The 57,671-nt window shown below is 59.5% G+C and carries 50 protein-coding genes (2 of these 50 running past the window's edge); 16 read left to right on the top strand and 34 right to left on the bottom strand.

The genetic code is table 11. The annotated features are described in order from the left end of the window. From VY732_RS14975 to arnB, 13 genes are all read right to left on the bottom strand, one after another. Positions 1 to 676: the 5' portion of an enoyl-CoA hydratase/isomerase family protein gene (locus tag VY732_RS14975; protein WP_331691083.1), read on the bottom strand. 431 nt of this gene lie to the left of the window's left edge; the window shows 676 of its 1,107 coding nt (coding positions 1-676); its start codon is at positions 674 to 676; the stop codon falls past the left edge of the window. 230 nt (positions 677 to 906) lie between these two features. Next, a complete protein-coding gene (locus VY732_RS14970) occupies positions 907 to 1,593 on the bottom strand; it encodes an HPP family protein (protein WP_331691082.1) in 687 nt (228 codons plus the stop codon). A gap of 157 nt (positions 1,594 to 1,750) precedes the next feature. After that, positions 1,751 to 2,929: an MFS transporter gene (locus VY732_RS14965; protein WP_331691081.1), complete on the bottom strand. Its 1,179-nt coding sequence runs from the start codon at positions 2,927 to 2,929 to the stop codon at positions 1,751 to 1,753. A 200-nt stretch (positions 2,930 to 3,129) separates the two neighbouring features. Next, complete coding sequence (locus VY732_RS14960) at positions 3,130 to 3,648, bottom strand: GNAT family N-acetyltransferase (protein ID WP_137216967.1); 519 nt, start codon at positions 3,646 to 3,648, stop codon at positions 3,130 to 3,132. 36 nt (positions 3,649 to 3,684) lie between these two features. Continuing rightward, the gene (locus VY732_RS14955) at positions 3,685 to 5,280 is read right to left on the bottom strand and encodes an ArnT family glycosyltransferase (protein WP_331691080.1); all 1,596 of its coding nucleotides are present in this window, start codon (positions 5,278 to 5,280) and stop codon (positions 3,685 to 3,687) included. Further along, positions 5,277 to 6,656, bottom strand: a complete 1,380-nt coding sequence (locus VY732_RS14950; RefSeq protein WP_123594536.1) for a UDP-glucose dehydrogenase family protein — start codon at positions 6,654 to 6,656, stop codon at positions 5,277 to 5,279. The genes VY732_RS14955 and VY732_RS14950 overlap by 4 nt, the downstream gene beginning before the upstream one ends. Continuing rightward, a complete protein-coding gene (gene arnF / locus VY732_RS14945; RefSeq protein WP_123594537.1) occupies positions 6,653 to 7,057 on the bottom strand; it encodes a 4-amino-4-deoxy-L-arabinose-phosphoundecaprenol flippase subunit ArnF in 405 nt (134 codons plus the stop codon). Before arnF ends, VY732_RS14950 begins: the two co-directional genes overlap by 4 nt. Further along, positions 7,054 to 7,398, bottom strand: a complete 345-nt coding sequence (gene arnE, locus VY732_RS14940) for a 4-amino-4-deoxy-L-arabinose-phosphoundecaprenol flippase subunit ArnE (protein WP_123594538.1) — start codon at positions 7,396 to 7,398, stop codon at positions 7,054 to 7,056. The genes arnF and arnE overlap by 4 nt, the downstream gene beginning before the upstream one ends. After that, a complete protein-coding gene (gene arnT / locus VY732_RS14935; protein ID WP_331691079.1) occupies positions 7,395 to 9,047 on the bottom strand; it encodes a lipid IV(A) 4-amino-4-deoxy-L-arabinosyltransferase in 1,653 nt (550 codons plus the stop codon). The genes arnE and arnT (VY732_RS14935) overlap by 4 nt, the downstream gene beginning before the upstream one ends. Further along, on the bottom strand, positions 9,044 to 9,928 hold the full coding sequence (gene arnD / locus VY732_RS14930) for a 4-deoxy-4-formamido-L-arabinose-phosphoundecaprenol deformylase (protein ID WP_311886965.1): 885 nt from the start codon (positions 9,926 to 9,928) through the stop codon (positions 9,044 to 9,046). Before arnD ends, arnT (VY732_RS14935) begins: the two co-directional genes overlap by 4 nt. Next, positions 9,928 to 11,919 carry a bifunctional UDP-4-amino-4-deoxy-L-arabinose formyltransferase/UDP-glucuronic acid oxidase ArnA gene (gene arnA, locus VY732_RS14925; RefSeq protein WP_331691078.1) on the bottom strand — a complete coding sequence of 664 codons (1,992 nt, stop codon included), beginning with the start codon at positions 11,917 to 11,919 and terminating at the stop codon, positions 9,928 to 9,930. The genes arnD and arnA overlap by 1 nt, the downstream gene beginning before the upstream one ends. Continuing rightward, positions 11,916 to 12,941: an undecaprenyl-phosphate 4-deoxy-4-formamido-L-arabinose transferase gene (gene arnC, locus VY732_RS14920; RefSeq protein ID WP_331691077.1), complete on the bottom strand. Its 1,026-nt coding sequence runs from the start codon at positions 12,939 to 12,941 to the stop codon at positions 11,916 to 11,918. The genes arnA and arnC overlap by 4 nt, the downstream gene beginning before the upstream one ends. Beyond that, complete coding sequence (arnB, locus tag VY732_RS14915; protein WP_331691076.1) at positions 12,938 to 14,086, bottom strand: UDP-4-amino-4-deoxy-L-arabinose aminotransferase; 1,149 nt, start codon at positions 14,084 to 14,086, stop codon at positions 12,938 to 12,940. Before arnB ends, arnC begins: the two co-directional genes overlap by 4 nt. A 433-nt stretch (positions 14,087 to 14,519) precedes the next feature. On the opposite strand from arnB, the gene VY732_RS14910 reads away from it, so the two are divergent. Further along, positions 14,520 to 15,410, top strand: a complete 891-nt coding sequence (locus tag VY732_RS14910; protein ID WP_077573062.1) for a site-specific integrase — start codon at positions 14,520 to 14,522, stop codon at positions 15,408 to 15,410. Here the strand turns inward: VY732_RS14910 and VY732_RS14905 are convergent, their stop codons facing one another. The 6 genes from VY732_RS14905 to VY732_RS14880 all read right to left on the bottom strand — a co-directional run bounded on the left by VY732_RS14905 (position 15,411) and on the right by VY732_RS14880 (position 23,181). Beyond that, positions 15,411 to 16,469 (bottom strand): ABC transporter ATP-binding protein, encoded by a 1,059-nt coding sequence (locus tag VY732_RS14905; RefSeq protein ID WP_331691075.1) that lies wholly within the window; start codon positions 16,467 to 16,469, stop codon positions 15,411 to 15,413. It lies immediately after the preceding gene. Beyond that, entirely contained in the window at positions 16,466 to 18,064 is a 1,599-nt protein-coding gene (locus VY732_RS14900; protein WP_331691074.1) for an ABC transporter permease, read from the bottom strand. The genes VY732_RS14905 and VY732_RS14900 overlap by 4 nt, the downstream gene beginning before the upstream one ends. Continuing rightward, the gene (locus tag VY732_RS14895; protein WP_331691073.1) at positions 18,065 to 19,078 is read right to left on the bottom strand and encodes an iron ABC transporter substrate-binding protein; all 1,014 of its coding nucleotides are present in this window, start codon (positions 19,076 to 19,078) and stop codon (positions 18,065 to 18,067) included. It abuts the gene before it with no gap. A gap of 210 nt (positions 19,079 to 19,288) precedes the next feature. After that, positions 19,289 to 20,806, bottom strand: a complete 1,518-nt coding sequence (locus tag VY732_RS14890) for an ArnT family glycosyltransferase (RefSeq protein WP_331691072.1) — start codon at positions 20,804 to 20,806, stop codon at positions 19,289 to 19,291. Further along, positions 20,803 to 22,518 carry a lipid IV(A) 4-amino-4-deoxy-L-arabinosyltransferase gene (gene arnT, locus VY732_RS14885; protein ID WP_331691071.1) on the bottom strand — a complete coding sequence of 572 codons (1,716 nt, stop codon included), beginning with the start codon at positions 22,516 to 22,518 and terminating at the stop codon, positions 20,803 to 20,805. The genes VY732_RS14890 and arnT (VY732_RS14885) overlap by 4 nt, the downstream gene beginning before the upstream one ends. Positions 22,519 to 22,581: 63 nt before the next feature. After that, entirely contained in the window at positions 22,582 to 23,181 is a 600-nt protein-coding gene (locus VY732_RS14880; RefSeq protein ID WP_123594548.1) for a histidine phosphatase family protein, read from the bottom strand. A 359-nt stretch (positions 23,182 to 23,540) separates the two neighbouring features. Here VY732_RS14880 and VY732_RS14875 point away from each other — a divergent pair, with 359 nt between their 5' ends. Then, positions 23,541 to 24,845, top strand: coding sequence for a sensor histidine kinase (locus VY732_RS14875; RefSeq protein WP_116030357.1), 1,305 nt, complete (start codon positions 23,541 to 23,543; stop codon positions 24,843 to 24,845). Here the strand turns inward: VY732_RS14875 and VY732_RS14870 are convergent. The 5 genes from VY732_RS14870 to VY732_RS14850 all read right to left on the bottom strand — a co-directional run bounded on the left by VY732_RS14870 (position 24,803) and on the right by VY732_RS14850 (position 31,177). After that, a complete protein-coding gene (locus tag VY732_RS14870; protein WP_116030356.1) occupies positions 24,803 to 25,354 on the bottom strand; it encodes a PqiC family protein in 552 nt (183 codons plus the stop codon). The two genes, VY732_RS14875 and VY732_RS14870, sit on opposite strands and share 43 nt — an antisense overlap. Positions 25,355 to 25,370: 16 nt before the next feature. Then, positions 25,371 to 27,026 (bottom strand): PqiB family protein, encoded by a 1,656-nt coding sequence (locus tag VY732_RS14865; RefSeq protein ID WP_331691070.1) that lies wholly within the window; start codon positions 27,024 to 27,026, stop codon positions 25,371 to 25,373. 255 nt (positions 27,027 to 27,281) lie between these two features. Then, entirely contained in the window at positions 27,282 to 28,583 is a 1,302-nt protein-coding gene (locus tag VY732_RS14860; RefSeq protein ID WP_331691069.1) for an NAD(P)/FAD-dependent oxidoreductase, read from the bottom strand. After that, entirely contained in the window at positions 28,580 to 29,668 is a 1,089-nt protein-coding gene (locus tag VY732_RS14855; protein ID WP_077572813.1) for a polyamine ABC transporter substrate-binding protein, read from the bottom strand. The genes VY732_RS14860 and VY732_RS14855 overlap by 4 nt, the downstream gene beginning before the upstream one ends. Before the next feature lie 150 nt (positions 29,669 to 29,818). Further along, a complete protein-coding gene (locus VY732_RS14850) occupies positions 29,819 to 31,177 on the bottom strand; it encodes a glutamine synthetase family protein (RefSeq protein ID WP_331691068.1) in 1,359 nt (452 codons plus the stop codon). 162 nt (positions 31,178 to 31,339) lie between these two features. On the opposite strand from VY732_RS14850, the gene VY732_RS14845 reads away from it, so the two are divergent. The 4 genes from VY732_RS14845 (at position 31,340) to VY732_RS14830 (ending at position 36,253) form a co-directional block, all read left to right on the top strand. Then, positions 31,340 to 32,239, top strand: a complete 900-nt coding sequence (locus tag VY732_RS14845) for a helix-turn-helix domain-containing protein (protein WP_331691067.1) — start codon at positions 31,340 to 31,342, stop codon at positions 32,237 to 32,239. 90 nt (positions 32,240 to 32,329) lie between these two features. Continuing rightward, entirely contained in the window at positions 32,330 to 32,839 is a 510-nt protein-coding gene (locus VY732_RS14840) for a sigma-70 family RNA polymerase sigma factor (RefSeq protein ID WP_331691066.1), read from the top strand. Continuing rightward, positions 32,839 to 33,786, top strand: a complete 948-nt coding sequence (locus VY732_RS14835) for a FecR domain-containing protein (protein ID WP_331691065.1) — start codon at positions 32,839 to 32,841, stop codon at positions 33,784 to 33,786. Before VY732_RS14840 ends, VY732_RS14835 begins: the two co-directional genes overlap by 1 nt. Positions 33,787 to 33,853: 67 nt before the next feature. Further along, complete coding sequence (locus tag VY732_RS14830) at positions 33,854 to 36,253, top strand: TonB-dependent receptor (protein WP_331691064.1); 2,400 nt, start codon at positions 33,854 to 33,856, stop codon at positions 36,251 to 36,253. A 55-nt stretch (positions 36,254 to 36,308) separates the two neighbouring features. Here VY732_RS14830 and VY732_RS14825 read toward each other — a convergent pair whose 3' ends face one another. The 6 genes from VY732_RS14825 to VY732_RS14800 form a co-directional block, all read right to left on the bottom strand. Beyond that, entirely contained in the window at positions 36,309 to 37,301 is a 993-nt protein-coding gene (locus tag VY732_RS14825; RefSeq protein ID WP_331691063.1) for a LacI family DNA-binding transcriptional regulator, read from the bottom strand. Positions 37,302 to 37,376: 75 nt separating this feature from the next. Beyond that, positions 37,377 to 38,846, bottom strand: coding sequence for a glycoside hydrolase family 32 protein (locus tag VY732_RS14820; RefSeq protein WP_442968544.1), 1,470 nt, complete (start codon positions 38,844 to 38,846; stop codon positions 37,377 to 37,379). 29 nt (positions 38,847 to 38,875) lie between these two features. After that, entirely contained in the window at positions 38,876 to 40,021 is a 1,146-nt protein-coding gene (locus VY732_RS14815; RefSeq protein WP_331691061.1) for an ABC transporter ATP-binding protein, read from the bottom strand. A 27-nt stretch (positions 40,022 to 40,048) separates the two neighbouring features. Beyond that, entirely contained in the window at positions 40,049 to 40,891 is an 843-nt protein-coding gene (locus VY732_RS14810; protein ID WP_331691060.1) for a carbohydrate ABC transporter permease, read from the bottom strand. Then, positions 40,888 to 41,850: a carbohydrate ABC transporter permease gene (locus VY732_RS14805; RefSeq protein WP_331695832.1), complete on the bottom strand. Its 963-nt coding sequence runs from the start codon at positions 41,848 to 41,850 to the stop codon at positions 40,888 to 40,890. The genes VY732_RS14810 and VY732_RS14805 overlap by 4 nt, the downstream gene beginning before the upstream one ends. Positions 41,851 to 41,871: 21 nt before the next feature. After that, a complete protein-coding gene (locus tag VY732_RS14800; protein ID WP_331695831.1) occupies positions 41,872 to 43,146 on the bottom strand; it encodes an ABC transporter substrate-binding protein in 1,275 nt (424 codons plus the stop codon). Between the two features lie 167 nt (positions 43,147 to 43,313). Here VY732_RS14800 and VY732_RS14795 point away from each other — a divergent pair, with 167 nt between their 5' ends. From VY732_RS14795 to VY732_RS14765, 7 genes are all read left to right on the top strand, one after another. Then, complete coding sequence (locus VY732_RS14795; RefSeq protein ID WP_331695830.1) at positions 43,314 to 44,879, top strand: carbohydrate porin; 1,566 nt, start codon at positions 43,314 to 43,316, stop codon at positions 44,877 to 44,879. A 93-nt stretch (positions 44,880 to 44,972) separates the two neighbouring features. Next, complete coding sequence (locus tag VY732_RS14790) at positions 44,973 to 45,722, top strand: hydroxypyruvate isomerase family protein (RefSeq protein ID WP_331695829.1); 750 nt, start codon at positions 44,973 to 44,975, stop codon at positions 45,720 to 45,722. A gap of 127 nt (positions 45,723 to 45,849) precedes the next feature. Then, positions 45,850 to 46,254, top strand: a complete 405-nt coding sequence (locus tag VY732_RS14785) for an acyl-CoA thioesterase (RefSeq protein ID WP_331695828.1) — start codon at positions 45,850 to 45,852, stop codon at positions 46,252 to 46,254. 316 nt (positions 46,255 to 46,570) lie between these two features. After that, positions 46,571 to 47,710 (top strand): PDDEXK-like family protein, encoded by a 1,140-nt coding sequence (locus VY732_RS14780; RefSeq protein ID WP_331695827.1) that lies wholly within the window; start codon positions 46,571 to 46,573, stop codon positions 47,708 to 47,710. Positions 47,711 to 47,842: 132 nt separating this feature from the next. Further along, positions 47,843 to 48,403 carry a Crp/Fnr family transcriptional regulator gene (locus VY732_RS14775; RefSeq protein ID WP_150775363.1) on the top strand — a complete coding sequence of 187 codons (561 nt, stop codon included), beginning with the start codon at positions 47,843 to 47,845 and terminating at the stop codon, positions 48,401 to 48,403. 169 nt (positions 48,404 to 48,572) lie between these two features. Next, entirely contained in the window at positions 48,573 to 49,508 is a 936-nt protein-coding gene (locus VY732_RS14770; protein WP_191630217.1) for an SDR family oxidoreductase, read from the top strand. 435 nt (positions 49,509 to 49,943) lie between these two features. After that, a complete protein-coding gene (locus tag VY732_RS14765) occupies positions 49,944 to 50,879 on the top strand; it encodes a LysR family transcriptional regulator (protein ID WP_331695826.1) in 936 nt (311 codons plus the stop codon). Here the strand turns inward: VY732_RS14765 and VY732_RS14760 are convergent. The 4 genes from VY732_RS14760 to VY732_RS14745 all read right to left on the bottom strand — a co-directional run bounded on the left by VY732_RS14760 (position 50,864) and on the right by VY732_RS14745 (position 55,041). Then, positions 50,864 to 51,310 carry a GlcG/HbpS family heme-binding protein gene (locus VY732_RS14760; RefSeq protein WP_331695825.1) on the bottom strand — a complete coding sequence of 149 codons (447 nt, stop codon included), beginning with the start codon at positions 51,308 to 51,310 and terminating at the stop codon, positions 50,864 to 50,866. The genes VY732_RS14765 and VY732_RS14760 overlap by 16 nt on opposite strands. 11 nt (positions 51,311 to 51,321) lie before the next feature. Beyond that, a complete protein-coding gene (locus tag VY732_RS14755; protein ID WP_331695824.1) occupies positions 51,322 to 52,671 on the bottom strand; it encodes a metal-dependent hydrolase family protein in 1,350 nt (449 codons plus the stop codon). Positions 52,672 to 52,861: 190 nt separating this feature from the next. Continuing rightward, complete coding sequence (locus tag VY732_RS14750; RefSeq protein ID WP_331695823.1) at positions 52,862 to 54,019, bottom strand: alpha/beta hydrolase family protein; 1,158 nt, start codon at positions 54,017 to 54,019, stop codon at positions 52,862 to 52,864. A gap of 59 nt (positions 54,020 to 54,078) precedes the next feature. Beyond that, positions 54,079 to 55,041: a LysR family transcriptional regulator gene (locus VY732_RS14745; RefSeq protein WP_122591109.1), complete on the bottom strand. Its 963-nt coding sequence runs from the start codon at positions 55,039 to 55,041 to the stop codon at positions 54,079 to 54,081. Between the two features lie 257 nt (positions 55,042 to 55,298). On the opposite strand from VY732_RS14745, the gene VY732_RS14740 reads away from it, so the two are divergent. The 3 genes from VY732_RS14740 to VY732_RS14730 form a co-directional block, all read left to right on the top strand. Then, positions 55,299 to 56,240: a VOC family protein gene (locus tag VY732_RS14740; protein ID WP_331695822.1), complete on the top strand. Its 942-nt coding sequence runs from the start codon at positions 55,299 to 55,301 to the stop codon at positions 56,238 to 56,240. Between the two features lie 14 nt (positions 56,241 to 56,254). Beyond that, positions 56,255 to 56,617 carry a Rieske (2Fe-2S) protein gene (locus VY732_RS14735; RefSeq protein ID WP_331695821.1) on the top strand — a complete coding sequence of 121 codons (363 nt, stop codon included), beginning with the start codon at positions 56,255 to 56,257 and terminating at the stop codon, positions 56,615 to 56,617. A 134-nt stretch (positions 56,618 to 56,751) separates the two neighbouring features. Next, on the top strand, positions 56,752 to 57,671 hold the 5' portion of the coding sequence (locus VY732_RS14730) for an FAD-dependent oxidoreductase (RefSeq protein WP_331695820.1). Its footprint extends 217 nt past the window's final position; the window shows 920 of its 1,137 coding nt (coding positions 1-920); it begins with the start codon at positions 56,752 to 56,754; its stop codon lies beyond the right edge, outside the window.

Here is a 57,671-nt window from a genome sequence, read left to right as displayed (position 1 = left end):
TCTGCAGCGCCTTGAGCGGCGTGTCCTGCCATTCCATCTGGTCGAGTTTTTCGTCGAGCAGCGCCAGTTTGCTGCTGTCCAGATACCAGTCGGCGAGGCCGCAATACAGCGCATCGGCCGCACGGATCTGCACGCCACTGACCCCCAGATAAATCCCCAGCTCACCGGGAATACGCGGCAGGAAATAGCTGCCGCCGACATCCGGGAAATAACCGATGGCCACTTCCGGCATCGCCAGGCGGCTCCTCTCGGTGACCACGCGCAGATCGGCGCCTTGCACCAGGCCCATGCCGCCGCCGAGGACAAAACCGTCCATCAGCGCCAACACGGGTTTGCGGTAGTGATGAATCGTCAGGTCGAGGGCGTATTCCTCGACAAAGAAATCTTCGTGCAGCGTATCGCCGCTTTTGAAACTGTCGTACAGCGAACGAATGTCGCCGCCGGCGCAGAAGGCTTTTTCACCGGCACCGCGCAGCACAACGGCGTGGACATCGGCGTCAGTTGCCCAGGCATCGAGTTGCTGTTGCAGCAAACGCACCATGTCGAGGGTGATGGCATTGAGACCGGCGGGGCGGTTGAGGGTCAGGTGACCGATGTGGTTGCGAACGTCGGCCAGCACTTCGTGTTGCGTGGCATCCATGGACGGTGTCCGCTGGGATGAAGCCTGAGCTGTCATCAGTAACTCCCTGCTTTTATTGTCTTTATTCGAGAAGCTCGCGCGCGAGCGTTACCGGATCGTAACAGTGCAAATTTGCCGTGTACAACCGGGATATTCGCAGGGGGAGTTTGCGTTTTTACCTTGGTCGAAAATGTGCGCGCTCATGTAGGAGCTGCCGCAGGCTGCGATCTTTTGACTTTGATTTTAAAGATCAAAAGATCGCAGCCTGCGGCAGCTCCTACACGGAGTCAGCGGAAGGTTTGGGTAATGCTGCGGCGTTTTGCGTGAAGTTCACTGGCGTGGATCAACTGTTCCAGATCCTCGGGGGTGATGTCGATGAACGCCTCCATATCCGCCAGCGCCAGTTTGAGGTCTTCGGCGGTGATCGCGAGACTGTCGACGGGCGCAACGATCGGCGCCGGTTCAGCCGCGCGTTTCGGGTAACGAATCCGCGTCAGGTTGTTGTAGGCGAGTGCACTGAGCAGCATGCACGCCGCGCCGAGCATCACCGGTTCCATGGCTTTCCAGTCCAGGGCGATGGTCGCCGGATCGGCTAGCACCAACGTCAGGGCCAAGGCGCCAGCGGGCGGATGCAGGCAACGCAGCCAGCACATCAGAATCAGCGCCATGCCCGCCGCCAGACAGGCGCTGCCGAGCGTGCGCCCGAGCACATGGGCCACCAGCAACGCCACAACGCCGGCACACAAGTAGCCGCCCAGAATCGACCACGGCTGGGCGAGGGCTCCGGACGACACGGCGAACAGCAACACCGCCGACGCCCCCAGCGGGCCGATCAAGTGATAGGCGACTTCATGGCCAAACACCTGCGCGCACAACCACACACTGAACAATGTGCCCAGGGCCATGCCGATGGCGGCGCGGCTCCATTCGGTCGGGCGGGTATTGATGGCGGCGGGCAACCAGCGAGCGAGCATGTGAATCCGATCCTTGCAGCAAATTCGAGGCAAAAAAAAGGACTTGTCCGGCATATCCGGAAAGCCCTCGAAGCGTTCCAACATTGGGGGAGGAACGTGCACAGTTTGCCGATCAATCTCGATGCTGACAAATTCATATTAATGCAGCTTTAGTGCATTAATTTTGAATTGAAGCGGCGCGACGGCCACTGACGAAGCACAAGTAGCCGCCCACAGCCGCCAGTGCGCTCAGGGCATAGAACATGCTCGGCGCCGGTGTGTGCATCAGCAGAAATCCGCACATGACCGGACTGGCCGCACCGCCCAGCGCCGCCAGGTTCTGCGCGCCGTAATAGCTGCCGCGCAGGTCTTCCGGGGCCAATGTGTCGACAAACAAAAAGTCGGCCGGGTAAATGATCATCTCGCCCAAGGTGAAGATGAACATCGCCACGCACCAACCGACCAGGCTGTCGGCCAGACTGAAGCCGATCAGACCGATGATGAACAATGCGGTGCCCCCGGCGATCCAGTAGCGCAGGTGCTCACGGGTGAGTAATCGACCGACTTGGTACTGCAACACAATCACCGTGATCGCGTTGCAGGCGAGCAGGGCGGCCATGTTGTCCAGCGTCTGTTGCTGGGTGTGGGTGACCAGCAGGTATTGCGACAGGTACAGGGTGAAGCGCCCGTGCACCAGCGTGCTGAGCAGGCAACCCAAAGTGAACAGGATCATCGTGCGGTCGTTTTTCAGGATGATCAGGGTTTTCAGAAAGCTTTGTGGCTGAGCGACCGCGGCGACCGGGCTCACTTCGCGCGCGGCACCGAACAGCAGAAAAATGCTGCCGATGGCAATCGCGCCCGCGACGATAAACGGCGCTGACGGCTGAACGCCGGCAATCACCACGCCGATCATCGGGCCGACGGCGTAACCGATGTTGGTCAGCGTGTAGTTCAGGGAAAACGCCTTGACCCGCTGGCCCACCGGCAGGTTTTCACTGAGGATGGCTTTGGAGCAAATCAGGAACAGCGCCGACGCCGTTTCGCTGATGATCAGCACCAGGGTGACCAGATACAGGTTCTGCGCGAAGGTCAGCAGGATCAGGCCGATGCCGCTGGAGAGCATGGTCAGGATCAGCAACTGGCGTTTGTCGAGCCGATCGATGATGTAACCACCGTACAACGATAACAGCGTGGCACTGAACACCGCGATCCCCAGAAGCAGACCGACGTCTTGCGGGTTGAGGCCGAGCTTGTTGCTGAGGAACAGCGTCAGTAGCGGGCTGATCAGCGCACGGCTGATGACGACGGTCAGTGAACTGATCATCAACCGGCGGATGAGGCGCGAGTAGGTGGCCACGAAGGGTCAATGTCCTTATTTCAAATACTTGGCGGGCGTGCGTCATCCTTACCGGGCAATCATCACCGGTCAAGCTGCCACAACACTATTCCCCTGTAGGAGTGAGCCTGCTCGCGATAGCGGTAGATCTGCCAATGAAGTGTTGAATGTGCAGACGCTATCGCGAGCAGGCTCACTCCTACAGGGGATTTGTGTTGTCTTCAGGAAAGGGGCAGGCGCATGGCACAGCGACGTTCCGGGGGAAAGCCGTGGGTGATTTCGGCTTGCAGCGCATCGCGTAAATGGCGATCAGCTTGCGCAAGCGTCAGCTCGACAAATCCCATCCGTTGATAAAACGGTGCATTCCACGGCAGGTCGCGGAATGTGGTCAGCGTCACTGAGTTCAACCGTATCGCGCGCGCTTGTTCAATGACTGCCGCAACCAGTGCGCGACCCGTGCCTTGTCCTTGAAAAGCCTGACTGACGGATAGCTCCTCGATGTGCAGGTGCTGATCGATGTCGACAGCACGAACAAATCCAGTCAGTTGCCCTTCGCTGTTTTCAGCAACCCACACGTATGCCTGTTCGATGGCCTGCCGATGTCGGGCAGCATCGGGCACCTCGGCATCAGCCAGCCACGCCAACGGCGGATCAAGACGAAACAATTGCGCTGCCGAACGCTCGATCGCGGGGAGGGCTGCCGCGTCAGCAAGGCTGGCGCGGCGTACGTCGAAAGTCATGTTGAGGTGCATCCTGCCGGTCAAGAGCCCGACAGGTTACGGTTTCAGCCACAGCAATACATAGTCGTTTTTGTCGAAACGCCCACTCAACACCGGTTGCGTGCTTTCCAGCGGCGTGCCCTTGAGGGAGGGCAGATCACTGCGATCCATCATCAGCCAAACCGGGCCTTTGATCGTCTCCAGTTGCTGGATCGAGTCGCTGAACTGCGGTTGCAGATCCTGCCCGATATTGACCATGAACTTGATCGCTTTCGCGTCCTTGCCCATGCCATGCAGTACCAGTGGCGCGGGGTTTTGCTGCACCTGGGCGAACACCGCACGACTGAACGTCTGGGTGTCGTACAAACGCCGCTCCACCGGTTCAAACACTGCCGAGTACACCGTCCACAACGCCAATACGGCTGACAACGCCAATACCTCGGTGCGCCAACCCCGGATCAATAATCGCGACAACGCCAAAAGCTGCAGCACGCCCAACGCGATCAAAACAATGGAAACCTCACCCAATTGCTCGGGAAAGCGCCGTTGCGCGACCAGTAAAACCACCAGCAACAAGCCCGGCGTGACCAGCCACAAGCCCATGATCAAGCCGCGCAACCAGCGGAACACCCGCCCATGCACCACCTGAAACGGATACGCCGCAATGATCGCCGCCATGGGTAGCATCGGCAGCAGATACCGCGCCTTCTTCGCCTGCGGAATGGACAGGCCGACCATCACAATCAGCCCGGCTGCCGCGCAATACTGCACCAGGCGCAGCGCCGGGCCACGCTGCGGCGGTCTGCTCAGCCAGGCCGCTGCCAGCACCAGCAATGCCAGCGGATAGGCCAGCGCATAGTTGCCGAGCGAGCTGGTGAAGTAATACAGCGAGCCGCTGACGCCTTCGCTGCCGTCCATGCGCCCCATGAACTGCATGCGGATCACGTCCTGCAGGAACACCGCGCCAGCGCTGACCTGCGCCAGCCATAACAACAACCCGACACACGCGGCCAGCCATATCGAAGCCAGTACGCCGAACACCAGCAGCCGCGTCCACTCACGGTTGAGCAGGTAATAGCTGCACAGCATGCCGGTCGGCACCACCAGACCAATCGGCCCGCGAATGCCGAAACCGAGTAACAGCAAAGCAAAGATCAGCGGCCAGTGACGCCTGCCGGCAAAATGATCATGGGCATAACCGAGATAGAACACCGCAAAGGCCACCGCTGCGAGCATCAAGTCCTGCGACACCGCGCGCACTTCAGTGACGAAACCGCTGGTGAGCATCAGCAAGGCAATACTGATCAACGCCCAGCGCCGTGAGTACGGCGCCAGCAGTCGATACATCAACGTTACGATCAGCGCACCGGCGAAGGCACTTGGCGCCCACGCAGTAAACGCATTCACCGCGCCGAACGGCAGCGACAGCAGCCAGATGAACAGCGTCGAAACCGCTGAGTAATCCGCATACGGCTGACCATAGGTGGTCGGAAACACCGTCGGCCCATGGCGCAGCATTTCCTGCGCAAACAACACGAACCGCGAATCGAAACCGATCGGGGCCTGCCCGTGGACCCCGGTCATGAACAATAAAAACGCCAGCAGCCCTGCGATCAGGGACTGCTGGCGGATTTCAGGCGATAACGTGATCAAGCGACGTCGGACGCGTGCGGCCACTGCTGCAGCGGGATCGGCAACTTACGCGATTCGCCACGGCCCATCGGGAAGTACTGGAAGCCGTTGCGCGCCAGACGCTCGGCGTCGTACAGATTGCGGCCGTCGAAGATCACCGGGGTGTTGAGGCGCTGTTTGATCAGGTCGAAATCCGGCGCCTTGAACTGCTGCCACTCGGTGCAGATGATCAAGGCATCGGCGCCTGGCAATACCGATTCCGGCGTGCCCATCAGCATCAGCTTCGATTCGTCCGGGTAAAGGTTCTGGGTTTCCTGCATGGCCTCCGGGTCGAAGGCGCGCACGCTGGCTCCGGCCGCCCACAACTCCTCCAGCAACACCCGGCTCGGTGCATCGCGCATATCGTCGGTGTTGGGTTTGAATGCCAGGCCCCACAGGGCGAAGGTCTTGCCGCGCAGATCACCCTTGTAGAACGCGTTGATGCGCTCGAATAACTTGTGTTTCTGGCGCTGGTTGATCGCCTCGACCGCTTGCAGCAAATCACTGGAGCAGTGCGCCTCTTCGGCGCTATGGATCAATGCGCGCATGTCTTTCGGGAAGCACGAGCCGCCATAACCGCAGCCCGGATAGATGAAGTGGTAACCGATGCGCGTGTCGGCACCGATGCCCTGGCGCACCGATTCGATGTCGGCACCGAGGTGTTCGGCCAGCTCGGCGATCTGGTTGATGAAGCTGATCTTGGTCGCCAGCATGCAGTTGGCGGCGTATTTGGTCAGCTCGGCGCTGCGCAGGTCCATGAACATGATGCGGTCATGGTTGCGGTTGAACGGCGAGTACAGATCACGCATCACGTCGCGCACTTCATCGCCTTCGCAACCGATAACGATACGGTCCGGACGCCGGCAGTCGGCAACCGCCGAGCCTTCCTTGAGAAATTCCGGGTTGGAGACGATATCGAATTGCAGCAGGCGGCCGACCTTGATCAAGGCTTTTTCGATGTGCGTGCGCAGGGTGTCGCCAGTGCCCACCGGCACCGTGGATTTCTCGACGATGATCAACGGCTGCTCACGATGGCGGGCAATCGCGTCGCCGACCGAAAGCACATAGCGCAGATCCGCCGAACCGTCCTCACGCGACGGCGTACCCACGGCGATAAACGCCACGCGAGCGTGCTGCACGGCGAGTTGTTCATCGGTGGTGAATTGCAGGCGTTTCGAATCCAGACCTTCACGAACGAGGCTGGCCAGCCCCGGTTCGAAAATGCTGACATGACCCTGGCGCAACAGGTCGACCTTCTTCTGGTCGACGTCCATGCACACGACATCATGGCCGACTTCGGCCAAAACGGCCGCTTGCACCAGACCGACGTAACCGCTGCCAAATACTGTGATTTTCATGGAGCACTCCTGAATTCGGGCGCACGAGCCGGACGAGTGTTGATGGTGATGACCCCGAGCATGACCAGCGCCACGCCCAGTGATTTAGTGAAACTGAAGGATTCGTTGAACAGCGGCAGACTCGCCGCCAGCAGATAAACCAGCGCATAACTGATGCTCAGCAGCGAATAAGCCCGGCCCAACGGCAGATCGCGCAGGGCGGCGAGCCAGCAGAGCATCGACAGCGCGTAGGCAAAAATCGCCGCGATGACCACGGCCAGCGCACGCCAATCGAGGCTGTCGATGTGCAGCCATTGGTCCGGCACGGGCAGGCGGGTCATGCTCCAGCGCATGCCCAGTTGCGCAGCGCTGACGAGAAACACGCTGCCCAGCGCGAAGCTGATGCCACGACGTTGGTTCATGACTGTTGCCCCAGCAAAACCACACCGCCGATCACCAACGCCACGCCGAGCCAATGCTGGCGGTCGATGGGTTCACGGAAGACGAAGCGCGCGATCAGGGTGATCAGCACGAAGTTGAGGCTGAGCATCGGGTAGGCGATGCCGACTTCCAGACGCTGCAACACCAGCAGCCAGACCAACAGGCCCGAGCCAAGCGCGAGCAGGGCCAGCCACAACCACGGCGAGCGCAGCTTGTCGGCCCAGCCCGACTCGACGCCACGCCAGCTCTCCACGGCGTATTTCTGCGCTACTTGGCCCAGGCAGGTCAGCAGGCACGCAGCCAACAGCAGCAACAGGCTCATGACGCCTCCTTGGGCAGGATCATGATTACCAGGTTGCCCTGCTCGTAACGGACGCCGTCCTTTGGCAACTTGTCGATTTCGTCCAGTTCGTCCTGCCCCTTGACGCGCATTACCACGCCGACTGAACCGCTGCGGCGCGCCTCGCGCATCCACTGTTGTACGTCTTTGCTGTCGACCCGCTGTTGAATGCCGTCAGGATAGGCAAGGCCATATTTCAATTCGCCTATCGTGTTGTACAACGCCACTTGCGGGGTTTTCAGGCGCCAGGCCAGTGCCGATGCGGCACCCAGATCGTTGCTCAACAGGTGTTCGGTCTGCGCCAGTTCGCTGACGTGATGCTTGATGAACTGATCCGGCATCTTGTTGGCGACCACCGATTTCGGCAGCGCCGCCGGCAACACGGCGATCAGCAACAGGCTGCCGAGCGCCGGCGCGGCCCAGCATTGCAGCGGCAGAAAGGCTTGCAGCAGGTTGGCGATGATCCAGCCGATCAGTGCGATAAACACCAGCACCATGCTGTGCAGTTCGTGGTCGTAGACCGGTTTGGTCAGTTGCAGATAGACCAGCGCGATCAACGTGACGACGCCCAGCAACAGATTGAGCAGACCATTGATGCTCAGCGCGCGACCTTGCTCAAGACGCAAGCGGTCGGCCAGCGCATTGCCCAGCAGCAACGCCATCGGCAGCAGGCACGGCAGGATGTAGGTCGGCAGTTTGCCGTTGGCCAGGCTGAAAAACCCCAGCGGCATCAGCAGCCACAGCAACACAAACACGACTTTTGGCTGAACGCGGGTTTGCCATGCCTGCTTGAATGCCGTCGGCAGCAACCCCACCCACGGCAGACTGAACGCCACCAACAGCGGCAGATAGAACCACCACGGCGCATCGTGTTGCGCGTCATCACCGGCAAAGCGACGAATATGTTCGTGCCAGAAGAAGAACCGCCAGTAGTCCGGCTCCTGCGCATGCACCGAGAGCACCCACGGCAGGCTGACGAGGATCGCCACGGCAATCGCCACCGGGCCGAACATCAGCAGTTCACGCCAGCGTTTTTGCCAAAGCATCCACGGCAGTGCAATCAACACCGGCAGCAGCCAGGCGAGGAATCCCTTGGTCATGAAACCCATGCCACACGCCAGCCCCAATACCGCCCAGGCTGCCATGCGCTTGCCGCCGGTTTGACTGTCGAGGGCAAACCACAGCGCCACCAGACTGAGGTTGACCCAGAAGGTGAATTGCGGATCGAGGTTGGCGTAACCGGCCTGACCGGCGACCACGGTAAAACTCATGTAGAGCAGGGCACAGACGAAACTTTTGCGCGGTTCGTTCCACAAGCGCCGAGCGACCAGATAGCACAGCAGCACGCTCAACCCGGTGCTCAGCGCCGACGCGAAACGCACACCGAACAGGTTTTGCCCAAACAACTCCTGACCCAGCGCGATCATCCAGTAACCGGCAATCGGCTTCTCGAAATAACGCAGGCTCATGAAGTGCGGCGATACCCAGTTGCCACTGAGCAGCATGTCCTGGCTGATCTGTGCGTAACGGGTTTCGTCGGGAATCCACAAGCCGTGTGTGCCCAGCGGCAGCAGATAGGCCAGCAAGCAAATGACCAGCAACAGCAGTGGCAGCGTCCAGCGTTTAGTCATGCGCCTTGCACTCCCAGCCAGCCTTCACGGCCGTCGAGGGCGCCGCGTTGCACGCGACCCACGGGCAAGGTGTTGAAGAACTCGGGCAGCAAATCGCCCAGCGGTTTGAAATCGATACCTCGCTGGCGCGCATCGGCCAGCAATTGACGAAAATCCTCAGCCATCAGAATCCCTTCTACTTCGGCGTGAATGGTGTAGACGTTGAGCTGTTGCGGGCGAAAGTGATCGAGGATGAAACCGTTGAAGTCCCGCGCCGCTACGATCGGGCCGACGACCTCGTCGAAGGTCGGCAAATCCACCGGAATCTGCGGTGTACCCGGCGTGCCGTCGGCCAGCAACGGGCGAAACAGGCGTTGCCCACGGCAATCGCTGTTGTAGCGAAAGCCGAAGGCTTGCTTGGCCTCGATCACGCGTTCGTCCGCACGCCAACCGGCAGCGGCCGAGCACTCGACTTTCTCGCCGAGAATGTCGCTCAAAGTGTCGACGCCCTGACGGATCTGCTCGATCAGTTGCGCATTGCTCCAGCGCCCGGCATTGGCCTGCCAGCCATGGTGATCCCAGGCATGCAAACCTACTTCATGACCGGCATCGCGGGCCTGACGCATCAAGTGCCCGAGATCACGGCCAATCGGTTTGCCCGGCCACGCGGTGCCAGCCAGCAGAATGTCCCAGCCATACAGGCCGGCGGCGTTGGAGCGCAGCATCTTCCAGAGGAACTGCGGGCGGATCAGGCGCCACAGATGTCGGCCCATGTTGTCCGGGCCGACACTGAAGAAGAACGTTGCCTTGATCTGCGCCTCGTCGAGCATTTCCAGCAGACGCGGCACCCCTTCACGGGTGCCGCGATAGGTATCGACGTCGATACGAAGGCCTGCCTGCATTAGCGCTTGTCCGCTTGTTCGAGCATGGCTTCACGCAAGAAGAAGTCGAGCGTGTTGCCAATGGTCTCGCGCATTTCCACGGTCGGCGTCCAGTCGAGCAGACGCTTGGCGTTGGCAATGCTGGGTTTGCGGTGCTCGACGTCCTGGTAACCGGCACCGTAGAACGCCTTGCTTTCCACGTCGCGGAAACCGGCGAACGGCGGGAAGTTGTCACGCAGCGGATGCGCTTCGAACTGACGCAGCAGCTCTTCGCCCAACTGACGGATGCTCGCTTCGTTGTCCGGGTTGCCGATGTTGATGATCTGGCCGTTGCAGACGTCGTTGTCGTTATCGATGATCCGTGCCAGCGCCTCGACGCCATCAGCGATGTCGGTGAAGCAGCGTTTCTGCTCGCCGCCGTCGAACAGGCGGATTGGCGTGCCTTCGACCAGATTGAGGATCAATTGGGTGATGGCGCGCGAACTGCCGATGCGTGCCGAATCCAGACGATCAAGGCGCGGCCCCATCCAGTTGAAAGGACGGAACAGGGTGAAATTCAAACCCTTGGCGCCATAGGCCCAGATCACCCGGTCGAGCAGTTGTTTGGACACCGAGTAGATCCAGCGCTGCTTGTTGATCGGCCCGACCACCAGGTTCGAAGTGTCTTCGTCGAAGTGCTTGTCCTGGCACATGCCATAGACTTCCGAGGTCGACGGGAAGATCACGCGCTTGTTGTACTTGACGCAGTAACGCACCAGTTTCAGGTTTTCTTCGAAGTCGAGTTCGAACACGCGCAGCGGGTTGCGGGTGTATTCGATCGGGGTGGCGATGGCCACCAGCGGCAGGACTACGTCGCACTTCTTGATGTGGTACTCGATCCACTCGGAGTGAATGCTGATATCGCCTTCGACGTAGTGGAAGTTCGGGTGGCTGCGCAGACGGTCGATGGCGTCGGAACCGATGTCCAGGCCATAGACTTCGTAACGGTCGTCACGCAGCAGGCGTTCGGACAAGTGATTGCCAATGAAACCGTTGACGCCAAGGATCAGCACGCGGGTGCGACGTGGCGCACGACCGGATTCAGCGCCGCGCAGCAGCGAGCCATCGACCAGACCCAGTTCACTGGCCAGTTGCGGGCCGCTGAGGAACAGACCGTTGTCGTTGCGTTGACCGGAGAGGATCACCAGCGAGTCTTCGCCGCAGGCAATGCGCAGCGGATCGACGCTGATCACCCGGCCCGGCGCCTGGCCGTCGTTGCCCTTGGCAACTTCGGCGCTCCAGACGATCAGTTTGTGCTCTCCCACGGCACAAAAGGCGCCCGGATACGGTTGTGTCACGGCGCGAACCAGGTTGAACAACTGCTCGGCCGGTTTCGCCCAGACCAACTTGCCGTCCGCTGCTGTGCGACGACCAAACACGGTGGCCTTCGACTCGTCCTGCGCGGTTTCGCTGATTTTGCCCAGCAGCATCGCGGGCAGGGTGTCACGCAACAGATCAGCGGCAGCGGTGCGCAGCTTGCCGTGCAGGCTCAACGCGGTGTCGCTGCGTTCAATGGCAACACGCTGCTGGGCGACGATGGCGCCAGCATCGGCACGCTTGACCATGCGGTGCAGGGTGACGCCGGTTTCGGTTTCGCCGTTGACCAGCACCCAGTTGGCCGGGGCGCGACCACGGTAGCTTGGCAGCAACGAGCCGTGCAGGTTGAACGCGCCTTTTTTACCCAGGGCCAGCAGTGGCTCGCTCAGCAGGTTGCGATAGTAGAACGAGAAAATGTAATCAGGATCGAGTTTGGCGATGCGCTCGATCCACAGCGGGTGATTGACGTCTTCCGGTGCATGCACCGGGATGCCTTTGGTGGCGCACAGCTGTGCAACCGAGCCGTAAAACGCGTTTTCTTTCGGGTCATCCGCGTGAGTGAACACCGCCGCGATGTCATAGCCGCTGTCGAGCAGGCCTTGAATGCCGGCGCAGCCAATATCGTGGTAAGCGAAGACAACAGTTTTTGCACTCATGAGTGAACCTGACCGGTAGTAGAAGTAGAGGAAGAGAGACCGTCAACGGTGACCGCAGGCGCCGGCTCGGCGGCGTGGCTGCGCAAGACTTTTTCAATGAAGAAACGCGGGCGGGCGCGCACGTCGCTGTACATGCGCCCCAGGTATTCGCCGAGCAGGCCCATGCCGATGAACTGGCCACCGGTGAACACGAACAGCACGGCGAACAGCACGAACAGACCATCACCGCCCCAACCGGCGCCGAGCGCCAGGCGCAGGACAATCAGCGCGAACGCAAACAGCAGACCCAGACCGGCCATGGTGAAACCGACGATGCTCAGCAGGCGCAACGGCGTGGTGGTCATGCAGGTGATCAAGTCGAACATCAGGTTGATCAGGCGCATCGGGCTGTATTTCGAATCGCCGTGCTCGCGCTCGGCATGGGCGACGACGATTTCCGTGGTGTGGCGGGCGAAGCTGTTGGCCAGAATCGGGATGAAGGTGCTGCGTTCGCGGCAGGCGAGCATGGCGTCGATGATCGTGCGGCGGTAAGCGCGCAGCATGCAGCCATAGTCGCTCATGGCGACGCCGGTGGAGCGCTGCACGGCGAGGTTGATCAGCTTCGACGGATAGCGGCGCAGGGCCGAATCCTGACGGTTGCCGCGCACGGTGCCGACGACGTCGTAACCTTTTTCGGCTTCGGCGACCAGGCGCGGGATTTCTTCCGGCGGGTTCTGCAGATCGGCGTCGAGGGTGATCACGACATCGCCTTTGCACTGTTCGAAACCGGCCATGATTGCCGCGTGCTGGCCGTAGTTGCGGTTGAGAATGACCGCCACGAACGGGCTGTCTTCCCGGCTCGCAGCTTCTTCCAGAAGGTTGGCGGATTCATCACGGCTGCCGTCGTCGACGAGGACGATTTCATAGTCGTGACGCAGCATGCGGCAGGCCGCTTCGGTGCGGCGCAGCAGTTCCGGCAGGCTGTCCTGTTCGTTGTAGACCGGGATGACGATCGACACACAGCGGATCGGATAAGGTTTCACGGGCGTTTGTCCATAAGAGTGGCGATGGCGCCGACCACGCGATCAAGGTCTTGATCGCTCATGTCGGGGAACAACGGAATCGAGCACAGCCGCGCCGAGTTCCATTCGGTGTTGGGCAGATACAGGTCGGGGTCACGCTGGCGATACCAGGTGTGCAGGTGGGTGGCGATGAAATGGATACCGGTGCCGATGCCCTGGTCCTGCAAGCCTTTCATGAAGGCTTCGCGGTCCATGCCGCAGCGCTCGCTGTCGATGCGCAGGATGAACAGGTGCCAGGCGTGGGTCTGGGCGTAGGCCGGTACGGCCAGCGGCTGCACCGGCAGGCCTTCGAGTTTTTGCCGGTAGGCGGCAGCCAGTTCGCTGCGACGCGCATTGATTGCGTCCAGACGCTCCAGTTGCACCAGCGCGATTGCGGCGTTGATGTCGGCGAGATTGTATTTGAACCCCGGCTCCATCACTTGCGCCTGCGGCTTGCGGCCACCGGTCAGGCGATCGTAGGCGTCAACACCAAGACCGTGGAACTTGAGCATGCGCACGCGGCTGGCCAGCGCTTCGTTGTCGGTGACGAACATCGCGCCTTCGGCACAGGTCATGTTCTTGATCGCATGGAAGGAGAAAATTGCCGTGCCCTGCGAGCCGACGTGGCGGCCCTTGTAACGGGTGCCAGCGGCGTGGGCGGCGTCTTCGATCACTGCGATGCCGTGTTTGTCGGCCAACGCGTACAGCGGATCAAGATCAAACGCGGCGCCGGCGTAATGCACGGGAATGATTGCTTTGGTGCGTGGGGTGATGGCGGCTTCGATGCGCGCGGCGTCGGTCATCAAGGTGTCGCGATCAACGTCGACGAACACTGGTGTGGCGCCGAGCAGCGAGATCATGTTGGCGGTCGAAACCCAGGTCTGCGACGGGGTGATGACTTCGTCACCCGGGCCAACGCCCAAAGCCAACAAGGTGATGTGCATGCCGCCGGTGGCGGACGAAAGTGCCACCGCATGCCGACAGCCAACGTATTGCGCGAATTGTTCTTCGAGTGCCTGATTTTTCGGTCCGGTAGTGATCCAGCCGGAACGCAATACTTGCTCAACGGCTGCAATTTCTTCATCGCCGATACTCGGGCGAGAGAAGGGGAGAAACGCCTGACTCATGAACACCTCATCACAAACAATCAGAAGAAAACCAATTCACCGGGTAGGATCCAATCTCAGCGTAGACGCAAAAAACACCTTTGCATCAATAAGTTGCTGATACGACTTACCGTCGGGGTTCGGTTGACTTTTGTGGCTTCGCGCGGCAGTTTGGACGGCGCCGGCACGGGATCTGTTGGAATTAAGGTTATGCCCGTTTTTGTGAAAGGAACATGAAAAACCGGTCGGCGAATCGTTTATCTAGAACTCATACAGCCGCTGTTCAGACTTCTACCGTTTATCGTCGTTTTTAGTAGAAAAGTCCTACAGAAGTGTCCCCTTTATAGGGTAAATGTTGCAGTTGTTAGTTGCTGTGTTGAATTGTTTTTACTCAAGGCCTTTACGTTTGACTGACTTGTCCGTTGTACCGCTGCAAACCCGCCAAACCAATCCGATGACCCTGTATCTGGCGCGCCTGGCTCCCTCCAGCCAGTTGACCATGCGCTACGTTTTGCAGGATGCGGCCGACCGTCTCGGCTTTGAAGACATGAATGTCGAGGATATTCCCTGGCATGCGTTACAACCTGAAGATGTGGTCGCCCTGGTTGCCGCATTGCGCGAAGACAACTATGCGCCGAATACTTCTTCGCTTTATGTAAATGCCGTGCGTGGGGTGATGAATGAAGCGTGGCGCATGAGTTTGATCACTCAGGATCATCTGCTGAAAATGCGTTCGGTCAAAGGTATTGCCGGCACGCGCTTGTCGCAGGGGCGCAACTTGAAGCGCACTTTGATCCATGAATTGATGGAAGTGTGCGCTGCCGATCCGCGCCCGCAGGGGCTGCGCGACGCGGCGGTGATTGCGTTGTTGTACGGCACCGGCATGCGTAAATCAGAGTCGGTGGATCTGGACTTGAATCAGGTCGACTTTACTGAGCGCAGCCTGACCGTCACCGGCAAAGGCAATAAACAACTGATCAAGTACGCGCCGGCCTGGGCGTTCGCCAAACTCGATGCGTGGCTGGAGCTGCGCCGCTCGCAACTCAAGGAAGGCGAGAGCGATGATGCCTTTCTGTTCAACCGCATCCGTCGCGGCAGCCATATCACTCGCGAGCGCATCACCAAACACGCGATTTACTACATCGCCCGTCAACGTGGCACGCAGGTCGGGGTGAAGATCATGCCCCACGATTTCCGCCGTTCGTTCATCACGCGGGTGATCGAAGAACATGATCTGTCGATCGCCCAGAAACTCGCGCACCACAGCAACATCCAGACCACCGCCAACTACGATGTGCGCGATGACAACGAGCGGCGGCGAGCGGTGGATCGCTTCGATCTGTGATCAGGGAATCGCGAAGACGTGAGCCGCACCGAGTACCGATAACTGCACGTCGCTGCCAGCGGGTGGCGCGTGCATGCCGGAGCTGCGTACCAGCAGCGAACGGCCGAGATCCTGACTGACCGGCGAGCGCAGTTCGACGGTGAGGGTGCAGGTGTTGCCAGCGAAGTCGCGTTCGGTGACCACGGCGGGGCAGCCTTGTGTGCCGAGTACGGCGCCGGACAACTGCAACTGTTCGGGCCTGAGCATGATCTGCGCGTTGCCGATAAAACCGTTGCTGTTCACCGGCACCTGGCCGAGATCGCAGTGGGCCAGACCGGATTCGATCCGCGCCGGCATGACCACGGCTTCACCGAGAAAATGCGCGGTCTGCTCATCGTGGGGAAAGCGGTAAAGATCCATCGGATGCCCGGATTGCACCAGCCGCCCGCCGCGCATCACTGCCAACTGATCGGCAAATGACAGCGCTTCGCCCTGATCATGGGTGACCAGAATCGTCGTGACGCCAGCGTCCTCGAGCAGGCGCGCGACCATTTTGCGCATGGCGCTGCGCAGGCCAGTGTCGAGGGCGGAGAAGGGCTCATCGAGCAGCATCAGTCGCGGTTGTTGCGCCAATGCCCGGGCGAGGGAAACCCGTTGCTGCTGGCCGCCGGACAGCTCATGGGGCCAACGGTTGGCCATGTTGGCGTCGAGCGAGACGCTGTCCATCAATGCCTTGATCCGTTCCTCTCTGGCGGTGCCGGTCAGCGTCAGGCCAAAACCGATGTTGGCGGCGACGGTCATGTGCGGAAACAGCGCGCCATCCTGAGGGACATAACCGATTTGCCGTTGATAAGCGGGCACGGCGTGAGTGCTGTCGACCAGCACCTGACCATTGAGCGTGAGGCTACCGGCATCAGGGAATTCAAACCCGGCAATTATCCGCAGCAGCGTGGTTTTGCCTGAGCCGGACGGGCCGACAATCACCGTGCGGCTGCCTGTCGGTACCGACAGGCAGATGTCATCCAGCGCTTTCTGCGCGCCAAAGGACTTGTTCAGAGAAATCAGTTCGAGTGCGTTCATCGGCCAGCGGTGCGCCTGGATTGGTGATAGAGAATGGCCGTCAGCGGCAACGAAAGCAGCACCATCAACAGTGCGTAAGGCGCGGCGGCGGCGTAATCGATTTCGCTGGTCATGGCCCAGAAACCGGTGGCCAAGGTGCGGGTGCCGTTGGGGGCGAGCAGTAAAGTGGCGGTCAGTTCATTGGTGATCGCCAGAAACACCAGCGCGGCGCCGGCGGCAGCACCCGGCGCGGCAAGGCGCAAGGTGATCAGCCATAAGGCACGCAGCGGCGATCGACCGAGGCTTTGCGCAATGTTCTCCAACTCCACTGGCGCCTGGGCAAAACCGGCACGCAGGCTGACCAATGCGCGGGGCAGGAACATCAGCAGATAGGCGAGCAGCACGGTGATGGTGGTCTGGTAGATCGGCCGGGCGAAATGGATGGTCACGGTGACCAACGCGAGTGCCACAACAATGCCCGGCAGCGAACTGGTGATGTAGTTGCAGCCTTCAAGCAAGCGCTGCAATTTGCCCGGCGCGCGGATCGACAGCCAGGCAATCGGAATCGCCGCCAGACTGGTCAACAGCGCACCGGCCACCCCGAACGACAGGGTTTGCAGCAGCGCCGGCAACAGTTCGCCGCCGCCCCAGACCTCGGTGCCACCGGCAATCAGCCAGCGCCCCAACGTCAACAACGGTACGCCGAGCGCGAGCACACAGGTCAGCACTTGCAGGCTCAAGCCAAGGAACACGCTGGCGCGATTCAAGCGCACCGTGCGTTGCTCGCGAGCGCTGCCGGAACCGACGCGGGCGTAGCGAGCCTTGCCTCGGGCGGCGGATTCGACGGTGAGCATCGCCAGACAGCACAAGGCCAGAACGCCCGCCAGCATGTTCGCCGCCGGGCCGTTGAAGGTTGATTTGAACTGATCGAAAATCGCCGTGGTGAAAGTGTCAAAACGGATCATGGCGTAGAGGCCGTATTCGGCCAGCAGGTGCAAGCCGACCAGCAACGCACCGCCACAAATGGCCAGACGCAACTGTGGCAACACCACCCGGAAAAACACCGCCCAAGGTTTCAGGCCGAGGGATTCGGCAACGTCTTCAATCGCCGGATCGAGTCGACGCAACGTCGCCGCCACCGGCAGGTACAGAAACGGAAAATAAGCGATCACCGACACCAGCACCCCGGCCGGCAATCCGTGAATCGATGGAATCAGGCTGACCCACGCATAGCTGTGAACGAACGCCGGCACCGCCAGTGGCGCCACGGCCAGCAAAGACCACAGGCGTCGACCGGGCAGGTTGGTGCGCTCGGTCAGCCAGGCCAGTGCGGTGCCGAGCAGGATGCACAGCGGCAAGGTGATCAACACCAGCAGCACGGTGTTGATCAGCAACTCCGCCACCCGTGGGCGAAACACCAAGGCTTCGATAGTCGCCCAGCCAGTCGCCCACGACACACCGAGCACAAACGCGATCGGCAGCAACGACAACAGTGAAACACCGACGGCCAGTGCAACCACCCAAGAACCACCGCGCCCGGTCAGGGCGCGGGGTTTTAACCTTAGGCTGGCGGAGGAGGCCGCAGCGACCTGCGCAGGAAAGGTTTCGGGGAGCACTTACAGGATTCCCGCCTGAGTCATCAGCTCGACGGCTTTCTTGCTGTCGAGTTTCGACGCATCGACCTTGGGGGCGTCGAGATCTTTCAGTGGCGTCAGTTTCGGGTTGGACGGTGCGTCTTTGCCGACCGCGTACTCAAACGAGGTGCCGCTGTGCAGAATCTCCTGGCCTTCTTTGCTGGTGATGTATTTGACGAACTTCTGCGCCTCTTCCTGATGTTTGCTGGAGGCCAGCACGCCGGCACCGGAGGTACTGACAAACGCGCCCGGGTCCTGATGCTTGAAGTAATAAAGCTGGGTGTTCTTGCTGTTTTCGCCGGTCTTGGACTGATCGACGAAGCTGTAATAGTGATAGATCACGCCGCTGTCGATCTGCCCGGCGTTGACCGCTTTGAGCACGGCGCTGTTGCCGCGATACACGGTGGCGTTGGTTTTCATGCCTTTGAGCCAGTCCAGTGTGGCGGCTTCGCCTTTCTGCTCGAGCACGGCAGCGACGATGGCCTGGAAGTCTGCGCCGGCCGGCGAGGCAGCCCAGCGACCTTTCCACTCCGGTCTGGCCAGATCCAGCAGGGATTTCGGCAGGTCTTTCTCAGCCAGTTTTGCCGGGTTGTAGACGAACACCGTTGAGCGCGCGGCGATGCCGATCCACTGGCCGTGAGCCGGGCGGTACGCCGCATCGACTTGTTCCAGCGTGGCTGGCGCGATCGGGGCGAACAGCTTGGCGTTGTCGACCAGTACCATCGCCGGGGAGTTCTCGGTGAGGAACACGTCTGCCGGCGAGGCCGCGCCTTCCTGCACGATCTGGTTGCCCATTTCGGTGTCATCGCCATTGCGGATCGTCACCGGAATGCCCGTTTCTTCGGTGAAACCGGCGACCCAGGCCTTGGTCAGGCTTTCGTGCTGGGCGTTGTAAACCAGCAAGCCAACACCGTCAGCCGCAAAGGCCGGGCCTGCGCCAAGCAGGGCGGTGACCAGCAATGCGCGTTTCAGAAAGGACGGAACCTGTGGATTCATGACGACAACGCTCCTGATTTTTTAGACGTTATGGGCAGGCATTCGCGGGCAGACTTCAATGCGAATGATTTGCAGATATTCAGCCGCAGGCAATGTAGAGAGGCAAATGAGAAAAAAACGTCAAACAAACCGTTAATACATGTCATTGCCATTCAGATTAGCAGCGACTCGACGACGCACGATTGCCGTGCGTCATTTCACGTCAGGTGTTCAGGAGGGATTGGGCAGGTAGGCGACGCTCTGGTCGTGGCGGCCGTGGAACACCTGCTCACCGCGAGTCGGCGTGGTAGTGATGGTCCGGTGATCAGCGCTCAGATAATTCAGCGGCAGCGAATCGCCATTTCGGTATTGCGCGACGATGATGGTGCGTTGCGCATCCCAATGCTGACCGCTAGTGCGCTCCAGCCAGGCGAACAACGCAGCGCTGTCGCCCGCACGGGGGAAGTCTGCGGTTTCTGCCACATAGTAGAAGGGCGCGCCGCCGGTTTGCAGGTACATCGGCACTTTATTGTCGACCTCGATCATGACCATGCGCCACTGATTCAGCGGTGCCTGTTGGCTGGCCTGCTCGCGCACGGTTTCGCCAAAACGGATCACGCCGCCAGCGCTGTTGGTCCACGGATACAGCACACCGAGCACACCGGCCATCACGGCCGTAGCGATTGCAAACGCGATTGTCCAACCGCGTCCGTCGAGCTTGCGCGCGGCCATGCGCCGGGTGATCCACCACGCACCGAGCAGTTGCGCGAAGGGCACCAGTGGCAACACGTAATAGCTGCGCCGACTGCCGCTGGCGGTGAAAAACAGCAGCAACAGGCCTAGCCCCTGAATCAACCAGCGGGTGTCTGGTTCGATGTTTCGCCAGTTTCGCAGCGCCACCCACAACGCAATGAGCCAGCACGGCGCCCATGGCAGGGTGTAGATCGGCAGATACAACAAGTAGGTGTAAATCGGTCCGATGTTGTCGAACGGCTGGAAAAACCGCACGACGTTTTCCCGCAACACCAGATCCAGGCCGTTTTGCCGGTAGTCAGGCGATCCATAGGCATGGGAGAGCAGGAACGGCGTCATGTAGAACGCCCCGGCGATCAGCAATGCCGCGAACAAACGCCGATTGAGATGGCGTTTCCAGCGCTGGCCTTGCAGCAGATGCGGCAGCAACACCAGCCCCGGCAGAATGTAACCGATCAGTCCCTTGAACAGCGACGTCAGCGACAGCAAGGCGAAAAACACCACGTAACGCCACAGCCGAGTGTCATCCGGCCCGCGCCAGTACCACCACACCGCCGCCAGGACCCCGCAGACCGTGAGAATGTCGGCCGTGGCGACCCGCGCCCAGAAGACAAAATAGAACGTCGTCGCCAGCATCCATCCGGCAATCAAGCCGGTGCCCTTGCGGAACAACTGCTCGCCCAGCAAATGCACCAGCCACACGCTGAGCCACGCTGAAATCACCGAGGACAAACGCAGCGACCACGGCCCCAACCCGCCAGTCAGCCAGGACGAAGCTGTGATCAGCCAATACGACAGCAGTGGTTTGTCGTAGTACGGATCGCCCTTGAGATAGGGGTCGAAGTAGTCACCGCTCTGCAGCATCTGCAAGGCGATATTGGCCCAACGGGTTTCCGCGCCCCACAGTTCGCGACTGCCCAGCCCGAGCAGCAGCATCAGGGCAGTCGCGGACAGCAGAATGAACAAGGCCCTGCGTTCGTTGGCCTGTTCGATCATGGCTGGCGCTTGGCGAAGATGTAGATCTGCAGGTTGCCGCGCTGGTAATGCTTGCCATCTGCCGGCAACAATTCGATTTCCTGGGCTTCCTGCGTGCTGTTGACGCGCATCACCACCGCCACCGAGCCTTTTTTGCGGGCGTCAGTCATCCACTGACCGACATCGTCCAGACCGACCTTGCGGGCAGCCATGGCCGGATCGTCGAGGCCGTATTTCAGTTCACCGACGGTATTGAACAGATCCACTTGCGGCCGCTTTAGACGCCACGCCAACGCCGACGCGGCGCCCAGATCGTTACTCAATAGCGAGGATGCTTCGCTCAACGCCTGTTGATGCTCGGCAATAAACTGGTCGGGCATCTTGCTGTCGACGATCGTTGCCGGCATGGCGGCGGGCAGCAAGGCAATCAACAGGCCAATGCCCAGCGCCGGCATGGCCCACATCGTCAGCGGCCGCATGATTTGCAGGGCATTGGCGATGATCCAGCCGATCAGCACGATAAACACCAGCGACAGGCTGAACATTTCGGTGTTTTCGTAGACTTCTTTAGTGGCCTGCAGATAGATCAGTGCAATCAGGGCAACGCTGGCCAGAACCGTATTGATCACGCCGTTGAGGCGCAAAGTCTTGGTGTGGCGCTGCTCCAGCCATTTCACCACGGTGTGACCCATGAGCAAGGCCAACGGCAACAGGCACGGCATGATGTAGGTCGGCAGTTTGCCGCTGCTCAGACTGAAGAAGGCCAGCGGCAACACAAACCACAGCGCCAGAAACGCAGTTTTTGCCTCGCGCTTTTCGCGCCATGTGCGGATCAACGTCGACGGCAACAGCACGGCCCACGGCAATGTCGCAGCAAACAGCAACGGCAGATAGAACCACCACGGCCGCGCATGCTGGGCATCATCGCCCGCAGCGAAACGGCGAATGTGTTCATGCCAGAAGAAGAACCGCCAGAAGTCCGGTTCGCGAACGTGTACCGCCAATGCCCACGGCACACTGACCAGCGCAGCAACCAGCACCGCCACCAGACCGTAGCGCAGCAGTTCGCCGAAGCGGCGCTGCCAGATCATGTAGGGCAGGGCAATCAGCACCGGCAGCAGCAGGGCCAGAAAGCCCTTGGTCATCAGGCCCATGCCGCAAGCGGCGCCGAGCAATGCCCAACTGCCGAGGCGGGCCTTTGTGGTGCTGCTGTCGATGGCAAACCACACCGCCACCAGACTGAGGTTGACCCACAAGGTGAACTGCGGATCGAGGTTGGCGTAGCCTGCCTGACCGGCGATCAGGCCAAAACTCATGTACAGCAAGGCACAGGCAGCGCTGATGCGCGGGTTGTTCCAGAGCCGGCGCGCCAACAGGTAGGCGAGCCAGACGCTGACCCCAGTGCTGACGGCCGAAGCGATGCGCACACCGAACAGGTTGTCGCCGAAAATCGCCTGACCGATGGCGATCATCCAGTAGCCGGCAATCGGTTTCTCGAAGTAGCGAATGCCCATGAAGTGCGGCGCGACCCAGTTGCCGCTCAGGAGCATTTCCTGGCTGATCTGGCCGTAGCGGGTTTCATCGGGGATCCACAAACCGTGGGTCATCAGCGGCAGCAGATAGAACAGCACAAAGGCCAGGATCAGCCCGGGGATCGCCCAGCGCTCGATCAGCGAGGGAGGTTGCATCAAATGACGGGCAGCGTGGCGCAACGGTGGGGTATCGGACGTCATGACTGAGCCTTGTGACGAATAAAAAGTATCTGGCTTAAAACACTAGAAGCCGTGGCGGTTTTTTCATTGGTTATGTGTAACGTCTAATATCTGCCAGAACGGCGTATTGATAATGCCCAACACTGTAAGTTGTTTCCGGTTATCAATTCTTACAAGCAAGGTACTTCCATACTCGGCAGCAATCGCATGAGGAAAACCGGTCTGTTTTTCAAAATCACTGATGCAGCCGCTGTGAGTGACCAGCACAAGATTCTGCTGCGCCACTTTGCGCGCGACGATTTCATCGCGAAGTGTCGGCCCGCATGTGGCCAGCCAGTCTTCGGCAAGGGCATCGTGGCCGAACATGTAATGCGCGGTTTGCGCCGTACGGGTCAGCGGGCTGCTCAACACCACGGCTTGTTGCATGCCCAGTTTCACAAAGCCTTGGCCGACCGCTTGCGCCGCAGTGCTGCCCACTTCGGTGATGCCATCCGCCGGGCCCAGGCAGGTATTGCTTGAGCGGTCACAACGTTCGGTGTGCCGCACCAGCGCAACGACTTCACCGGCCCGCCAGGCTTTTATCCATTCAGCGGTGGTGCTGCGCCCGGCATGATCGAGGTCGGTCGGCGAGCGTGGCCACCAGACAAACCCGCTGACCAGAATGGCCACAAGCACGACGCACACCAGTGCAATCCATAGCCGAAAGCGTGGCATACGCCGGTAGCGGAATAAATGTTTCAACTGAAATGATTGCGCCACAATGTTGCCTCTTTAAATGCCAGATAGTTCATTCAGTGCAACGCAAGGCTTGGGCAGCGAGCAACTTTACGACTGTTTACTTGAAGGCTGGCTGAACACTACGTTCAAGCTCGTCGGGGCGCGGTGAAGAACATGTGAAAAAATTGCCAGAAGTTGAGAGGGGCAACTAAAGCGGCTATTTGATAAGTAAACTCAAATACTGTTTTTGTTTGTCCAGGGGCTTACCAGGACGCCACTCTTGCGGTGAAGCTCAATGCTGCCAAACAACGGAGCCACTCAAGCGCATGGATCTCAAGCAAAGCCTGACGAAACGGATCGTGATCGTGTTTGCGTTGATGAGCGCTTTAGTCGCCGGTGTCTTTGCATTGGGGATCGTCGCGACCGTGCATGTGGTGGAGCGCAAGTTGACCACCACCACATTGAGCGGGGGGCTACACCGGTTATTGGCAATGGACGACATCCGTCTCTGGAGCCATACACCGGAAAAAAGCGAATTGTTTTTCTTCGAGGGCGGGCAGGGGCCATTGGCACTGACTCGACAACTGGCCGAGTTACCCTTGGGTTTTCAGGAAATCACCTTCCACGGTGATGCCTTCTACGCCATGGTCGAAGCCGTCGGCGGGCGCAAATACGTGCTGCTGCGTGACCAGGAAAGCCTCGAACAGCGTGAGCATCTGCTGTTTATTGTGGTGATCGTCGGATTCATCCTCAGCATCGTTCTGGCGCTGGTCCTCGGCCGCTTGCTCGCACGACGGGTCATGGCGCCGGTGATTCGCCTGGCCCGACAAGTGCGCCATCGCGATCAGCTCATCGAGGTCGCGCCGCCATTGCACCCTGATTACGCCGCCGATGAAGTCGGCGAACTGGCGCTGTCGTTCGATCAGACTTTGGGACGCCTGCGCGCGACCTTGAGCCGCGAAAAACTCTTCACCAGCGATGTCAGCCATGAACTGCGCACACCATTGATGGTGCTAACAACATCCTGCGAGTTGCTGTTGGCCAACCCGTCGCTTGATGCCCGTTCAGGCGCACAGGTCAGCCGGATCGCCCGGGCCAGCCACGAGATGCGTCAATTGGTCGAAACCTTTCTGATGCTGGCGCGCAAGCCTGAAGAGGTTCGCGTGCAGTCTACGTGCACGCTGAAAGAAATCGCCGATGCGCAGACAGAGGTGTGGGGCCGCTTGATCCGCGAAAAAGGCCTGGAGTTTGTCTACGATCCGCTGCATGCCGGCGCCGGACGCTTCAACCTGACCTTTCTGCAATCAGTGATGGGCAACCTGTTGCGCAACGCCTGGCATTACACCGACCACGGTTACGTGCGCCTGACCCTGCTCGAAAACAGCTTCGTGGTCGAAGACAGCGGCATTGGTATCCCGGAAGAACAGCGCCATGCGATGTTCCAGCCCTTCGTGCGCGGTGATGAACAACGCGGCGAAGGGCTCGGGTTGGGGCTTTCGCTGGTGCAGCGGATCTGCAGCCAGCAACACTGGCAAGTGCAGCTCACCACCCGTGAACCCAATGGCTGTCGTTTCACGGTGACGCTGATTCAGGAGGAGGGCGGACAGCCGCGCGGATTGCCGGCGGCCTGACTGATCGCCGCAGCCAGGCGTTTGACGTTGTTCTGCTGGGCGCCCACCAGATCATCGATGGTCGGACCGGACGGTGATTGCAGGGTCGAACGGCAGGTCAGCGAGCCATTGTCAGTGGCGCCGACGGGACGCAAGCGCCATTTCGCATCGATCAGGCCGTACTGACCGGGGATCGAGTCAAAGCGTTGCACTTCGATGCGCACCGAAACATTGCCTTGGCCACTGGTATTGCTCAATTGATCGGCCAACGCACCGCGCAACTCATCCGCCAGTGTCGCTCCCCACCAATCGGTTTCCAGAATCGCCAGGCCGCTGTTGCCCTGGCGGATAACGATTTGCGCCCGGTCGACCTGCGGCGGCACGCTCAGCGCTTCAATCGGAATCTGCGCGCCGGTCCGGGTATTGGCGATCTGCACCGGCGTCAGCGTGTGAAAGCTGATCGGGTCGCTGCGGCAGGCGCCCAGCAGCATGAACGCAGCGAGCACGGTGATTTTCAGCGGTACAGCCATGGTTCAGCTCCTGTGCTCAGTTGCGTGGCGGGCCTTTGAGATCGATAGGCGCGGCGTTATCGGGGCGACCACGAATCAGCGATTCCGGATGCCGACCCAGGTAATCCGACAGCTCACGCAGCGAACGCGACATGCGCCCGAGTTCGTCAAGGGTCTCGGTGAGTTTCTCGCGTTGCGGCGAATCTTCGGCGAGCGTTGAACTGGCGGACTGCAAGGTCTTGCTGACGTCGGCAAGGGTGCTCTGCACGCCCGGCAAGGTCTTGGCGTTGAACTGGGTCAGGCCTTTGCGCAGCTCGATCAGATTGCTGTCGAGGTTATTGGCGATGCGATCAACCGGCAGCTTGTTGAGTTTGTCGACCACAGCTTCGAGTTTTTCCTGCAGCTGTTCGAGACTGCCGGGAACGGTGGGTAGAACGACCGGGCGAACGCTCGGATCGAACGCGACTTTCTCCGCTTTCGGGAAGAAGTCCAATGCGACGTACAACTGGCCGGTCAGCAGGTTGCCACTGCGCGCCTGGGCACGCAGGCCATTATCGATGAAGGTGCCCAGCAGGCGGATGCCGGCGGCTTCGTCGTTGGGGTCGTGCTTGAATTCGGTGAGCATCTTTTTGTAGGCCTGACCGAGACGCTGCGGGTAAATGACGATGCCGACGTTAAGCGGGAAGGTGCGTTTTTTCGCATCGAAATCCAGGTTGATGCCTACGACCCGGCCGATTTCCATACCGAGGAACTCGACCGGCGCATCGACCTTGAGTCCGCGCAGTGACTGCTCGAAACGCAACACCATGTATTGCGCCTTGCCATTCGGCGGGGCGAGGGCGCTCTGCTGGTCAGCGAACAGTTCGTAATCCTTGTCGTCGGCGGCGGCCACATCGTTGGGACTGTAATCCGGAGCACGGAACGCAATACCGCCCACCAGCAGGGTCGACAGCGATTCGGTCTTCACGGTAAAGCCGTTGGCACCGACATTGATGTCGATGCCGCTGGCATTCCAGAAACGGGTGTTTTCGGTGACGAACGCGTCGTTCGGCGCGTGAATGAACACCTCGATATCGACCCCTTTGCCTTCCGGGTTGAGGGCGTAAGTGACGACCTGGCCGACCGGAATCTTGCGGTAATAAACCGGTGAGCCGATGTCCAGTGAACCGAGGTCCGGCGCATGCAGCATGAAGCGCTTGCCGGGTTCGCCATAGGTGATCGGCGGCGGATTTTCCAGCCCCTTGAAGTTCTTTGCGCGGCCATCGGACTGACCGACGTCGGCGCCGATGTAGTCACCGGAAAGCAGGGTGTCGATGCCCGAAACGCCGCCGGCGCCAATGCGCGGGCGCACCACCCAGAACTGTGAATCTTCGCGCGTGAAGGTTTCCGCCTGTTTGGACAGCTTGATGGTGGCGTCGACGCTTTTCTGGTCGCCACTCAACTCGACATCCGTCACCTGACCGATGACCACGTTGCGGTATTTGACCTCGGTCTTGTTCGCCGTCAGGCCGCTGCCGGTCTTGAAGTTGACGATGATCGTAGGGCCTTCCTGCATCAGGTTGTGCACCACCAGCGAAATGCCCACCAGCACTGCCACAATCGGCACAATCCAGACGAGTGAAATGCCGAAACGGCGGGTTTTGACTGGGGCTTGGCCTGGTGCTCGCGGCTCGTCGGTGGCTGACGACTTCATCCATGTCTCCTCGATTGAATGGGCACTGAGCGTCAGGAACGCAAAAGCACCTCATCAATATAGAAGTGCTTGGCGATAGAGCAAATGTGAATAGCGCATGTGCCGCGACCTGATCGTTCCCACGCTCTGCGTGGGAATGCAGCCCGTGACGCTCCGCGTCACTGGACGCAGAGCGTCCCTTGAGGCATTCCCACGCAGAGCGTGGGAACGATCAAAGCCGGGAACGATTAGATCGTGTCAGCGCGGTTTGTACTGTCAGCCGAGCATTTCCCGCAGGCGATACCAGAACATGCCCAGTGCCAGCAGTGGCGAGCGCAAGGCCGGGCCGCCGGGGAAGGTCATGTGCGGCACGCCGCTGAACACGTCCATGCCCTGACTGTGACCGGCGTGGATCGCCTCGCCGAGCAGTTTCGCGCACCAGTGCGTGACGTTCAGGCCGTGACCGGAATAGCCCTGCGCGTAGAACACGTTCGGGTGTTGCTTGAGCCGGCCGACCTGCGGGAAGCGGTTGGCGGTGATGCCGATCTTGCCGCCCCACTGGTAATCAATGCGCACGTCCGCCAGTTGCGGGAAGACTTTGAGCATCTTCGGTCGCATATAGGCGGCGATGTCCGCCGGATCGCGCCCGGAATAATGGCAGGCACCGCCGAACAGCAAGCGCCGGTCCGCCGAGAGCCGGTAGTAATCGAGGCCGACTTTCTGGTCACACACCGCCAGATTCTGCGGAATCAGTTGCGCGGCGCGCGCCTCGGACAACGGTTCGGTGGCGATGATGTAACTGCCGGCGGGCAGGACTTTGCCACTGAGTTGTTGTTCGAGCTCGTCCAGATGCGCATTGCAGCCGAGCACCAGACTGCCAGCCCGCACCGTGCCGGTAGCGCAACGCACCTGCACGGTCGGGCCGTGGATGATTTCCAGCACTTCGCTCTGCTCGAAAATCTTCACGCCGAGCGCCGCTGCCAATCGCGCTTCGCCTTGCACCAGATCGAGCGGGTGCAGGTGCCCGGAACCCATGTCCACCAGACCGCCGGCATAGATGTCTGAGTTGACCACCTGCTGGCGAACCTGCTCCGGGCCGATCAGCCGGGTTTCGTGGGCGTAACCGAGTTCGGCGAGGTCGACCAATTCATCCTTGAAGGCAGCGAACTGCGCCGGGGTATTGGCCAGATCGCAGAAGCCCCAGCGCAGGTCGCAATCGATGCCGTTATCGCCGATGCGCTGACGCACCAGCTCCACCGAATCGATACCGGCGCGCTGCAAATAACGCACGCCGTCCTGGCCGACATACTTGGCGAAACCTTCGACCTCATGGCCGATGCCACGGATCAACTGACCGCCATTGCGCCCGCTGGCGCCCCAACCGATGCGCCGGGCTTCGATCAACACCACCGACAGTCCACGCTGGGCCAGTTCGATAGCGGTGTTGACCCCGGTGAAGCCGCCGCCGATCACGCAGACATCGGCGGTCAGGTCACCGTCCAGCAACGGATACGGTGTGCTCGCCCGGGCCGAAGCGGCGTAGTAGGAGCGGGCGTGTTCTTGGGTGTACTGATTCATTTGTTCGACTTCACTTTGCTCCAGGACCGGGTCATCAGACGCATGATCGCCTGGGGCGGGGTGGTAGAGATGTAGAGCTTGTCGAGGACTTCCTGAGGCGGATAGACCTCAGGATTGTTGACCAGCTCCGGATCCATGTATTGCTTGGCGGCCGGGTTCGGGTTGGCGTAACCCACCGAAGCGCTGACCTTGGCGATCACTTTTGGATCAAGCAGGTAATTGATGAAGGCGTGGGCTTCTTTGGTGTTGCTCGCATCGGCGGGGATGGCCAACAGATCAAACCAGAGGTTTGCGCCTTCCTTCGGAATGGCGTAGGCGATGTTCACGCCATTCTTGGCTTCCTTGGCGCGGTTGGCGGCCTGGAACACGTCGCCGGAATAACCGAAGGCTACGCAGATATCGCCGTTGGCCAGGTCCGACACGTACTTCGAGGAATGGAAATAGGTGATGTACGGGCGGATGCTCAGCAGCTTCGCTTCCGCCTTTTTATAGTCTTCCGGGTTCTCGCTACGTGGGTCCATGCCCATGTAGTTGAGCACGGCAGGGAAGACTTCGTCGGCGGAGTCCATCATCGACACGCCGCACTGGGTGAGTTTTTTCAGGTTCTCAGGCTCGAACAGCACGGCCCACGAATCAATGTGATCGATGCCCAACACTTGCTTGACCTTGTCGACGTTGTAACCGATGCCGTTAGTGCCCCACAGGTACGGCACCGAGTGCTGGTTGCCCGGGTCGTTTTTCTCCAGCAGCTCAAGCAGCTTCGGGTCGAGGTTCTTGAAGTTCGGCAGTTGCGCACGGTCGAGCTTGAGGAACGCGCCGGCCTTCACCTGACGCGCGAGGAAGTGGTTGGACGGCACCACCACGTCATACCCGGTGCGACCAGCGAGCAGTTTGCCTTCGAGGGTTTCGTTGGAGTCGAAAACGTCGTAGATCACCTTGATCCCGCTTTGGCTCTGGAAGTCGGCGAGGGTGGTTTCGCCGATGTAGTCGGTCCAGTTGTAGACGCTGACTTGTGGCTGGGCTTGGGCTGCGACGCTGCACATCAGGGCCAGAGCGGCGGGAACCATGGTTTTCAACAGACGCATATCTACACCTCTAATTTTTTGGATTTTTCAGGTGGTTCTTTGCTGTTTGAGCTGCCGCAATCGCGAGCAGGCTCACTCCTACATTCTGGAATGCGTTCCCCTGTAGGAGTGAGCCTGCTCGCGATAGCGGTGGTACTGACAACGAAGGTCTTAAACGCTCAGCATCAGGAACTCACGCTCCCACGAGCTGATCACGCGCTTGAAGTTTTCATGCTCGGCACGCTTCACCGCGACATAACCACGGACAAACTTGTCGCCGAGGTATTGCGCAACGGTTTCGCATTCTTCCATCTGCGTCAGCGCTTCCTCGATGGTGATCGGCAAGCGCAGGTTGCGGCGTTCATAGGCGCGGCCCTGTACCCCGGCACTTGGCTCGATACCTTCGACCATGCCGATGTAACCGCAGAGCAAACTGGCGGCAATCGCCAGATACGGGTTGGCATCGGCACCCGGCAGACGGTTTTCCACACGCATCGCTTCAGGGCTTGAGGTCGGCACACGCAGGCCAACAGTGCGGTTCTCTTCGCCCCATTCAACGTTGACCGGTGCTGAGGTGTCCGGCAGGAAGCGGCGGAACGAGTTGACGTTCGGCGCGAACATCGGCAGCACTTTCGGGATGTACTTCTGCAAACCACCGATGTAGTGCAGGAACAGCTCGCTCATCTGCCCGTCAGCATTGGCGAAGATCGGCTTGCCGGTGGCGATTTCGACCACGCTCTGGTGAATGTGCATGGCGCTGCCCGGCTCATCGCCGATCGGCTTGGCCATGAACGTCGCCGCAACGTTGTGCTTGAGTGCAGCCTCACGCATGGTGCGTTTGAACACGGTGATCTGGTCGGCCAGATCCAGTGCGTCGCCATGACGGAAGTTGATTTCCATCTGCGCCGGGCCGTCTTCGTGGATCAGCGTATCGAGGTCCAGACCTTGCAGTTCGCACCAGTCGTAGACGTCTTCGAACAGCGGATCGAATTCGTTGGCGGCATCGATGGAGAACGACTGCCGACCGCTTTCCGCACGGCCCGAGCGGCCCAATGGTGCCTTGAGCGGCAAGTCCGGGTCTTCGCAGCGTTGAGTCAGGTAGAACTCCATTTCCGGCGCCACAATCGGCTTCCAGCCTTTGTCGGTGTAGAGCTGCAAGACTTTCTTCAGCACGTTGCGCGGCGACAGTTCGATCGGGTTGCCGAACTTGTCGAAGGTGTCGTGGATGACGATGGCGGTCGGCTCGATCGCCCATGGAATCACGTAGACCGCGTCAGCCACGGGCTTGCAGACCATGTCGATATCGGCAGGATCGAGCAGGTCGTAGTAGATGTCGTCGTCGACAAAATCCCCGGTTACCGTTTGCAGCAGCACACTTTCCGGCAGGCGCATGCCTCGCTCATGCAGGAACTTGTTGGTTGGTGCGATCTTGCCGCGGGCAATGCCGGTCAGGTCGCTGACCACACATTCGACTTCGGTAATCTTGTGATCTTTCAGCCACGTGAACAGCTGATCGAAAGGGGCATTCATAAAGACCTCGTTATTGGTTTTATAGACGCCGGGGAGGGCGGGTTTCATCTTCCGCCCCTTCCCCTGTGGCGCGTTGACGACTATCTTGGGCGAGCCTTGCAGTTCCATCTATCCACTTTAAGCAGCACCAAAGCGCACCAAAAGAGTGCGCAAGGTCACCCCATGACAACGTGCAATCCGCTCCAGGTTCAAGCGTTCAACACCGCCGATGTGGCCGAACAAGTCCGCGCGACACCAGGCTGGGTTCAGCATTACCAACAGATGTCGCCGGGCCATTTCGCCGGGCAGATCCGCTATCTGGATCTGCAGGGTGTCGAGGTCTATGAAGAGCAGATGAACACCCGCGTCGAGCAGAATTTCAGTGCGCCGTCGGGTGCTCTGGCGTTCTGTTTTGATCGCAGCGACAACGCGCTGTACCTGCTCAATGAAGAGAGCCGCAACATCTGGATCACCCCGGAGAACTATCAGGAAATTGCCGTGGTGTTCGGCCCGGAATTCGTCCGCCAGCACGGTCTGAATGTGGCGAAACTCGAAGGCTTGTTCATGACGCAACTCAATTGCGGGCAGAACGCCTTGTTCAGTCGCTGGTTAAGCTCGACTCTCACGAAGGTGTCGCAAGCTGTTGATCTTCTTGATAAAGATGCTCTGACGAAACAGCTGCTGGAAGACTGTCTGTTTATTCTCGACAACGCTCACGCCAGCCTCGATCGTGGTGGCTTACAGCGTCGTACCGAAGAACGAATGATCATGAAACGGGTGGGAGAGTGGGCGGCGGATTCGCCGGAAGACACGGTCAATCTGCTTGAGCTTTCGCAGGTGGCAGGGGTGCCATTGCGGCAATTGCAGCAGGCGTTCAAGGCCTACACCGGGATGACGCCAAGTCACTGGCTGCGCCTGCGCCGGTTGAACAGTGCACACCGTGAGTTGCTCAAATGCCGGCCCACGGAAACGACGGTGGCCGAGGTGGCGATGCAGTGGTCGTTCTGGCATTTGGGAAGGTTTTCCAGCAGTTACCGGGCGTTGTTCAAGGAGTTGCCGAGCGAGACCTTGAAGCGCTCGTGAATGACTTCGTGGATAAAAAGGCTTTGTGTCGGCGCGCAAGTTAAATAGAATCACTCTCATTTGAAACTGACTTCGCGCAGGACTCTTGAGATGACTGAAGCAGCGACGCCATCGCCGCAGCACCTGCACGAACTGTATCGCGATCACCGGGGCTGGCTGGAAACCTGGCTGCGGCGGCGCATGGGCAATGCCTGGGATGCGGCGGACCTGAGTCAGGACACCTTCCTGCGCGTGCTGTGCAGTGCGCAACCGATCGCCGACATGCGCGAGCCGCGCGCGTATTTACTGACCGTCGGCAAACGCCTGCTGAGCAACTTCTACACCCGCCGCTGTCTGGAAAAAGCCTACCTCGAAGCCCTCGCGCAATTGCCTGAAGAGTGCGTGCCTTCGCCTGAACAGCGCTGGCTGCTGCTGGAAACACTGCAAGCGCTCGACGAATTACTCGATGGTTTGCCCCGAGCCGTGCGCCGGGCCTTTCTCTTGAGTCAGCTCGAAGGCCTCGGATACCGCGAAATCGCCGAGCGCCTGCAGGTCTCCGAGCGCACAATAAAACGTTATATGGCAATGGCCTACGAGCATTGTTTGATGTTGGATCTATGATGCGCGTAGCACCCAACACCGAAGCTCGTGAAGTCGCGCGTGCCGCCGCACAGTGGTTGACATTGCTCGAGTCCGGCGAAGCCAGTGAAGCCGATCACGTGCGCCTTAAGAGCTGGCGCGACAGCGATAGCCGCCATGAAAACGCTTGGCAGAAGATTCAATTACTGCGCCAGCGCTTTTCCAGTCTGCCAGCAGAATTGGCCATGGCCACACTCGATCGCCCGGATCTGGCGCGGCGTGCAGCTCTGAAAAGGGCGCTGGGTCTGGCGGCTTTGGTGCCGACGGCGTGGTTGATCAGTCGCCAGTTGCCGCTCGACGTCTGGCGCGCGGATTTGCAGACTTCCACCGGCGAGCACACACGAATACGGTTGGCCGACGGCAGCACCTTGCAACTGAACACCGCCAGTGCGGTTAACGTCGATCTGGCCAGCCGTCAGTTGACGCTGGTGCGCGGCGAAATGGCGCTCAACGTTCCGGGTAGCACGACATTGACGGTCAACGCGCCGTACGGTCGGATCATTGTCAGCCGCAGCGAAATCTGCGTGCGCCTCAACGAGCGTGACTGCAACGTGTCGGTGGTCAGCGGCTCGGTGCAGTTGCAGCCGCTGCACGGGCCGGCGCTGCAGTTGAACGCCGGGCAACAGGTCAATTTTCAGGCCTCCGGCGCCGGACCGGTCGCGCTGTTCGACGCCAAAATGCCGGGCTGGCGTGACGGTGTGTTAATGGCGCAAAACCAGCCGTTGGGGGATTTCCTGCGCGAGTTGAGCCGTTATCGCTCGGGTCTTTTGCGCTGGGAGCCAGCACTTGAAAGTCTGCGTGTCACCGGCAGTTTCCGTCTCGACGACACCGATAAAGTGCTGGCCCTGCTGGCGGCGAGCCTGCCGTTGGAGGTGCATTCGCGCACGCGTTTCTGGGTAACGCTGGCGCCGCGAAAAAATATCGTCTGAAGCCTGTCCCTTTTTTTCGCCTCACCGGTCATTGCAGGTAAGTGAACAAAATCTGGAGCTTCTTCCAATGCCCGCAGTATTCCCAAGTCGTTTGCGTCCGTTGTTGCAGTTGAGCCTCCTGCTGAGCCTGAGTGTCAGCCCTGTGTTGATTCAATCCAGTTGGGCCGAAGACGCCCGGCGCAGCTATCAGGTGCCGGCTGGCAGCCTGAGTGCAGTGTTGACAAGATTTGCCGGTTTGGCCGGGGTCAATCTGTCGGTCGATCCGGCACTGGTGAGTGGCCGCAACAGCAACGGTTTGTCGGGCGAGTTTGGCGTGGAGGAGGGATTCACCCGGTTGTTGCTGGGTTCCGGTCTGCAACTGCAACCGCTGGGCGAGCAGGCCTACACATTGATTCCAGCCGCCGAGGGCAGCAGCCTGCAACTGGCGCCGACGTCGATTCTTGGTGCCACCGGTTCCAGTGATGCCGATGTGTTTGCCGGCGGCCAGGTTGCGCGGCGCGGCTCGCAGGGTTTGCTGGGGTCGAAAGACTTCATGGAAACCCCGTTCAGCATGACCACTTACACCAGCGAAGCCGTGAAAAACCAGCAGGCACGCACGCTGGGCGATCTGATCGCCAGCGACCCTTCGGTGCGCGCGACCAACCCGGCCGGTGGTCGCTACGAGCAGTTCACTATCCGTGGTTTCAGTCTGTTCAACAGCGACGTGGCGTACAACGGGCTCTATGGCGTACTGCCGACGTACACCATTGACATGGAAATGGCCGATCGTGTGGATATCATCAAAGGCCCGAGCCAACTCATCAACGGCATTTCGCCGCGGGGCAGTGTCGGCGGGGGGATCAACGTGGTGCCTAAGCGTGCCACCGACAAACCGATCACCTCGCTGACGGCCAATTACGCGTCGAATAATCAGGTCGGCGGCGCGGTGGATGTCGGCCGGCGGTTCGGTGAGGACAATCAGTTCGGCCTGCGCTTCAACGGCGTCAAACAATCCGGTGATACCGAATGGGATCATCAAAGTGTCGACCGTGACATGGCCGTGCTCGGCCTGGATTTTCGCGGTGAGCGCTTGCGACTTTCGACCGACATCGGCCACACCGAGCGCGATACCGACGCGCCGCAAGAGCGCGTGCAAGTCGCCGCCAATGCCAAGGTTCCGAGCGCCAATAAGGTGCATCGCAACTACGCGCAACCGTGGAGCCAGGCGAAAACCGAGGACACCTTCGGCACAGTCAACGCCGAGTTCGACGTCAATGACTCGGTGATGCTGTACGGCGGCGTCGGCGCGCGCAAAAGTAATCATGACTTCTTGCGCCACGCCGTTTCCGTCACCAACGATGCCGGTGATTTCAGCGTACTGCCGCGCGACTTCACCCGCGACGAGAACGTGCGCACGGCCACGGCCGGCGTGCGCAACTGGTTCCATACCGGGCCGGTGAGCCATGAGGTCAACCTCGCGGCCAGCTACTTCTACATGGATTTCGAGAACGGCGGCGCGCGTTACGCGGCAGGGCGCAGCAACCTGTATGACCCGGTGGAAACAGCAAAACCCGGCACGCCGACACGCAATGACGCCAAGGTCTACACGGAAAACCGCTTCAGCGGCGTAGCGCTGTCCGACACCCTGGGCTTTTTCGACGATCGATTGCTGCTGACCCTCGGCGCTCGCTGGCAGCGGGTGAAAGTTGATGACTGGAGCGATGACGTCAAAGGCGACACGGCTTACGACGAAGAAAAGGTCTCGCCATCGGGCGGGATTCTGTTCAAGGCGACAGACAAGCTGTCGCTGTACGCCAACTACATGGAAGGCCTGAGCCAAGGCAAGATCGCGCCGTCGACTTCCATCAACGAAGACGAAATCTTCCCGCCATTTATTAGCCGCCAGGTTGAAGTCGGTGCCAAGTACGATGCCGGCGCCTACGCGTTGACCGCTGCGGTATTTCGCATCAAGCAACCGGCGTACGAAACCAACGCCACCACGCGAGTCTTCGGGCCCAATGGCAAGCGCGAGAACAATGGCGTGGAGTTGAGCGTGTTCGGCGAACCGCTTAAAGGCTTCCGTTTGCTCGGTGGCGTGATGTACATCGACAGCGAATTGACCAAGACCACCAATGGCACCTTCGACGGCAATCGCGCGCCGGCGACGCCGAAATACAACGTCAATCTGGGTGCCGAGTGGGATGTGCCGACGGTGCAGGGGCTGACGCTGACAGCGCGGGGTATCTATTCGAGTTCACAGTATCTGGATCAGTCCAACGAGAAGGAAATCGATTCCTGGGAGCGCTTCGACGTAGGGACGCGCTATGCGTTCAAGGTTGACGACAAAACCATCACCTTGCGCGGGAATATCGAGAACGTGCTGGATAAGCGTTATTGGAGTTCGGCAGGGGCGTCCGATGACAGTGAGCCAGGATTGACGTTGTCGACACCGAGAACCTACCTGCTTTCAGCGACGGTGGATTTCTGATTCCACTCGGCAAATCTTAAGCAATCGGGAGTGCTATCAGCGAACGGCCCCACTCTTACAGTGATGTCCTGACCACCAATGGACAGTCAACTCGCTGAGTTCCCGATAGCTCAAGGGTCTCGATCAGATGCCGTGCAGCCTGGCGCCCAATCTCGTAGTACGGTAGTTGCACGGTGGTCAGCGGCGGGATGAACAACTCGGCAATGCCGATCATGTTGTCGTAGCCGAGCACGGCGACATCGTCGGGAATTTTCAGACCACGCCCCAACAACAGCTGATAGGCACAAAAGGCAATGCGGTCGTTGCCACAGATCAGAATATCGAATTGGGGACGACCATCAATGACATGCCGGTCGAGGATAGCGGCTGTTTCACTGTAGGCATCATGATCGGAAAGGTCGTATTGCAGGAGCGTGTCAGGCGCCAGTCCGAATGCCTGACAGGCACGCTGCAGGCCTTTTTTTCGCAGCCCCCATGCCAGACTCTGTTTCGGCAGATTGATACACAGAGGCCGCTTGTAGCCGAGGCTCAATGCGTGGTGTACGGCGCGGTACTGGCCCATTTCGTCGTCGGGTACATAGCTGACGAGGTCGCTGTCATCTGCCAGACAATTGGCGAGCACCAGAGGCTTGCTCTTCAAGCGCTCGGGAATGCTGACCTGGCGAAACCCCATGGCGCTGAAGATCAAACCGTCCGGACGGTGCGACAGCATCAGGTCGATGTTCTGGTCGGTGGGCGGATTGCTTAGCAGGTTGAGGATAAAGACATTCCAGCCGGCTTGCTGCGCGGTCTGTTCAATGGACAGCAGCAGCTCGACCGCGAAGGGCGTGGTCGCAGTGTCCAGCGCGAACACGCCGATGGTGCGCGACTGCAGGTTGTCACCGCGCATCTTGCGCGCTGACAGGCTGGGTACGAATTGCAGTTCATCAATGGCACGACGCACCCGTAGAAGGGTTTCGGGGCTCAGTTTTTCCGGAGTATTGAGCGCTCGAGACACCGTCATCAGGGACACGCCGGCCAGTTGTGCAACGTCTTTCACTGAAGTCATGCGAAGTGCGGCCGGTCAGGTTGACGCAGAATCATGACACAGGGCCCGGGCTTCTCGCGACCCGAATGACGCCGCTCATGACCATCCAGAATCGAGCGGCCATGCCTTGGCAATCGAGACGCGGCCGCCACTCCCGCTCGCCACAAGCTTCACACCCAGACTGTCGGAGCGCGGATAGAGGCGACTGCTGAGGCTGAAGCGTCCGTTTTCGTCGAATACCTCAATGGATGAGCGATCGAGAAACACGCGCAGCTCGAGTCGCTCTTGTGTCGGGTCTAGCGAGACGCTGCGCTGGCCGGTGACTTGCGCACCCGAGCGGCTACGGTCAAGCACCAGGCGCTGCAGTGATGCATCGTAATAGAGCAGGGTTTCTTCACGGCCGTCGTCGCTGCAGCGCAAGGCGACTCCCAGGTGACCGTCAGTGCAGCCGAGCAGATCCAGATGCACATGGATTTCGAGCATGTCGCCGTTTACCTCCGGCACCCAGCGGGTTCCCGACGCTTCCCACCACGGCGTCCCCGGCAATTGCGTCATTCGCAGCGCGCTGAGTTCCCGTGCCGGATACACGCAAAGGCGATCGGCGCACAGTTCCAATTCGCGGGGCAATCCGAGCATGCCGCACCAGTGATGGGCCTGGCTCGGCATCGGGCTTTCCCACATGTCCAGCCATGCCCAGACGAGGCGCCGACCATCGGCGGCCAACAGCGTTTGCGCCGCATAGAAATCATGGCCGTTATCCAGCTCGATAAAAGGCCCGCCCGTGAAGTGCCACTGGTTGTCGAGCTGGCCCACTCGATAACCGGTATGGTACTTGTTGAGCCGGTCATAACCGTCGGCTTGCATGCCTTGTGGTGAGTACAGCAGCACATCGCGTCCATTCAGTCGAAACAGGTCCGGGCATTCCCACATATAGCCATCGCCCTCGCTGCCGGCGGACACATAGTCGAGGAATTCCCAGGCGTGCAGATCCGTGGAGCGGTACAGCGGCAGTAGCGGTCTGTCGCCCAGACGTGCGCCGGCAATCAGGTACCAATAGCCATCCGCCTGCCAGACCTTGGGGTCACGGAAGTGCATGATGGTGTCTTGCGGCGCGCTGTCGATCACCGCGCCGTGTTTGACGAAGCGGATGCCGTCGTTGCTGGTTGCCAGGCACTGAACCTGTTTGATCAAGCGTTCGTCACCCACCTCGCCCAGCCACGTGTGCCCGGTGTAGATCAGCACCAGGGTATCGCCACAGACCACGGCGCTCCCGGAAAAACAGCCGTCGCGGTCGCAGTCATCGCCGGGGGCCAGCGCAATGGGCAGGTGCTGCCAATGCACCAGATCGGCACTCTTGGCGTGGCCCCAATACATCGGGCCCCATTTCGCGTCGAAGGGGTGATGCTGATAGAACACGTGGTACTCGCCACGGAAGTAAACGACCCCGTTAGGGTCGTTCATCCAGCCTGCCGGCGGGGCAATATGATAACCGGGTCGATAATCCTCGATGACGCGAGACTGGCTGTCAGCCAGGGCGCGCTGCGCAAGGTCAAGGGACGAAGACATGGGATCGCTCGCGGTATTCAAAGACAAGGTCATAGGGCGTGTGCTCGGATTGAGCGCAGAGAGAGGTCATCCGCCACGGATTCAATGGCGTGCGGCTGGCGCTTCAGTGCCGTGCCGTCGGCGTCAAACAGGTGGATCTTGGCGATGTCCAGTTGCAGTTCGACCCGATCGCCTGTCTGCCAACCGGCGTTGACTTCACAACGACAGATCAATGGCTCGTCCTGCCCGGTATCGAGGTGCACATAGGTTTCACTGCCCAGGTATTCGACCCCGGTCACGACAACGCCAGCCGTTCCCGGCGCCGCTTTGAGCGACAGGTGTTCCGGGCGGACGCCCAGGCTCAGCGAGGCGTCCGTCGCCAGGTTCGAGCTGTCAAAGGGCAGGGTGGTCATCCCCAAAACGGCAGCATCGATCAGGCTGGTTTCACCCGGCGCCTGCAGGCGTGCCGACAGGAAATTCATTTTCGGCGAACCGAGAAAACCGGCGACAAAGCGGCTGGCCGGGCGCTCATAGAGTTCGCGCGGTGAGCCGACCTGTTCGATATGGCCGCCATTGAGCACGACAATTTTGTCGGCCAGGGTCATCGCTTCCACCTGATCGTGAGTGACGTAGATCATGGTCGAGCCCAATCGGTCATGCAGTCGGGCGATTTCGTTGCGCATCTGCACCCGCAAGGAGGCATCCAGGTTGGACAGCGGCTCATCGAACAACAGAATGTCCGGTTCCCGTGCCATGGCCCGGCCCATGGCCACACGCTGACGCTGCCCGCCAGACAGTTCTTTTGGTTTGCGTTGCAGCAGTTTGTCCAATTGCAGGATTTGCGCGGTTTTCAGTACGCGCTCGCGCAGGCTGCTCTTTTCAGTCTTGGCCAGTTTGAGACCAAAACTGATGTTGTCGTAGACGCTCATGTGCGGGTACAGCGCATAGGACTGAAATACCATGCCGACGCCACGCTCGCGCGGTTCCAGGTCGTTGACCCGGCGCCCGTCGATCAGCAGGTCGCCGGCACAGATCGAATCCAGTCCGGCGATCAGGCGCAGCAGCGTCGACTTTCCGCAGCCCGAAGGGCCGACGAAGACTACGAATTCACCCGCAGCGATCTCCAGGTTGATGTCGCGAAGAATCCGCGCGCCGCCCAATTGTTTGTTGACGTTGTCCAGTTTCAATTTGATCACGATGCTGTTCCTTGTCTTTGTTGGGCATCAACCCTTTAACGCGCCGGCAGTGAGACCGGAAACGATTCGGCGCTGGAAGATCAGCACCAGAATCACCAGTGGGACGGTGACCAGCACCGAGGCAGCCATCAACAAGCCCCAAGGCAACTCATGGGGGCTGCCGCCGGAAATCAAGGCGATGGCAACCGGCACCGTGCGTTGGCTGTCGGTGAGGGTAAAAGTCAGTGCAAACAGAAACTCGTTCCACGCGGCGATGAAGGCCAACAAGCCTGTGGTGACCAGTGCTGGCCAGAGCATCGGCAACAACACGCGGGTCAGCGTCACCCAGGGTGAAGCACCATCCATGATTGCCGCTTCCTCCAGTTCATGGGGCAGTTGTCCCATGAACGTGGTCAGCACCCAGACGGTGAAGGGCAGGGTGAAAATCGTGTAGCTGAGGATCAACGCCCACGACGTGTTGTACAGGCCCAAGGCGCGGATCACTTCGAACAGTCCCGACAGCACCGCGACTTGGGGAAACATCGACACGCCAAGGACCATCATCAACACCGTGCCACGCCCACGGAATTTGACCCGGCCCAAGGCATAGGCAGCGGTCAGGCTGAGGAACAGCGCCAGGGTGACCACGCACAGCGCAACCACCAGCGAATTACCGATCGCCCGCAGGAATGAGGCCTGGTGGAGGATCGCCGCGTAATTGGAAAAGTCGGGATGTTCGATCCAGTAGCTCACCTCGAACAACGCGCTGGAGGGCTTCAGCGAGGTCACGATGGCGTAGTAGAACGGGAAAACCGCATACAGCAGCAACACTCCGATCAGGCTCCAGAAGCCGAGGCGCAACAGCGCTTTTTTCAGCAGGCGCGGGCTCATGCGCGGACCTCCAGTTGACTGCGTCCGAGGTAGAGATAAAGCATGGCGATCACCGCGACCACCAGAAACAACAGCGTCGAAGCGGCGCTGCCGTAGCCAACGTCCTGGAATTCCACCAGATGCTGACGGGCATACACCGACATGCTCATGGTGCTCGACGAGTTAGAGGTCAGCACATAGATGACGTCGAATACCCGCAGGGAATCAAGGATGCGGAAGATCGCCGCCACCAGCAGTGCAGGCATCAACAGTGGCAGCGTGACGCGCCAGAACACTTTGAGCGGATGAATGCCATCGACCCTGGCCGCTTCGTAGCAATCGCTCGGCAACATCTGCAAGGCCGCCAGCATCAGCAGCGTGACAAAGGGCACGGTCTTCCAGACGTCAACGATGATCACCGCCCACATCGACAGGTCGGCATCTGCCGTCCAGGCCAGAGGGGCGTCAATCAGGCCGAGGCTGAGCATCAGGTGATTGATGATGCCGAACTGGTCGTTCAGCATCCATGACCAGATCTTCGCCGAGACAATCGTCGGAATCGCCCACGGAATCAGAATCAACGCCCGCACCAGCGAACGGCCGGTGAACTTGATGTTCAGCAGCAACGCCACCAACAGTCCCAGCACGACCTCCAGCCCCACCGAGACCACCGTGAAATACAACGTGTTGCGCACCGCATTCCACCATTGTGGATCGACGAGGATGCCCGACCAGCCGGCATCGCTGAACAACAGATAATTGCTCAAGCCTATGAAGGTTGCGCCACCGGTGTCTGCCAGGCTGGCGTCGGTCAGGCTGAACCAGAATGTGCGCAGCAGCGGCCACGCAGCCACCAGAGCCAGGCAGACCAGCATTGGCGTCAGAAACAGCCAGGCAGCGCGCACCCGGCGACGTTGTGCAGGCGTTTCCCTCGCGAGCAGCAGCTCGTCAAAGGGGGCATGGGTCGTAGAGACAGACATGGTGATTTCCTTCCTTGTGGCTTACCAGTTCCGGCGTTTGATGCGCGTGAGTTCGCTTTCCAGTTCGGCCAGTGCCTGATCGACGGGCAACTCGCCGGCCAGCACGCCATGCACCCGATCGAAGAACGCATTGGAGACCCGTGGATAGCGATCGGCAGTAATGGCGGCGGGGCGCATGACCCCAGCGTTGAGAATGCTGTGCAGCTGAGCGTAATAAGGCATGGCCGCGAGCAACTCGGGATCTTGATACAGCGACTCGATCACCGGGTTATAGCCGCCTTTCAGCGCTCGACGTTTTTGCTCTTGGGCACTGCTCAGGTAGCTCACCAGCTCGGCGGCAAGTTTCGGATGGGCGCTGTAACGCGAGACCGCCAGGCCCCAGCCACCGAGGGTGGAGGCATGCTCGCCGGTCTCGCCGCCGCGGGGCAGGGGAGCGACGCCGACCTGGTCTTTTACGGCGCTGTCCTGGCTTTGCACCAGGGCCCAGACATAAGGCCAGTTACGCATGAACAGTGCATTGCCTGACTGGAATACGCCACGTCCTTCTTCCTCGGTGTAATTGAGCACGCCACGCGGGGAGATGTCGCCGACCCAGCTTTTCGCCAGGGTCAACGCCGCTCTTGAGGCCTGACTGTTGACCACGATGTCGCCGCGTTGATTGATCAGTCCGCCTTGCGGCTGGCTGCTGATCCACTCCAGCGCATTACACGTCAGCCCCTCGTAGGCACGTCCCTGAAAGATGTAACCCCAGAGATTGGCGTTGCCGGCGTCGCGCTCGGCCTGTTGCACAGCCCTGGCGGTAGCGGTCATTTCCTCCCACGTTTGAGGAACCTGCTTGGTGTATTTCTCAAGCAAGTCTTTGCGGTAATACAGCAGCCCCGAGTCGGTGAACCACGGCATTGTCACCAGCCGTCCGTTGACCGTGGCGTTATCGACCTGGGCCTGGAAGTAGCCTTGGGTCGCGTTGGCGGGCAGCACCTCACGCAGATCCATCAGGTGTTTGGCCAGCATCCCCGGCCACACCATATCGATTTGAATGATGTCGATGTCGGTGGACTGCGCACTGAGGATCTGCTGGTAGAACGACAACCTCTCGGTCGCCGAGTTAGGCGTGGAGACCACCTCGACGTTGTTGCCGGTCTGTTTCGACCATGCATCGACAGCCTCTTTGCACAGTTGCAACTCCGCACCCACCGCACCGCAGGAGATCGTCAGATCGGTTGCGTTCGACACGGATGGCAGTGCGGCAGACAGGCTGATGAATGCGATTGGCAGGAGCGATTTCAGGTGTTTCATCGAGCGTCCTTTATTTTTGTTTTTAGAAAAGTTAACGTTAACATCGCCAAATGTAGCAGCGTATTTGCGAGGAGGCATCCTTTTTTTTGTCGTTTGTGACAACTCGCGACTCACGCAAAAAAGGCAACTGCGGCAACCAAAAAATAAAAACAAAACAGGGAATCAACATGCAGAAAGGATCAAGCTGGCTACTGGTCGGCGTGCTCGGCACATCGGCGGCGGCTTCTCAGGCCGCGACGCTGGAAGAGCGCATGGCCGCACTTGAAGCGCGTGCCAGCGCAGCGGAAAAGCGTGCAGCCACGGCCGAACAGCAGACCCAGGCACTCGCCCGGGAATTGCAGCAGATCAAATTCGCGACACCGCCCTCACAGTCAGTCGCGTCTAACGCAACAGCCATTTCGGCGCCTGCTCTGGACACCCGACTGGCAAAACTCGAAGCCCGTCAGCAAAGCCTGGAAAAGGAGGGCAGTACCGCGAACCTCACCGATGGCTTCAGCTTCAATGGCTATGCGCGCTCCGGATTGCTGGTCGACGAGGGGCTGGGTGGTGGCCGTGGCGGCCCTTACACAACGCCGGCCGGTTCTGTGGGCGGGGCAGTCGGGCGACTCGGCAACGAGGACGACACCTACATGCGCATCGACCTGTCGAAAGAGATCTATGCGCAAAACGGCACCCGATCAAAATTCACCGTCTCCATCGCCGACGGTGTGGAAAGCTCCAATGACTGGACGGCCGACGAAAGCAATCTCAACGTACGTCAGGTATTCACCACGCTCGACCATGTCGCTGCGTTCAAAGGCAATTCAGTCTTCGAGAACGCTACGCTGTGGGCGGGCAAGCGCTTCGATAGAGATAATTTCGATATCCACTGGCTGGACTCCGACGTCGTTTACCTGGCCGGCACCGGCGGTGGAATTTACGATGTGCAGATGAACCAGCATTGGCGCTCGAACTACTCGTTGATTGGGCGTAGCTACGGGGATTTCAGTCAAGGCGGAATTAATGCCGATGTGGAAAGCTACATCCTGACCTCCAACCAGTTCTTCGAGGATGGCCAGTGGCAGTGGATGTACAACGCCATCGGCGCAAAGAAAAACGATGTCGGCACCCGCACCAATAAAGCCGGTTTGACGCCTGCGGATAGCGGTTTGCACAGCATGCTGGCCAATCACCAGAAAACCTTTTTCGGCAGGGAAGGCTTCTTCAAAACGGCGCTGCTCTATGGGCAAGGTCTGGGGGCAGAGGTCAAGAACGTTGGCTCGGATGGTGAACTGATCGACGAGGCCCGCGCGCTGCGTCTGGCACTTTACGGGGAGACCCCGCTGACCTCTGACTGGCGCATCGGGCCCAGCTTGCTGGCCGAACAGAGCAAGGACAGATACGTCAAAGGTGACGACTATCGCTGGCTGACCGTGAACGTGCGCTTGGCCAACAAAATCAACAGCAACTTCGAAATGGCCTACGAAATGAGCTGGCAAACCATGAACCTCGACCCCAAGGGCTATCTACAACGTAATGCGGTCGATGGTAACTTCTGGAAATTCACTGTCGCCCCGACATTCAAGCTTGACGTTGGCGATCTACTCACGCGTCCGGAGCTGCGAGTGTTCGCCAGCTACATGAACTGGTCTTCGGATCTGGACCGGTTCAGTACGACAGACGCCTTTGGCATGTCCGACTTCCAGGCAGGAGGGGTGTGGCAATACGGCATCCAGATGGAAACCTGGTTTTAATCGTTGAACGCACTTGCCATAGTGCAGTGCTGGAGCGGCGAAGGATGCTCCAGGCTGATGATGTCGTTTTTTCCCAGGATGGATGATTACCCAATGCTCAAGTTCAATGCTCATCTCGGTTTCCAATTCAATGAATTGCCTTTTCTGCAACGCATCGAAGCCGCCGCAGCCGCCGGTTTCCGGGCAGTGGAGTTCCCGTCGCCGTATGAATTCGACGCCAGTCTGCTTGCCGACCATCTAGCCCAATACAGTTTGCCGTTGATTCAGTTCGCCGCTCCGGCGGGCGTGACCAAAGGCATCGCCGCGTTACAGGGCAGGGGCGAGGAGTTTCGTGACGGGTTGCTCCAGGCCGCCCGCTACGCAAAGACCTTGGCGTGTGCGGATGTCCACATCATGTCGGGCGTTACCACGCAGAATGATGCTGAGCGAACCTACGCGGGCAACCTGGAATATGCGGTGAAGTACCTGGAAGACCAGGGGCTGCGGCCACTGATCGAAGTGATCAGCGCGGAGGCGATGCCAGGCTATTACATGTCTGACTTCAGCAAGGCGCAGCAGGTACTGGAGACCTTCCCGAGTGTTGGGCTGATTCTTGATCTTTACCATGCGCAGCTTTTGACCGGAGATGCAGCCGATGTGCTGGCGCGTTTCTATGACAGAACCGTGCATGTGCAAATAGCCGATTGCCCGGGTCGTCACGAGCCGGGAACGGGGAGTCTCGACTTTGCTGCGTTGTTCGCGGCGCTGGAGCAACGCGGATACGCCGGATGGATCGGGTGTGAATATCGTCCTTCTGGATCGACCGTTGCGAGTCTTGACTGGATCAAACAGCTGAGTGTTTAGGTCCTAGACGAAAATCTTTGAGTCGCTGATGTAGGAACATCGCCGCCATCAAAGGCAGAAGCCCTTGATGGCCGAGCGAGAAGAACTCATCGATATCGGCCTGACGTTGGCGAGTAGGGGGGAGTAAATGCCTGATGCGGTTTTTGTAAGCCGAACTATTTTGTTCGGAGATTGTGATCCGGCAGGGGTGGTTTACACCCCGCGATTCTCATATTTCGCTGTAGAGGCCATTGGTGTAGCACTCGACAGATGGGTAGGGGGGCCGGGGCTTAGAGCGGTGATGAGTTTTAATATATTGCCGCCGGTGCGTGCGATGTCGATCGAGTTGCTGGCTCCGGTGACGTGGGATGACGAAATGATTATTAAAGTTGGCGTGGCCAGGTTGGGCGAGCACTCTTTTACTTTTTTGGTTGAGGGGTTTATAGGCGAAGGCGTGCTGGCATTTACCGCGAATGTCACACACGTTTGTGTCTCACCGGAAAGTAAAGAAGTTGTACCCATTCCAGCTCCGTTGCGAGCGCTTCTTTCATAGACGATCAGACGGACTCAAAAAGTTCGGGGGGGGGGGGCAAGTGGCCGGTTGTGGTCAAAATCTACCGTTCCTCACCGGGAGCAATCGGCCAAAAGCGGTCATCGCGGGTCTACAAAAGCAGGGGCTGTTTACAGCGATTCCGGTTTACTCAGTGTGATGCGACTTCGCAAAACGCTTCATTGGCAAGGTCGAACGATCGACACAGCTCTAAACCAAGACTTGCATGATGCTAGCAGCATCAAATAGCCATTACATAAGAGCGTGATTTGCCTGATACTGCGCGCCGCAACTCAGCCTTATTCAGGGACCCACTCTCATGGACGATTTTTTGCAAACCGTGGCTCTGCTGCGCGCGAGGTATCAGCGCCCGGCAGACTTCAACCTCTTCTCCGTACTCCGCAGCGCGAGTGACGAGGTTCGGCTTCACTCGCGCTTCCTCGCCTTCTTGCTCGACCCAAAGGCAACCCACAATCAGGGAACAGCTCTACTGAATCTCCTGTTGAAGCGACTGGGCATCCAGAACTTCGATTCAGAGAATGCGATTGTCGAGGTCGAGTACCAGAACATCGACATCTTGGTCCGCAACCAATCCAAGCAGGCAGTGATCATCGAGAACAAGATCTACGCCGGCGATCAGGACGAACAGCTCTGGCGCTACCACCAGCGAATGCGGGCAGAAGGCTACGGCGAGATTTGGACCACGTATCTCACCCTGGATGGTTCCGAGCCCAGTGAACAGAGTCGCAAGTCTCTGCCTGTAGTTCTTCTTAGCTACGAAGCTGAGATCATCGCTTGGTTGAAGGACTGTATTCCCCTGGTTGCCCGCGAGCCCGGCGTGCGGGAAAGCGTTTTTCAGTACATCGAACTACTCCAAAAGCTGACATCCAGTGACCAGGGTGAGATCTACATGAGCAAGCTAAAAGAACAGATCCTGCTGGGCGAGAATCTCTTCGTGATCGCCGACATCAACCATGCATTCAAGTCCGTACTGGCCGATCTACAGTTCGATATTTGGGAGCGCATGACGGCTTGCCAAGCGAGCCAATATCCGCAACTCGGCAAGCCCGAAATTTCGGCCACGAAGGAGGCGGTTTCCGCCTATTATAAGAAGGCCAAAAACAGCAAATACATTGGCCTCACTTTCCCCTTCCCGTTTATGAATGGTGGCGTGTACATCGAACTCAACCACCGCCTCTACGTTGGCTACTACTGTGACGGTGAGCAGTTCCCGGAAGACCGGGAGCGCCTTTTGGCGCTGAGTCGAGAGATCGCACCCAACACTCGCAATTCGGGCAACCTGTTCTGGAAGTTCTCTAAGTTCAATGTGAACCTGCATGCCCCTTCCAATGAGGACCTGGCCCTCCTCCGAGATCCCGAGACGAGGGAGTCGATTGCCGTCAGCCTGATAGATGACGCTCATGAACTGTGGCAGCGCGCTTACCAGCAGTTCGCCTGACCGCATTTGGCCGATTTCTGCCACTGATCAGAGGCAGCTATGGGTCGATTTCAACCGGTCGTGGAAGGCAGAAATCGGCCAAAAGCGGCCTGTCGACACCGGCGCACCCAATCCTTGTGCGATACTGCGTTCATGAAACTAGACACTGTCCTAGGCGACTTCTTCCTAACGTTCGGCAAAGACCTCCACATAGAGGCCAACCATGCTCTATTACGGTTGGGTGACTTCGCTAAAAACCTCTACCTCATCAAAGCTGGTGCAGTGCGGATCTGCGTGCGCGACCCAGAAGGTTCGGATATCAGCGTCCAATTCTTTTTTGAGGGCGAGGTCGTTAGCTCTCTGGAGAGCCTGGTTAGCGGCTGTCCAAGCGAGTTGGAAATTATCACGATGGAAGCGTGTCACCTGTGCGTGCTAGACCGGGACACCGTTCAGGCGCAGATCCTGTCGAAACCAATCTTGCAGACTCAGTTGCTGGCACTCACGCAGTTGCGACTGGCCGACTACATCAAGCTCTACACCAGTGCCATCTCGCAAACCCCTACAGAACGATATCTGGGCATGCTCTCCACTCAGCCAGATCGATTGGCAAGAATCCCCATGCACGTGCTTGCAGGTTATCTCGGGGTGACCCCAGTTCACTTGAGCCGAATTCGGCGAAAGCTGAAAGCGAGCGCAGACAAAACCGGCATCTGAACATATGTAAATGACAACATAACGCCAGAGAAGCACGATTGGCCTTCACCACTGCTCTGGCCAATCTCCGGCAGCTAACGGGCTGATGTTTCGAAACAGCCCCCTACCCTTAGTTACCACAGTAGTGATGAGACTTTTTAAGCATCCATCCACTTCTGGAGGTACCTCGATGGCATTGAATTTACTGGATGTACTGCAGATTTCCGGCGCAGCACTTCTGACTTGGGCATTGGTCAAGCTAGCACGGTGGCTTTGGATCTACCTCTGGCTACCAGCGCGATTCAACGGCCAATCTTTAGCCAAACGCTACGGTCAAGGGAGCTGGGCATTCATCACTGGTGCCAGCGACGGTTTGGGCAGAGCTTTCGCCCGCGAATTAGCACACTGCGGCTTTAACCTGATCTTGGCAGCACGTACCCAGTCCAAACTTGACCTCCTCCAGAGCGAGTTGCAGGAGTTGGGGGTTCAAGTTCGAACTGTCGCGCTTGACCTGTCGGATTCGGCCCCACACACCTATCAAGCCTTGGCCGCCGCCGCAGAGGATGTTGATCTTTCGGTGCTGATCAACTGTGTAGGCACCACAGTACATCGGCGTTATGCGGATGTGCCGACTGCCACTCTACGCCGTTTGCTGGCAGTGAATGTCAGTACCACCGCTATCGTGACCCATACGTTGCTGCCTGGACTCCTCAGGCACGCCTCCTCGACGGGAAGACGTGCAGCACTTCTTAACGTAGGCTCCATAGTGGGGCGCTTTTATTGGCCGGGTACGCAGATCTATGGAGCCTGCAAGGCTTTCGTTGATCATCTCACTGTTCCGCTGGCATTTGAGTATTCAGATCAACTCGACGTTTTGTCCTTCCAGCCCACCGTCATGTCGACAGCTATGGCAGCAGGCACAGAACCTGCTGCCATCACCATTTCACCAGAAATGGCTGCCAGCGCAGCACTGTCTCATTTAGGCCACACACTCGCATCTCATGGCCACTGGCGACACGGTCTACTGGCGGCCCTTTTCACTATCCTTCCCGCCCGTGTACGAAATGCAGTGCAACTCAGCGGAGCGTTGGAGATGGGGAGAGTTGAAATGACCAAGGGCGAATAGGCCCTAGGCGTCGAGCGTCCCCTTTGCTTGCTTCTCGCCAATGCACCCCAGACCCAACAGCAGCTTTAGGTCAATAGCTGCTTCGCTAAGGGCATCTATGGGTCGGACGCTGACAGCTGCGACAGACCGCTTCTGGCCGATTGCCGTCCACGAGCATCAATTTTCGAGCAACCTATGAGTTACTCTCGATCAAAAGTGATCGCAGAGCTTTTGCTTACCTGCCAGATCCTCGATGGCGCGCGTTGACCCTTCTATTAGTGACTTCCCATGAGTAACTAATTACGCGCATTGGCGCTTGGTATCTCCGTAAACGATACCTCCTAACCAAACACGCGATTGGCGCATGGGTACACAGCTCGCTAAGGTCATGATTCGTTTTTGATCCTGCCCTTAAACAGTGGCAAAAACGTCACCATCACCTTCAGCGGAACCCACATGCGATATCGACGCCTCGACCTTAATCTGTTGGTTGCGCTGGACGCCTTGTTGAGCGAATGCAGTGTCAGCCGGGCGGCCGAGCGTCTGTGCCTGGGGCAGTCAGCTGCCAGTTCGGCATTGGGCCGCTTGCGTGAACACTTCAACGACCCATTACTGGTACAAGTCGGGCGCCGCCTGGAACCCACGGCGCTGGGCCTGGAGTTGCTGCCAAAAGTGCGTGCAGCGTTGGCACTGACCCGGGAGATCGTCGACGCTCCCCTGAGTTTTGACCCGGCGAACTGTGACCGGCACATCACTCTGGTGGCCTCCGATTACGTCGCCGATGTGCTGCTCCCAGCGGTAAGCCGTGTATTAGCGCGTATCGCTCCGGGTATTCGCTTGAGCCTGCGCGACATGCCTGTTCCACGCGACGGTGATGTCGTCAGCGAAGCGCTGGATTATCGGTGCAGTGATTGCGTAATCGTGCCGCAGCGACGGTTGAATCCGGCCTATCCCCATGTGCCGCTCATGACGGACCAGCTCTGTTGTATCGTCTGCGCCCAACAGCTCCAGTTTGCCGAGCAATTGAGCCTGGCCGACTATCGCGCCGCAGCACATGTGGTGCGCGAGTTTGCCGACGGGCACAACCTGGCAATGGATGCCATGCACCTGCATGAACTCGGCATTGAGCGGCAAGTGGCGGTGACCGTTGAAAGCTTTGTGCTGATGCCGGAGTACATCGTTGGCACCGCGCGCATTGCCACGGTGTTTAAACGACAGGCGCAGCGCTTCGCTCGGCGTTATCCGTTGCGCATTCACCCGGCACCGATTGCTTTTCCCGAGGCCGTGCAAGTCTTGCAATGGCATCCCTATCAAGAACATGACCCGGCCATGCAATGGTTTCGCGGCCTGCTCCTGGAACAGGCCGCATTACTCGATCAGCCCTCTGGTTGATCGCCGCTGTCGGCGATTAATCCTGCCTTGGCGATGGCCAGCAACGCGCAGCGTTCGTCATTGTCCGAGGTATCGCCGCTGATGCCGATGGCCCCGAGAATCATGCCCTCGGCATTTCGAATCAGCACGCCGCCCGCTACCGGAATAACCTCGCCGCCGGTCAAACTGTTGATCGCGTCGAAAAACACCGGCATGGCTTGCGCGCGTCTTGCCAGTTCACGGCCTCCAAACCCCATACCCAGGCAGCCACGCGCCTTGCCGGTGGCGATTTGCGGGCGCAGGAACGTAGCGTGTTCGTCGCGCAGAACCGCCAATGGATGGCCGGCGGCATCCAGTACCGCGACGCCAAGCGGTTTGATCCCGGTTTCCCTAGCGATGTGGATGGCGTCGCTCGCTATGTTCATGGCGGTGAGCAGATCAAGTCGTTGCATGGCCTCTGTCCTCATACCGCCCATTTGCCCAATTGGGCCACGCGGTCGCGGGTGTAAAGGTCCGTCCATTTCAGCGAGTTGAAATCGGACACTTGCTTGGGGTTGTAGGGGCTGCGATCCATGCACACCGGTTGGCCGGCCTTGTACACCGCTTTGAGGCGCGAACGATCCTGGAGGATGCGAATGTCGTCCAGCGGTGAACCGTCGAGCAGCAGAAAATCCGCCTGCTTGCCCACTTGCAGCGAGCCGAGGGTTTCACCGCGCGGCATGCAGCGCGCGCCGACAGCGGTCGCGGCGTATAACGCTTCGGCCGGTGTGAATCCCAGGCGCGTGACCAACAGCTCCAGTTCGCGCGCATGCCATTCGCCATAGGGCGTCACCGCAAAACCGCTGTCACTGCCGCAGGCGAACGGAACACCCGCCGCTTTGGCGCGCTTGAGCACCGCCGAACCGACTTCCAGCGTGCGTGCACAATAACCGGCATAACCGGTGCTGATCGCCGGATCATGGGGCTGACAGAAATCCACGGTGTTCTGCGGGAACGTCATGGTCGGGGCGAGGATGCTGCCGGCCTCGAGCAACGCTTCGATGCACGCGTCGTCCATGTAAAAGGCATGGAAAACCAGATCAACACCGGCCCGCGCTGCGTACATCACGGCTTCGCGACCGTAGGCATGCGTGGCGACCTTGCAGCCCAGACGATGCGCTTCCTCGAACATTTCGAAGGTTTCGTCGGCGGTGAAGGCCGCGATGATTTCGCCATTGGGACGACGGTGCGTGCCGTCCATGGCGATCTTGATCAGGTCGACGCCGTCCTTGGCCTGCTTGCGGATCTCCGCGAGGGCGTCGCTACGGCTGGTGACCAATTGGGCGGTGAAGTATTCAGGAGCGCCTACCCGGCTCGGGAACCAGTCATTCAGACTCTGTCGATTGGTGATGACGCGGCTGCTGGCTGCGATCCTCGGGCCTTCAAATAAACCGGCGGCCACCGCATTGCGCACGGCGATGCTGAGCTGGCCGCTGTCGCCGGGGCAGACCATGCTGGTGACGCCGGCGGCCAGCACGTGTTGTGCAAAGAACATCCCGCGCAACGCGCGAAATTCGTCGCTGGTCCACAGATCAATGTCCTCTTCGCTCTGCGCGTTACCGAAGGCCAGATGCGTGTGCACATCCACCAGCCCCGGCATGACGAAATTATCCCCTGCATCCACCTGCGTATCGCCTGGATTGGGAGCCGGTGCCAACGCGGTGGGACCGACGTAACTGAGCAGGCCGTTTTCGACGATCAATGTCTGTTGTTGGCGGGTTTGCAGTCCGGTGCCGTCAAACAGGGTCTGGCATTTCAGGTGCAGGGCAGTCATGTCGTCTTCGCTATGTGATTGTTATGCAAAGAGAGGCTAGAGAGCAGGCGAGGGGACGACCAGCAGATTGCATCGATGGCTGCGTATTGATGGCATCAATAGCTGCGCCACCGCTTGAATCCGTTAATGCAAAACGCCGGACAATCGAAAGATTATCCGGCGTTTTTTTTGTGGCGTGTTTTTCAGTGGTTCAAGCGGTGCGACCGCCGAGGGTTTCAGCAACCCAGTCAGCAATGTATTGCCCGGCATTGATGCTGTTGTCGAAGCTTGAATGCTGCACACCACCTTCACGTTCGGTGAAGATTTTCAGTTCACATTTTGGACTGTTGACCAGTTGTTCGTAGGTGCGATGCGCCCATTTCAACGGAATCTGCGAATCCTGTTCACCATGGGTCACCAGGAACGGCACCTTGATCCGGTCGAGCACGCCATCGAGGTGGACGTTTTCGGCGATGGTCATGAATTCTTCGACGTCCTTGGCGCCCCACACCCAGCACACGTGCGCCCAATAGTGCGGCACCGGGAAGCTGCCTTCCTTTTCCAGTCGACGCTTTTGCACATCACGCCAGTCGTGGTTGGCGCCCCATACAACACCGCAGGCGAAGCGTGGTTCGAACGCAACCGAGCGCGGGCAGTAATAACCGCCCAACGAGACGCCTTCCAGACCGATACGTTTGGCATCGATGTCGCTTCGGGTTTCCAGCCAATCCACCAGACGACTGGCCCAGTGTTCACTGTCGAATCGTGCGGTCAGGCCATGCAGGCGCAGCGCTTCGCCGGTGCCGGGCTGGTCGATGATCAGCGAAGAGATGCCGCGTTTCGCCAGCCAGGCTGGCAGGCCCACGCGGTATTTCATTTCTTTGGTCGAATCCAGACCGTTGACCTGCACCAGTATCGGCGCCGGCCCCTCGACGCCTTCGGCGCGTACGAGCAAACCGGAAAGGTGTTTGCCTTCGTAAGGGATTTCCACCCGTTCACAGTTTTCACGCGACAGTTCGACGCCGCGCTTGAAGGTTTGCAGGAAGCGTTGATAGAGCTCGGTACGGCCCGGAGCGCCGTGGGCCTGCAGGCGCTCGCAGGTCAGATAATAGGTGGCGGCGCGGTTGTATTTTTCACCGGCGGAAAGCATCCGGCCATTGCCTTCGTCTTCTTCGGCCAGACCGCAGAGCTTGTCGGCCATTTTCGCCCAGGTTTCGCGAAAGGCACGGGTGCCGGCCGCGTCCGGCTGCTTGGCCGCCTCTTGAAGCGGGGCGCACATCTCTTCGATTTCGCCCATGCGGGCGCCCATTTCAATGGCCAGGTCGACAGAGAGATTCCAAACGTAGTTGGTCGGGAAATAGCGAAACATGATTATTGTTGTCCTTATGGTTGCCTTGGCATTCCCAAGGCACGTTAAGGATCACCCGACTAATTGGCCAATCGTGACGGCGGATACGAGGTATCGCGAGATACGATGGGCACGTGTTGCAGATGCTGGATGGATTCGCTGATGCGTTCGCGCAGCCAGCGGTGCATCGGGTCGCCGTCAACGCTGCGGTGCCACAACATGTACTCGCGCATGACCGGGATCTTCACCGGTGGCGGCAGGATGCGCAGCGGCAGATAGTGCGCGTAGAGGTTCGCCAGGCGCTGGTGCATCGTGGCGATGCGCTGCGTGCCGACAATCAGTTGCGGCAAGGTATTGAAGTCGCTGGTGATCACTTCAATGCGCCGATTGAAGCCGTATTGATTCATGAACCATTCTTCGATGCTCATGTGCCGGGTACGGCCGAAGCCCACCGAGACATGGCCCATTTCCATGTACTGCTCAAGGGTCAGGCTGTCGCCGACTTGCGTATTGCCTTGCCACACCACGCACACGTGTTCTTCCTCGAACAGCAGGCGCGAAGGGTGGCCCTCAATGATGTAGCGCTCGGGAACAATCATCAGGTCGACTTCGCCACGCACCAGCAACTCGCCGGAATTGTCGCTGGGGCCAAGCATTTCGAAGGTGATGTTGGGTGCTTCCTGATGAATGTTCTGGATCACCTGGGCGAACAGCACGCTGATCAGATAGTCCGAGGTCACCAAGCGGAAATGTCGCTTGCTGGTGGCCGGGTCGAACACCGGTTTGGCGGTGATTGAAGACTGGATCGTCAGCAGGACTTCACGCACCGGTTTGGCCAGTTCCGTGGCATAGGGCGTGGGCTGCATCTTGCGTCCGACCTGGACCAGCAACTCATCCTCAAAGTAGGTGCGCAATCGCGCGAGCACGCCGCTGGTGGCGGATTGGGTCATGTGCAGGCGTTCGGCAGCGCGGGTGATGTTCTGCTCTTCGAGCAATACATCGAGCGCGACCAGCAGGTTCAGATCCAGATGGTTGAAACGCATGGGCAGGTCCGTTTTTGTATTTATTTTCGCAATACATTCGAACGAATCCATTGGCGCGTCAACCTTCGTCGCAGGTATCGCGTTTGCCGATAGGTCGCATCCCGACTCGCGATTAGTCAGCTGTCAGCCCTTACGCCAATCTTCGCCGCAGTCGGCCCTGCAGCCGACACCACCACCGGTTTCCAGTCAGGCCCGGCGCGCTGCAAGGCGTCCATGGCGACAGTCACCGGATCATAATTTCAATGGAGTGGTAAGCCATGAACATCATTGGCCTTGATGCCCTGATTTTTGGCGTCGATGACATTCAAGCCTGCACCGATTGCCTGCGCGACTACGGCCTTGCGCCGGTCGGCGTAGACAGCGAAGGCGCGCGTTTCGAAGCGCTGGACGGTACCGCCGTAATTATCCGTCGAGCCGACGACCCTGACTTGCCGGCGGCGATCGGCCCGGCGCCGTCGATTCGCGAGACGGTCTACGGGGTCGCTGCGATCAGCGATCTGGATGCCATCGAAGATGAGCTGGCCCGTGATCGTATCGTCCGGCGTGATCAACACGGCGTGCTGCACAGCGTTGACGACATGGGTTTCGCCATCGCTTTTCAGGTCAGCGTACGCAAGCCTTACAGCGCACCGGATGACCTGACCAACGCCGCCGGCCATGCGCCACAGCGGCCGCTTAACCAGCCGGGCATTACCCTCGATATGGGCGCTGTTCCGCGCACTCTGTCGCACGTGGTGTATTTCGTGCCCGATGCGGCGAAAGCGGAAGCTTTTTACGCCGAGCGTTTGGGTTTTCGCACCACCGACACCTTCATTGGCGCCGGGCCGTTCATGCGCCCGGCCGGCTCTGACGATCACCATTGCCTGTTCATGATCCAGACCCCACCGCATATGAAAGGCTGCGAACACTTCACCTTCCACATGGGCAGTGGCACCGAAGTGCTGCTGGCCGGGACGCGTTTCGAGCAAAAAGGCTGGACCAGTTTCTGGGGGCCGGGCCGTCACCTGTTTGGCTCCAACTGGTTCTGGTACTTCAACAGTCCGCTGGGCTGCCACATCGAATACGACGCCGACATGGACAAGCACGATGACGCCTGGGAGGCCCGTCGCGCTCCGCTGTCGGCGGATAACTCGCAGTTGTTCCTGTTCAGCGCCAAAGAAAAATGGGCGCCGGGCGGTCCGCCGCCAAAACTCGGTTGAGGCCGGCGCTGATCATGAGCGCAACTGCGCAACCACTGTGTCGGCTGGACGAACTGGGGGAGGGCCGGGCGCGCGGGTTCGACCCGTTGGCGCAGGGGCGCGACAGCGTGTTTGCCCTGCGTCACGACAATCAGGTGCGGGTTTATCGCAACCGTTGTCCGCATCTGGACGTGCGCCTGGAGTATCGCAAGGACAAGTTCCTGTCCGCCAACGGCCAGTTGATCGTCTGCTACGCCCACGGTGCGCAATTTCTGCCGGCGACCGGCGAGTGCATCTACGGCCCGTGCCTGGGCCAGACGCTGGAGGCGCTGCCGACCTGCGAGAAGGACGGCTGGCTGCTGGTGCGAATGCCTGAAGGGTTGCCGCTGCCGGGATAAATCGAGGTATCGCGTACGGCGATACATCGCATCCTTACTCGCGATTAGTCAAATCCCTGCTTTGCCGGGAAGCTTCATCCAACGATGCCGTGCCCGACGCAGCATCGATCACAAGAATAAAAAGAGAGAACACCATGAGTGCAGTGAACAACGTTCTGATCGTGGGCGGTGGTATCGGCGGCTTGTGTACGGCCATCGCCTTGCGGCGTAAAGGTATCGAGGTCGACCTGATCGAGCTCAAGTCCGAATGGACAGTCTACGGCGTCGGGATTATTCAGCAGAGCAACGTCGTCCGTGAAATGGCCAAGCTGGGCGTTCTCGACGGTTATCTCGATGCCGCTTATGCCTTCGAAGACGTCGCCATCTACGGCCCCGGCGGACAACAACTGGCGCGCATTCCGGGTCAGCGACTGGCCGGTCCGCAGTACCCCGCCAACGTCGGGATTTCCCGTTTGGCTTTGCACAAAGTCCTCAGCGAAACCGCGCTGCAGCTCGGTGCCAACGTCCGTTTGGGCTTGAGTGTGGAAACGCTGGACGACAACGGCGCAGAAGTCGACGTGTTGTTTACCGACGGCAATCGCGGCCACTACGACCTAGTGGTCGGTGCCGACGGACTGTTCTCGAAAGTGCGCAGCCTGGTCTTCGGCGATGCCTACACCCCGAGTTTCACTGGTCAGTCGGTGTGGCGCTACAACTTTCCCCGCGCGCCACAAATCGATCATCTGGCCAACTACCAAAGCGCTGACGGCAACGCCGGGCTGGTGCCGCTGGCCGGCGACTTGATGTACCTGTTTCTGACGTCTCACGAACCGTCCAATCCGTGGATGGATCCTGCCGATCTGGCGGCGCAGATGCGCCAGCGCCTGCAAGGTTTTACCGGGCTGATCGGCGAGCTGCGTGAGCAAATCACCGACAACAGCCAGGTCGTCTACAAGCCGATGGAAGTGGTGTTCGTCGATGAGCCGTGGCATCGCGGACGCGTCCTGCTGATTGGCGATGCGGCCCACGCCACCACGCCGCACCTCGGTCAAGGCGCCGGCATGGCCATCGAAGA

This window comes from Pseudomonas sp. ZY71 (assembly GCF_036542145.1).
GTDB classification, from domain to species: domain Bacteria; phylum Pseudomonadota; class Gammaproteobacteria; order Pseudomonadales; family Pseudomonadaceae; genus Aquipseudomonas; species Aquipseudomonas koreensis_A.
The sequence above is the reverse complement of the archived record's forward strand: the minus strand, read 5'-3'. Positions and strand labels throughout refer to the sequence as shown.

Excerpts from the sequence above, each read along its gene's own strand:
- arnB (WP_331691076.1), bottom strand. The coding sequence starts at position 14,086 with ATGAGTCAGGCGTTTCTCCCCTTCTCTCGCCCGAGTATCGGCGATGAA.
- VY732_RS14805 (WP_331695832.1), bottom strand. The coding sequence starts at position 41,850 with ATGTCTGTCTCTACGACCCATGCCCCCTTTGACGAGCTGCTGCTCGCG.
- arnD (WP_311886965.1), bottom strand. The coding sequence starts at position 9,928 with ATGCAGGCAGGCCTTCGTATCGACGTCGATACCTATCGCGGCACCCGT.
- VY732_RS14755 (WP_331695824.1), bottom strand. The coding sequence starts at position 52,671 with ATGACTGCCCTGCACCTGAAATGCCAGACCCTGTTTGACGGCACCGGA.
- VY732_RS14800 (WP_331695831.1), bottom strand. The coding sequence starts at position 43,146 with ATGAAACACCTGAAATCGCTCCTGCCAATCGCATTCATCAGCCTGTCT.
- VY732_RS14810 (WP_331691060.1), bottom strand. The coding sequence starts at position 40,891 with ATGAGCCCGCGCCTGCTGAAAAAAGCGCTGTTGCGCCTCGGCTTCTGG.
- VY732_RS14770 (WP_191630217.1), top strand. The coding sequence starts at position 48,573 with ATGGCATTGAATTTACTGGATGTACTGCAGATTTCCGGCGCAGCACTT.
- VY732_RS14855 (WP_077572813.1), bottom strand. The coding sequence starts at position 29,668 with ATGCGTCTGTTGAAAACCATGGTTCCCGCCGCTCTGGCCCTGATGTGC.
- VY732_RS14765 (WP_331695826.1), top strand. The coding sequence starts at position 49,944 with ATGCGATATCGACGCCTCGACCTTAATCTGTTGGTTGCGCTGGACGCC.
- VY732_RS14745 (WP_122591109.1), bottom strand. The coding sequence starts at position 55,041 with ATGCGTTTCAACCATCTGGATCTGAACCTGCTGGTCGCGCTCGATGTA.
- arnT (WP_331691071.1), bottom strand. The coding sequence starts at position 22,518 with ATGACGTCCGATACCCCACCGTTGCGCCACGCTGCCCGTCATTTGATG.
- VY732_RS14910 (WP_077573062.1), top strand. The coding sequence starts at position 14,520 with ATGACCCTGTATCTGGCGCGCCTGGCTCCCTCCAGCCAGTTGACCATG.
- VY732_RS14905 (WP_331691075.1), bottom strand. The coding sequence starts at position 16,469 with ATGAACGCACTCGAACTGATTTCTCTGAACAAGTCCTTTGGCGCGCAG.
- VY732_RS14950 (WP_123594536.1), bottom strand. The coding sequence starts at position 6,656 with ATGAAAATCACAGTATTTGGCAGCGGTTACGTCGGTCTGGTGCAAGCG.
- VY732_RS14740 (WP_331695822.1), top strand. The coding sequence starts at position 55,299 with ATGAACATCATTGGCCTTGATGCCCTGATTTTTGGCGTCGATGACATT.
- VY732_RS14850 (WP_331691068.1), bottom strand. The coding sequence starts at position 31,177 with ATGAATGCCCCTTTCGATCAGCTGTTCACGTGGCTGAAAGATCACAAG.
- VY732_RS14870 (WP_116030356.1), bottom strand. The coding sequence starts at position 25,354 with ATGGCTGTACCGCTGAAAATCACCGTGCTCGCTGCGTTCATGCTGCTG.
- VY732_RS14825 (WP_331691063.1), bottom strand. The coding sequence starts at position 37,301 with ATGACTTCAGTGAAAGACGTTGCACAACTGGCCGGCGTGTCCCTGATG.
- VY732_RS14790 (WP_331695829.1), top strand. The coding sequence starts at position 44,973 with ATGCTCAAGTTCAATGCTCATCTCGGTTTCCAATTCAATGAATTGCCT.
- VY732_RS14775 (WP_150775363.1), top strand. The coding sequence starts at position 47,843 with ATGAAACTAGACACTGTCCTAGGCGACTTCTTCCTAACGTTCGGCAAA.
- arnF (WP_123594537.1), bottom strand. The coding sequence starts at position 7,057 with ATGAACCAACGTCGTGGCATCAGCTTCGCGCTGGGCAGCGTGTTTCTC.
- VY732_RS14795 (WP_331695830.1), top strand. The coding sequence starts at position 43,314 with ATGCAGAAAGGATCAAGCTGGCTACTGGTCGGCGTGCTCGGCACATCG.
- VY732_RS14830 (WP_331691064.1), top strand. The coding sequence starts at position 33,854 with ATGCCCGCAGTATTCCCAAGTCGTTTGCGTCCGTTGTTGCAGTTGAGC.
- VY732_RS14835 (WP_331691065.1), top strand. The coding sequence starts at position 32,839 with ATGCGCGTAGCACCCAACACCGAAGCTCGTGAAGTCGCGCGTGCCGCC.
- VY732_RS14840 (WP_331691066.1), top strand. The coding sequence starts at position 32,330 with ATGACTGAAGCAGCGACGCCATCGCCGCAGCACCTGCACGAACTGTAT.
- VY732_RS14865 (WP_331691070.1), bottom strand. The coding sequence starts at position 27,026 with ATGAAGTCGTCAGCCACCGACGAGCCGCGAGCACCAGGCCAAGCCCCA.
- arnE (WP_123594538.1), bottom strand. The coding sequence starts at position 7,398 with ATGAGCCTGTTGCTGCTGTTGGCTGCGTGCCTGCTGACCTGCCTGGGC.
- VY732_RS14750 (WP_331695823.1), bottom strand. The coding sequence starts at position 54,019 with ATGTTTCGCTATTTCCCGACCAACTACGTTTGGAATCTCTCTGTCGAC.
- VY732_RS14780 (WP_331695827.1), top strand. The coding sequence starts at position 46,571 with ATGGACGATTTTTTGCAAACCGTGGCTCTGCTGCGCGCGAGGTATCAG.
- arnT (WP_331691079.1), bottom strand. The coding sequence starts at position 9,047 with ATGACTAAACGCTGGACGCTGCCACTGCTGTTGCTGGTCATTTGCTTG.
- VY732_RS14845 (WP_331691067.1), top strand. The coding sequence starts at position 31,340 with ATGACAACGTGCAATCCGCTCCAGGTTCAAGCGTTCAACACCGCCGAT.
- VY732_RS14820 (WP_442968544.1), bottom strand. The coding sequence starts at position 38,846 with ATGTCTTCGTCCCTTGACCTTGCGCAGCGCGCCCTGGCTGACAGCCAG.
- VY732_RS14860 (WP_331691069.1), bottom strand. The coding sequence starts at position 28,583 with ATGAATCAGTACACCCAAGAACACGCCCGCTCCTACTACGCCGCTTCG.
- VY732_RS14735 (WP_331695821.1), top strand. The coding sequence starts at position 56,255 with ATGAGCGCAACTGCGCAACCACTGTGTCGGCTGGACGAACTGGGGGAG.
- VY732_RS14785 (WP_331695828.1), top strand. The coding sequence starts at position 45,850 with ATGCCTGATGCGGTTTTTGTAAGCCGAACTATTTTGTTCGGAGATTGT.
- VY732_RS14890 (WP_331691072.1), bottom strand. The coding sequence starts at position 20,806 with ATGATCGAACAGGCCAACGAACGCAGGGCCTTGTTCATTCTGCTGTCC.
- VY732_RS14970 (WP_331691082.1), bottom strand. The coding sequence starts at position 1,593 with ATGCTCGCTCGCTGGTTGCCCGCCGCCATCAATACCCGCCCGACCGAA.
- VY732_RS14895 (WP_331691073.1), bottom strand. The coding sequence starts at position 19,078 with ATGAATCCACAGGTTCCGTCCTTTCTGAAACGCGCATTGCTGGTCACC.
- VY732_RS14960 (WP_137216967.1), bottom strand. The coding sequence starts at position 3,648 with ATGACTTTCGACGTACGCCGCGCCAGCCTTGCTGACGCGGCAGCCCTC.
- VY732_RS14875 (WP_116030357.1), top strand. The coding sequence starts at position 23,541 with ATGGATCTCAAGCAAAGCCTGACGAAACGGATCGTGATCGTGTTTGCG.
- VY732_RS14760 (WP_331695825.1), bottom strand. The coding sequence starts at position 51,310 with ATGCAACGACTTGATCTGCTCACCGCCATGAACATAGCGAGCGACGCC.
- arnA (WP_331691078.1), bottom strand. The coding sequence starts at position 11,919 with ATGAGTGCAAAAACTGTTGTCTTCGCTTACCACGATATTGGCTGCGCC.